64 protein-coding genes and 3 pseudogenes (1 of these 67 running past the window's edge) are annotated in these 57,671 nt (G+C 25.7%); 45 read left to right on the forward strand and 22 right to left on the reverse strand.

The genetic code is table 11. The annotated features are described in order from the left end of the window. Positions 1-257: 257 nt before the first annotated feature. A pseudogene (locus QOZ93_RS09995) lies at positions 258-407 on the forward strand (IS3 family transposase); the annotation flags it as partial. A 9-nt stretch (positions 408-416) separates the two neighbouring features. Here QOZ93_RS09995 and QOZ93_RS10000 read toward each other — a convergent pair. Further along, entirely contained in the window at positions 417-848 is a 432-nt protein-coding gene (locus QOZ93_RS10000; protein WP_307356142.1) for a hypothetical protein, read from the reverse strand. 690 nt (positions 849-1,538) lie between these two features. On the opposite strand from QOZ93_RS10000, the gene QOZ93_RS10005 reads away from it, so the two are divergent. The 3 genes from QOZ93_RS10005 (at position 1,539) to QOZ93_RS10015 (ending at position 3,906) form a co-directional block, all read left to right on the forward strand. Next, positions 1,539-2,759, forward strand: coding sequence for an MFS transporter (locus tag QOZ93_RS10005; RefSeq protein ID WP_307356143.1), 1,221 nt, complete (start codon positions 1,539-1,541; stop codon positions 2,757-2,759). 48 nt (positions 2,760-2,807) lie between these two features. Then, positions 2,808-3,410, forward strand: a complete 603-nt coding sequence (locus QOZ93_RS10010; protein WP_307356145.1) for an NUDIX domain-containing protein — start codon at positions 2,808-2,810, stop codon at positions 3,408-3,410. 139 nt (positions 3,411-3,549) lie between these two features. Next, the gene (locus tag QOZ93_RS10015) at positions 3,550-3,906 is read left to right on the forward strand and encodes a hypothetical protein (protein ID WP_307356146.1); all 357 of its coding nucleotides are present in this window, start codon (positions 3,550-3,552) and stop codon (positions 3,904-3,906) included. Between the two features lie 207 nt (positions 3,907-4,113). Here the strand turns inward: QOZ93_RS10015 and wecB are convergent, their stop codons facing one another. Next, a complete protein-coding gene (gene wecB, locus QOZ93_RS10020; protein ID WP_307356147.1) occupies positions 4,114-5,181 on the reverse strand; it encodes a non-hydrolyzing UDP-N-acetylglucosamine 2-epimerase in 1,068 nt (355 codons plus the stop codon). A gap of 698 nt (positions 5,182-5,879) precedes the next feature. Between wecB and QOZ93_RS10025 the strand changes: the two genes are divergently transcribed. After that, on the forward strand, positions 5,880-6,113 hold the full coding sequence (locus tag QOZ93_RS10025; RefSeq protein WP_307356149.1) for a hypothetical protein: 234 nt from the start codon (positions 5,880-5,882) through the stop codon (positions 6,111-6,113). Between the two features lie 237 nt (positions 6,114-6,350). Here the strand turns inward: QOZ93_RS10025 and QOZ93_RS10030 are convergent, their stop codons facing one another. The 6 genes from QOZ93_RS10030 to QOZ93_RS10055 all read right to left on the reverse strand — a co-directional run bounded on the left by QOZ93_RS10030 (position 6,351) and on the right by QOZ93_RS10055 (position 10,042). Continuing rightward, positions 6,351-6,506 carry a hypothetical protein gene (locus QOZ93_RS10030; protein WP_307356152.1) on the reverse strand — a complete coding sequence of 52 codons (156 nt, stop codon included), beginning with the start codon at positions 6,504-6,506 and terminating at the stop codon, positions 6,351-6,353. A gap of 1 nt (position 6,507) precedes the next feature. Then, a complete protein-coding gene (locus QOZ93_RS10035; RefSeq protein ID WP_307356154.1) occupies positions 6,508-7,176 on the reverse strand; it encodes an ABC transporter ATP-binding protein in 669 nt (222 codons plus the stop codon). Beyond that, on the reverse strand, positions 7,173-8,240 hold the full coding sequence (locus QOZ93_RS10040) for a peptide ABC transporter permease (RefSeq protein ID WP_307356156.1): 1,068 nt from the start codon (positions 8,238-8,240) through the stop codon (positions 7,173-7,175). Before QOZ93_RS10040 ends, QOZ93_RS10035 begins: the two co-directional genes overlap by 4 nt. Before the next feature lie 142 nt (positions 8,241-8,382). After that, positions 8,383-8,829 carry a hypothetical protein gene (locus tag QOZ93_RS10045; protein ID WP_307356157.1) on the reverse strand — a complete coding sequence of 149 codons (447 nt, stop codon included), beginning with the start codon at positions 8,827-8,829 and terminating at the stop codon, positions 8,383-8,385. A 125-nt stretch (positions 8,830-8,954) separates the two neighbouring features. Beyond that, positions 8,955-9,128 (reverse strand): hypothetical protein, encoded by a 174-nt coding sequence (locus tag QOZ93_RS10050; RefSeq protein ID WP_307356158.1) that lies wholly within the window; start codon positions 9,126-9,128, stop codon positions 8,955-8,957. 137 nt (positions 9,129-9,265) lie between these two features. Beyond that, positions 9,266-10,042 (reverse strand): MBL fold metallo-hydrolase, encoded by a 777-nt coding sequence (locus QOZ93_RS10055; RefSeq protein WP_307356160.1) that lies wholly within the window; start codon positions 10,040-10,042, stop codon positions 9,266-9,268. A 421-nt stretch (positions 10,043-10,463) separates the two neighbouring features. On the opposite strand from QOZ93_RS10055, the gene QOZ93_RS10060 reads away from it, so the two are divergent. From QOZ93_RS10060 to QOZ93_RS10075, 4 genes are all read left to right on the forward strand, one after another. Beyond that, entirely contained in the window at positions 10,464-10,940 is a 477-nt protein-coding gene (locus QOZ93_RS10060) for a hypothetical protein (protein WP_307356162.1), read from the forward strand. A gap of 194 nt (positions 10,941-11,134) precedes the next feature. Then, positions 11,135-11,944, forward strand: coding sequence for a hypothetical protein (locus QOZ93_RS10065; RefSeq protein WP_307356163.1), 810 nt, complete (start codon positions 11,135-11,137; stop codon positions 11,942-11,944). Positions 11,945-12,073: 129 nt separating this feature from the next. Beyond that, complete coding sequence (locus QOZ93_RS10070) at positions 12,074-12,304, forward strand: DUF3791 domain-containing protein (RefSeq protein ID WP_307356165.1); 231 nt, start codon at positions 12,074-12,076, stop codon at positions 12,302-12,304. Between the two features lie 37 nt (positions 12,305-12,341). Further along, the gene (locus QOZ93_RS10075; protein WP_307356166.1) at positions 12,342-12,572 is read left to right on the forward strand and encodes a hypothetical protein; all 231 of its coding nucleotides are present in this window, start codon (positions 12,342-12,344) and stop codon (positions 12,570-12,572) included. Between the two features lie 201 nt (positions 12,573-12,773). Here the strand turns inward: QOZ93_RS10075 and QOZ93_RS10080 are convergent, their stop codons facing one another. Together QOZ93_RS10080 and QOZ93_RS10085 are read right to left on the reverse strand one after the other, a co-directional pair. Next, positions 12,774-13,379 carry an N-acetylmuramoyl-L-alanine amidase gene (locus QOZ93_RS10080; RefSeq protein WP_307356168.1) on the reverse strand — a complete coding sequence of 202 codons (606 nt, stop codon included), beginning with the start codon at positions 13,377-13,379 and terminating at the stop codon, positions 12,774-12,776. Between the two features lie 56 nt (positions 13,380-13,435). Next, on the reverse strand, positions 13,436-13,669 hold the full coding sequence (locus QOZ93_RS10085) for a BhlA/UviB family holin-like peptide (protein WP_307356170.1): 234 nt from the start codon (positions 13,667-13,669) through the stop codon (positions 13,436-13,438). Between the two features lie 272 nt (positions 13,670-13,941). Here QOZ93_RS10085 and QOZ93_RS10090 point away from each other — a divergent pair, with 272 nt between their 5' ends. From QOZ93_RS10090 to QOZ93_RS10120, 7 genes are all read left to right on the forward strand, one after another. Continuing rightward, positions 13,942-14,271 (forward strand): VanZ family protein, encoded by a 330-nt coding sequence (locus QOZ93_RS10090; protein WP_307356172.1) that lies wholly within the window; start codon positions 13,942-13,944, stop codon positions 14,269-14,271. 379 nt (positions 14,272-14,650) lie between these two features. Further along, complete coding sequence (locus QOZ93_RS10095) at positions 14,651-16,384, forward strand: peptidase domain-containing ABC transporter (RefSeq protein ID WP_307356173.1); 1,734 nt, start codon at positions 14,651-14,653, stop codon at positions 16,382-16,384. A gap of 91 nt (positions 16,385-16,475) precedes the next feature. After that, positions 16,476-17,315 carry an ABC transporter ATP-binding protein gene (locus QOZ93_RS10100; protein WP_307356175.1) on the forward strand — a complete coding sequence of 280 codons (840 nt, stop codon included), beginning with the start codon at positions 16,476-16,478 and terminating at the stop codon, positions 17,313-17,315. Next, complete coding sequence (locus QOZ93_RS10105) at positions 17,312-18,070, forward strand: ABC transporter permease (protein ID WP_307356177.1); 759 nt, start codon at positions 17,312-17,314, stop codon at positions 18,068-18,070. Before QOZ93_RS10100 ends, QOZ93_RS10105 begins: the two co-directional genes overlap by 4 nt. Continuing rightward, the gene (locus tag QOZ93_RS10110) at positions 18,064-18,873 is read left to right on the forward strand and encodes an ABC transporter permease (RefSeq protein WP_307356179.1); all 810 of its coding nucleotides are present in this window, start codon (positions 18,064-18,066) and stop codon (positions 18,871-18,873) included. Before QOZ93_RS10105 ends, QOZ93_RS10110 begins: the two co-directional genes overlap by 7 nt. Positions 18,874-19,050: 177 nt before the next feature. Beyond that, a complete protein-coding gene (locus tag QOZ93_RS10115) occupies positions 19,051-19,686 on the forward strand; it encodes a YcxB family protein (protein WP_307356180.1) in 636 nt (211 codons plus the stop codon). Positions 19,687-19,688: 2 nt separating this feature from the next. Beyond that, positions 19,689-20,318 carry a hypothetical protein gene (locus tag QOZ93_RS10120; RefSeq protein WP_307356182.1) on the forward strand — a complete coding sequence of 210 codons (630 nt, stop codon included), beginning with the start codon at positions 19,689-19,691 and terminating at the stop codon, positions 20,316-20,318. A gap of 51 nt (positions 20,319-20,369) precedes the next feature. Here the strand turns inward: QOZ93_RS10120 and QOZ93_RS10125 are convergent, their stop codons facing one another. The 3 genes from QOZ93_RS10125 to QOZ93_RS10135 all read right to left on the reverse strand — a co-directional run bounded on the left by QOZ93_RS10125 (position 20,370) and on the right by QOZ93_RS10135 (position 22,846). After that, entirely contained in the window at positions 20,370-21,062 is a 693-nt protein-coding gene (locus QOZ93_RS10125; protein WP_307356183.1) for a hypothetical protein, read from the reverse strand. A 208-nt stretch (positions 21,063-21,270) separates the two neighbouring features. Then, positions 21,271-22,104: a hypothetical protein gene (locus QOZ93_RS10130; protein WP_307356185.1), complete on the reverse strand. Its 834-nt coding sequence runs from the start codon at positions 22,102-22,104 to the stop codon at positions 21,271-21,273. A gap of 442 nt (positions 22,105-22,546) precedes the next feature. Next, on the reverse strand, positions 22,547-22,846 hold the full coding sequence (locus QOZ93_RS10135) for a hypothetical protein (protein WP_307356188.1): 300 nt from the start codon (positions 22,844-22,846) through the stop codon (positions 22,547-22,549). A gap of 351 nt (positions 22,847-23,197) precedes the next feature. Here QOZ93_RS10135 and QOZ93_RS10140 point away from each other — a divergent pair, with 351 nt between their 5' ends. Continuing rightward, positions 23,198-23,461: a hypothetical protein gene (locus tag QOZ93_RS10140; RefSeq protein ID WP_307356191.1), complete on the forward strand. Its 264-nt coding sequence runs from the start codon at positions 23,198-23,200 to the stop codon at positions 23,459-23,461. A gap of 264 nt (positions 23,462-23,725) precedes the next feature. Here the strand turns inward: QOZ93_RS10140 and QOZ93_RS10145 are convergent, their stop codons facing one another. Both QOZ93_RS10145 and QOZ93_RS10150 read right to left on the reverse strand, forming a co-directional pair. Next, positions 23,726-24,247, reverse strand: coding sequence for a GNAT family N-acetyltransferase (locus QOZ93_RS10145; protein ID WP_307356193.1), 522 nt, complete (start codon positions 24,245-24,247; stop codon positions 23,726-23,728). A 151-nt stretch (positions 24,248-24,398) separates the two neighbouring features. Further along, entirely contained in the window at positions 24,399-24,854 is a 456-nt protein-coding gene (locus QOZ93_RS10150; protein WP_307356194.1) for an NUDIX hydrolase, read from the reverse strand. Positions 24,855-25,236: 382 nt separating this feature from the next. Here QOZ93_RS10150 and QOZ93_RS10155 point away from each other — a divergent pair, with 382 nt between their 5' ends. The 3 genes from QOZ93_RS10155 to QOZ93_RS10165 all read left to right on the forward strand — a co-directional run bounded on the left by QOZ93_RS10155 (position 25,237) and on the right by QOZ93_RS10165 (position 29,591). After that, positions 25,237-25,623 (forward strand): hypothetical protein, encoded by a 387-nt coding sequence (locus tag QOZ93_RS10155; RefSeq protein WP_307356196.1) that lies wholly within the window; start codon positions 25,237-25,239, stop codon positions 25,621-25,623. Between the two features lie 638 nt (positions 25,624-26,261). Then, the gene (locus QOZ93_RS10160; RefSeq protein WP_307356199.1) at positions 26,262-27,914 is read left to right on the forward strand and encodes an ATP-binding cassette domain-containing protein; all 1,653 of its coding nucleotides are present in this window, start codon (positions 26,262-26,264) and stop codon (positions 27,912-27,914) included. A gap of 24 nt (positions 27,915-27,938) precedes the next feature. Further along, the gene (locus QOZ93_RS10165; protein ID WP_307356201.1) at positions 27,939-29,591 is read left to right on the forward strand and encodes an ATP-binding cassette domain-containing protein; all 1,653 of its coding nucleotides are present in this window, start codon (positions 27,939-27,941) and stop codon (positions 29,589-29,591) included. Positions 29,592-29,659: 68 nt separating this feature from the next. On the opposite strand, the gene QOZ93_RS10170 is transcribed toward QOZ93_RS10165, so the two are convergent. After that, the gene (locus QOZ93_RS10170; protein ID WP_307356202.1) at positions 29,660-29,911 is read right to left on the reverse strand and encodes a hypothetical protein; all 252 of its coding nucleotides are present in this window, start codon (positions 29,909-29,911) and stop codon (positions 29,660-29,662) included. A gap of 228 nt (positions 29,912-30,139) precedes the next feature. On the opposite strand from QOZ93_RS10170, the gene QOZ93_RS10175 reads away from it, so the two are divergent. The 7 genes from QOZ93_RS10175 to QOZ93_RS10205 all read left to right on the forward strand — a co-directional run bounded on the left by QOZ93_RS10175 (position 30,140) and on the right by QOZ93_RS10205 (position 35,786). Then, positions 30,140-30,577: an HI0074 family nucleotidyltransferase substrate-binding subunit gene (locus QOZ93_RS10175; RefSeq protein WP_307356204.1), complete on the forward strand. Its 438-nt coding sequence runs from the start codon at positions 30,140-30,142 to the stop codon at positions 30,575-30,577. Between the two features lies 1 nt (position 30,578). Next, the gene (locus QOZ93_RS10180; RefSeq protein ID WP_307356206.1) at positions 30,579-30,869 is read left to right on the forward strand and encodes a nucleotidyltransferase domain-containing protein; all 291 of its coding nucleotides are present in this window, start codon (positions 30,579-30,581) and stop codon (positions 30,867-30,869) included. A 239-nt stretch (positions 30,870-31,108) separates the two neighbouring features. Further along, complete coding sequence (locus tag QOZ93_RS10185; RefSeq protein WP_307356208.1) at positions 31,109-33,169, forward strand: DUF262 domain-containing protein; 2,061 nt, start codon at positions 31,109-31,111, stop codon at positions 33,167-33,169. Positions 33,170-33,483: 314 nt separating this feature from the next. Beyond that, a complete protein-coding gene (locus tag QOZ93_RS10190) occupies positions 33,484-33,858 on the forward strand; it encodes a GntR family transcriptional regulator (RefSeq protein WP_307356209.1) in 375 nt (124 codons plus the stop codon). 3 nt (positions 33,859-33,861) lie between these two features. After that, the gene (locus QOZ93_RS10195) at positions 33,862-34,716 is read left to right on the forward strand and encodes an ABC transporter ATP-binding protein (protein WP_307356211.1); all 855 of its coding nucleotides are present in this window, start codon (positions 33,862-33,864) and stop codon (positions 34,714-34,716) included. Positions 34,717-34,718: 2 nt separating this feature from the next. Next, positions 34,719-35,375 (forward strand): ABC-2 transporter permease, encoded by a 657-nt coding sequence (locus tag QOZ93_RS10200; protein WP_307356213.1) that lies wholly within the window; start codon positions 34,719-34,721, stop codon positions 35,373-35,375. A 12-nt stretch (positions 35,376-35,387) separates the two neighbouring features. Next, positions 35,388-35,786, forward strand: a complete 399-nt coding sequence (locus tag QOZ93_RS10205) for a DUF3592 domain-containing protein (RefSeq protein WP_307356214.1) — start codon at positions 35,388-35,390, stop codon at positions 35,784-35,786. 212 nt (positions 35,787-35,998) lie between these two features. Here QOZ93_RS10205 and QOZ93_RS10210 read toward each other — a convergent pair whose 3' ends face one another. Then, the gene (locus QOZ93_RS10210; RefSeq protein WP_307356215.1) at positions 35,999-36,952 is read right to left on the reverse strand and encodes a helix-turn-helix domain-containing protein; all 954 of its coding nucleotides are present in this window, start codon (positions 36,950-36,952) and stop codon (positions 35,999-36,001) included. Positions 36,953-37,154: 202 nt separating this feature from the next. On the opposite strand from QOZ93_RS10210, the gene QOZ93_RS10215 reads away from it, so the two are divergent. The 4 genes from QOZ93_RS10215 to QOZ93_RS10230 all read left to right on the forward strand — a co-directional run bounded on the left by QOZ93_RS10215 (position 37,155) and on the right by QOZ93_RS10230 (position 41,748). Then, the gene (locus QOZ93_RS10215) at positions 37,155-38,897 is read left to right on the forward strand and encodes an ABC transporter ATP-binding protein (protein ID WP_307356216.1); all 1,743 of its coding nucleotides are present in this window, start codon (positions 37,155-37,157) and stop codon (positions 38,895-38,897) included. Further along, positions 38,894-40,615 carry an ABC transporter ATP-binding protein gene (locus QOZ93_RS10220; RefSeq protein ID WP_307356217.1) on the forward strand — a complete coding sequence of 574 codons (1,722 nt, stop codon included), beginning with the start codon at positions 38,894-38,896 and terminating at the stop codon, positions 40,613-40,615. Before QOZ93_RS10215 ends, QOZ93_RS10220 begins: the two co-directional genes overlap by 4 nt. A gap of 331 nt (positions 40,616-40,946) precedes the next feature. Further along, positions 40,947-41,474, forward strand: a complete 528-nt coding sequence (locus tag QOZ93_RS10225) for a GNAT family N-acetyltransferase (RefSeq protein ID WP_307356218.1) — start codon at positions 40,947-40,949, stop codon at positions 41,472-41,474. A 13-nt stretch (positions 41,475-41,487) separates the two neighbouring features. Beyond that, positions 41,488-41,748, forward strand: coding sequence for a multinuclear nonheme iron-dependent oxidase (locus QOZ93_RS10230; protein WP_307356220.1), 261 nt, complete (start codon positions 41,488-41,490; stop codon positions 41,746-41,748). Positions 41,749-41,881: 133 nt separating this feature from the next. Here QOZ93_RS10230 and QOZ93_RS10235 read toward each other — a convergent pair whose 3' ends face one another. Further along, on the reverse strand, positions 41,882-42,724 hold the full coding sequence (locus tag QOZ93_RS10235; protein WP_307356221.1) for a UPF0489 family protein: 843 nt from the start codon (positions 42,722-42,724) through the stop codon (positions 41,882-41,884). A 181-nt stretch (positions 42,725-42,905) separates the two neighbouring features. Between QOZ93_RS10235 and QOZ93_RS10240 the strand changes: the two are divergent. The 6 genes and pseudogenes from QOZ93_RS10240 to QOZ93_RS10265 form a co-directional block, all read left to right on the forward strand. After that, positions 42,906-43,019 (forward strand): annotated as a pseudogene (locus QOZ93_RS10240) (AraC family transcriptional regulator); the annotation flags it as partial. Between the two features lie 61 nt (positions 43,020-43,080). Next, the gene (locus QOZ93_RS10245) at positions 43,081-43,779 is read left to right on the forward strand and encodes a class I SAM-dependent methyltransferase (protein ID WP_307356224.1); all 699 of its coding nucleotides are present in this window, start codon (positions 43,081-43,083) and stop codon (positions 43,777-43,779) included. 34 nt (positions 43,780-43,813) lie between these two features. Next, the gene (locus QOZ93_RS10250; RefSeq protein WP_162630446.1) at positions 43,814-44,332 is read left to right on the forward strand and encodes a GNAT family N-acetyltransferase; all 519 of its coding nucleotides are present in this window, start codon (positions 43,814-43,816) and stop codon (positions 44,330-44,332) included. Between the two features lie 224 nt (positions 44,333-44,556). Beyond that, the gene (locus tag QOZ93_RS10255; RefSeq protein ID WP_307356230.1) at positions 44,557-45,741 is read left to right on the forward strand and encodes a M20 metallopeptidase family protein; all 1,185 of its coding nucleotides are present in this window, start codon (positions 44,557-44,559) and stop codon (positions 45,739-45,741) included. 28 nt (positions 45,742-45,769) lie between these two features. Then, the gene (locus QOZ93_RS10260; RefSeq protein ID WP_307356232.1) at positions 45,770-45,934 is read left to right on the forward strand and encodes a hypothetical protein; all 165 of its coding nucleotides are present in this window, start codon (positions 45,770-45,772) and stop codon (positions 45,932-45,934) included. A gap of 1 nt (position 45,935) precedes the next feature. Then, positions 45,936-46,157 (forward strand): P-loop NTPase family protein, encoded by a 222-nt coding sequence (locus QOZ93_RS10265; RefSeq protein WP_307356233.1) that lies wholly within the window; start codon positions 45,936-45,938, stop codon positions 46,155-46,157. Positions 46,158-46,295: 138 nt separating this feature from the next. Here QOZ93_RS10265 and QOZ93_RS10270 read toward each other — a convergent pair whose 3' ends face one another. After that, the gene (locus QOZ93_RS10270; RefSeq protein WP_307356235.1) at positions 46,296-46,589 is read right to left on the reverse strand and encodes a hypothetical protein; all 294 of its coding nucleotides are present in this window, start codon (positions 46,587-46,589) and stop codon (positions 46,296-46,298) included. A gap of 99 nt (positions 46,590-46,688) precedes the next feature. Further along, a pseudogene (locus QOZ93_RS10275) lies at positions 46,689-46,811 on the reverse strand (IS1595 family transposase); the annotation flags it as partial. Between the two features lie 226 nt (positions 46,812-47,037). On the opposite strand from QOZ93_RS10275, the gene QOZ93_RS10280 reads away from it, so the two are divergent. The 8 genes from QOZ93_RS10280 (at position 47,038) to QOZ93_RS10315 (ending at position 56,837) form a co-directional block, all read left to right on the forward strand. Further along, positions 47,038-47,526 (forward strand): hypothetical protein, encoded by a 489-nt coding sequence (locus tag QOZ93_RS10280; protein ID WP_307356237.1) that lies wholly within the window; start codon positions 47,038-47,040, stop codon positions 47,524-47,526. A gap of 11 nt (positions 47,527-47,537) precedes the next feature. Then, positions 47,538-49,175, forward strand: coding sequence for an ATP-binding cassette domain-containing protein (locus QOZ93_RS10285; protein WP_307356239.1), 1,638 nt, complete (start codon positions 47,538-47,540; stop codon positions 49,173-49,175). A gap of 797 nt (positions 49,176-49,972) precedes the next feature. Further along, entirely contained in the window at positions 49,973-51,667 is a 1,695-nt protein-coding gene (locus QOZ93_RS10290) for an ABC transporter transmembrane domain-containing protein (protein ID WP_307356241.1), read from the forward strand. 262 nt (positions 51,668-51,929) lie between these two features. Next, positions 51,930-52,388, forward strand: a complete 459-nt coding sequence (locus QOZ93_RS10295) for a hypothetical protein (protein WP_307356242.1) — start codon at positions 51,930-51,932, stop codon at positions 52,386-52,388. Between the two features lie 592 nt (positions 52,389-52,980). Continuing rightward, complete coding sequence (locus tag QOZ93_RS14035) at positions 52,981-53,475, forward strand: MFS transporter (RefSeq protein ID WP_340344108.1); 495 nt, start codon at positions 52,981-52,983, stop codon at positions 53,473-53,475. A gap of 387 nt (positions 53,476-53,862) precedes the next feature. Further along, the gene (locus tag QOZ93_RS10305; protein ID WP_307356246.1) at positions 53,863-54,759 is read left to right on the forward strand and encodes an ABC transporter ATP-binding protein; all 897 of its coding nucleotides are present in this window, start codon (positions 53,863-53,865) and stop codon (positions 54,757-54,759) included. Continuing rightward, positions 54,760-55,911, forward strand: coding sequence for an ABC transporter permease (locus tag QOZ93_RS10310; RefSeq protein WP_307356249.1), 1,152 nt, complete (start codon positions 54,760-54,762; stop codon positions 55,909-55,911). A 32-nt stretch (positions 55,912-55,943) separates the two neighbouring features. After that, positions 55,944-56,837 (forward strand): class I SAM-dependent methyltransferase, encoded by an 894-nt coding sequence (locus QOZ93_RS10315; protein WP_307356252.1) that lies wholly within the window; start codon positions 55,944-55,946, stop codon positions 56,835-56,837. A 26-nt stretch (positions 56,838-56,863) separates the two neighbouring features. Here QOZ93_RS10315 and QOZ93_RS10320 read toward each other — a convergent pair whose 3' ends face one another. Both QOZ93_RS10320 and QOZ93_RS10325 read right to left on the reverse strand, forming a co-directional pair. Then, the gene (locus QOZ93_RS10320; protein ID WP_307356254.1) at positions 56,864-57,040 is read right to left on the reverse strand and encodes a DUF6440 family protein; all 177 of its coding nucleotides are present in this window, start codon (positions 57,038-57,040) and stop codon (positions 56,864-56,866) included. A gap of 158 nt (positions 57,041-57,198) precedes the next feature. Further along, positions 57,199-57,671 carry the 3' portion of an ABC transporter permease gene (locus QOZ93_RS10325; protein WP_307356255.1) on the reverse strand. It continues 307 nt past the right edge of the window, so the window shows 473 of its 780 coding nt (coding positions 308-780); its start codon lies off the right edge, out of view — the gene reads right to left on this strand; the stop codon is at positions 57,199-57,201.

The raw sequence follows: 57,671 nt of genomic DNA on the forward strand, positions 1-57,671 counted from the left end.
TCATTATAGCCATCTGTGTACTCAATTTTTAATTTAGTTTTAATAACTACATTTTCTATTGCCATTCTTATCAACTCCTTTCAACTGTATATATGCACTAGAAAGGAGTTTTTGAAAAAAATCTAACAAGTTTTTAAAATGTATCCTATGAAGTAGACAATTTAAAAAAGTCTATTTCATAGAATTTTTTTATGTATAATAGAATAAAAGAATTTTTAAAACGTGGGGTTATGAAAATGAGTAAAAAATTATTTACTAAAGACGAAGTAGATTTAAAAAAATATGAAAATCTAAATCAATTAAAAATAGAAATAGATAACTACATGAAGTATTACAATAACTACAGATATCAATGGAACTTAAATAAGATGACTCCTGTTCAATACAGAAATCATCTTATCATATAGTCTTTTTTATTAGTTTAAATTATTTTTTTTAAGTAATTTAAATTCTTTTATCCTTTTAATATTTTTAATTGAACTTATTAAGGTAATTATGCCTGCAATAAATAATAATATGGATGTTAATATAGATTTAGCACCCCAAAATTCAAAACAAGCCATAAAAGATATAACACATATTAGTAAGTCATCAATAAAATAAAGTACATGTGTTTTTATTTTGTTTTCTATTGTATCTAACATTTTTTTTAAGTTTTTTATGTTTTTTATACTTTGTATAGATGATAAGGCAAAAGTTATGCCGGGAATACATAGAGGAATAGATATTAAGATATCATGGTTTTTTATAGCAATATAACTACAGCAAAAACATACAATACTATTAACCAATGATACAATAAAATAAGATTTTTCAGTGCTGATTTTTTTATTTATATTGTTGTTCATAATATTTAACCCCTTCATATAATTTTAAATGTATTATTTATACTTAATTCCATCTTTTACAACCTTACTAGTTAGTTTTTTATAATTTGAGTCATAATAAGTTGCTATTAAGAGATGCTATTCAAATACAACATGCTAAAATACCAGAAATTAATCTTGATCTTTTCATTAAAATATCCCCTTTTAATAAAGTATAGAATATTTTAAATATTATGTCAATAAAAACGGTTTTTGGTTTATCCTGATCTAATATTAAAAAATATTGAAAAAGTAAAATATACTCTTCCTGGTGTGTCTATAAGTTAAAAATAGAGAAAATTAAAGAAAAACTAAGTAATAACTATTTAATTACTTTAAATAAATCACATATTCAAATTACGATAATAATTTATTGAATAATAAGATCATGTTATTAGTTATAGGAATTACATCTTATCATATAGTCTTTTTTAAAACGTCCTTGACAAAGGGGACATTTAATTTTGTCTTATTAATAGTTTTTTAAAATTGGAGAATTTATTAGAGAATATAAAAGTTTTTTCAATTATAAATTTTATTATTTTATCTAGGAATTTATAAATTTAATATATATAAGCTTAAAAAGTAAAATAAGTAGAATGTTGAAAATATTACGAAAACATTGTATTGTTAAATGAAGGATAAAAAGTATAGATTAAGAGGAAGAAGAAAATGTTAATTATTGATAAGTGTTCAGATGTATTTAATGAATTTAAGAGTTTTGGTAAGGAAGTTGATATGTATATATTAATGCATACCATTGGCGGGATATTTTTTTCATATAACATAATTTTACCGGTATTTATGAATAAATTAGGTGTAACTATATCAGATATAGGAACTTTTTTTAGTATTGCTGCCTTAGCAGATTTAATTTTTACATATTTATTAAGAAAGAGTTTTGATACAATATCTCCTAATAAATGTATGGCTTTAGATTGGCTTACGGAAAGCTGGCCTGTTCTAATCTTCGCATTAGCAAGTACTAAGATGCAATTCTTTATTGGTGCAATAGCACAAAAAATAACTAATGTTTTAAACCCTGCATATAGAGTATATGAAAATGCGATTTTTAAAGAAGATAAAAGAAGTAAAATATATACGTATCATTTGTTTATTCCGGAAATCGCCACAGTTATTATTTTCCCTATACTAGGATATATATTAACCTATAAATTTAATAGTATTTTAGCCTATAGGATTGTTTTTATTATATTTGGAATTGGATTTCTATTTGTAGCATTAATTCCTTATAAATTTTTAAAATGGGTTGATCCTACAAGATCTAAACATAGTAATACTAAGCTTAGTATATCAAAAGGATTATATTTAATAGCTAGTGCAGAAATTTTAGTTGTAGTTTCAGGAGAACTTACCTCTACCTTTATAACAACTTATTTTATATTAGATAAGATTAAAGGTAATTTAATGCAAATTTTATTGTTACAGGTTTTAATGTCTATTGTAACTATAATTACTGGAATGTTGTGCAAGGATATAGATAAAAAAATTAAAAATGAAAATGTGTGCCAAATTGGAATATTAACTTTTATAATCTACACATTATTAATGTTTTTTGCTAAAAACTTTAAGGTAGTTTTATTAGCTAATGTTATAAATACTATAGGTCACACTTTATGGTTTCCTAGTCAAACCACTATATTAATGGATTTTATCCCAGAAAAAGAAAGAGGAGAGTTTTTTGCAACTATAAGTAGTATATCAAAGTTGATATATGTAATTTTACCAGTTTTATGTGGATTTATAATTCAAAGTTTCGGTTTTGGGGTAATATTTAGCACAGCCTTATTTATGTATGTCATAATATTTATTATTTATAAGTTCTTAATAAAAAATAAGGAAAAAATGAAGCAGTTGAGATTAAAAAATTAAAAGGCATCTATTTGTAAAATAAGGTTAATATATAGGAGAAATAAATCTATGATTGAAAAAGTAACTATGTTAATTTCTAGAAGGTCTAATTTACAAGAGATATTAGCTATTGAACATCCTTATGCTGGTTATCAACTTCCAAGTGGAACAGTTGAAGATAACGAATTAGCAATTGATTCTGCCATACGAGAATTAAAAGAAGAAACAGGAATAAGTGATATAGTTGAAATTTATAATTTAGCATCTTTAAGTGTAAATATATCACCTAAAACTATGATTGTAAAAAGTACACCTGTATATTCAAGACCTGAAGTAAATAGTAATTCTTATGCAAAACTTAGAAAGGGTTTAACTGTTGAAAAATCTACTATAGAAGATAATAACTTTTCTATGGTTAAATATTCAGAGTATGATGATTTAATTAATCCAAGCTATATAACTTATGAAATCTTAGGATGGGTTCCACTTAACTCTATTTGTGATTCCTATAAAAGAACATTCTATCGAGTTATAATAGATGATAATTTAGATATAAGTAGTGAGAATTTTACTGATGGACATAAATTTAAAAATATATTTATTAATATAAATGAAAAAGATAAATTAATAAAAGATCATGAAGAATATGTTAATCTTATTTTTAAAGACTAAGATATAACATTTATAAACATATCATTGTAGTGATTCTACTAGGGTTTGTTTACAAACAGTAGAAGTGCTATCTATTAAAGATTTCAATGGGTTTATACAGGCAATTTCAACTGAATGGGTTAAATAAAAGGAGTAACTTATGAATACATTTATAGAAACTATATTAAAAAATAAAGAAAATCCATATTCGGAAAATATAAAAAAAGAACTTGAAAATTTAGATATAGAAACAATTAAAGAATCTGATTTATCTGTATTGGATTCAACCTTTACAGAAGAAATTAATCTGCTTTTTTGCTTGGAATATAAATTATTAATAGAAAAGGATTCAAAAAAATTAGCTTACTTAAACTATTTAATTTCTTACTATATTTTTATAATTTTAACACCTCCATTTTCACAAGAACTTGCTATGAAATACAGTGAAAATGCAATAAAATTAGACTATAAAAATGAATATTTAGAGTGGCTAAAGTATGTAAAACAAGGAAATTAAACTAAGGTTTAAAAAGTTGATAAGGAATATTTAATTTACAAATTTTTTTATTGGTTTTTGTGATAGGTTCCAAACTGAAATGAGTTTGGAATCTATCATATGAGATGTACCTTAAAATTTCTACTGGTCTTTATATATCAATTCTTTATACTGTTTTTTATTAATGTACGGTTTAAATAAAAGAATATATTTTTTATTATTTAGGCTCTAAGATACTGGAAGATTATCGTTTAGTATATTTAATATTTTATATGCAGCTTTTCCATTTCCAAATAAATCCTTATATTCATTAGTAGGAGTAAAACTATGAATAGCATTAAGAATTTTGGACTTACTTGAACCAACAATTTTATTCCAACCAATTTCAACAGTTTCTTTCCATTCAGTTTCATCTCTTAATGTTATACAGGGTTTTTTCATGAAAAAAGCTTCCTTTTGTATTCCACCACTATCAGTTACAATTTTTTCAGCATGCATTTCAAGATTTATCATGTCCAAATATCCTACTCCATTCAAAACTTGAATATTTGTGTTTAGTTGAATTCCATACTGCTCTAAATATTTTTTAGTTCTCGGATGTATAGGGAATACTACTGTTTTGCCACATTCATTTAATGCCTCTATTATATTTTTCAATCTATTTATATCATTAGTATTTTCAGCACGGTGTATTGTAGAAAGTATAAAGTTATCATTCTTTAAGTTTAGAGTTTCAATAATTTTTGATTTTTTCAAAGCAAGGTCTTTAAAGAGTAATGTAGCATCATACATTACATCACCAACATTAAAAACATTTTTTGTTATTCCTTCATGAGATAAATTTTTTGTTCCAGTATCTGTAGGAGTAAATAAAAAGTTTGAAATGTGATCAGTTAATATTCTATTTTGTTCCTCTGGCATACGCATATTAAAACTTCTAAGTCCTGCCTCTACATGTGCTAAAGGAATTAAAAGTTTACTAGCACAAAGAGCTCCAGATAAAGTTGAATTTGTGTCTCCATAGACTAAAACTAAATCTGGTTTTTCATTAATATATATTTCTTCAAGTTTTATTAGCATTTGTCCAGTTTGATTTCCATGATTACCTGAGCCAACACATAGATTATATTTAGGTTTAGGAATACCAAGTTCCTTAAAAAATATATCTGACATATTCTCATCATAATGTTGTCCTGTATGAATTAATATTTCTTCATGTTCTGTTCTTAATACATTTGATACAGCGGCAGATTTAATAAATTGAGGTCTTGCCCCTACAACAGTTAGAATCTTCATTTTAATCTTTCTCCTTTATGTATTAAAGATAAAATTGTTATTTTTTTTAATAGAATAAAAGTATATTGTTGTATAAAAACAAATTTATAGTTTAAAACAATGTTTTAACAAATCTTTATTAACTGTTTAGTATTAATTGTAATTTATAAATATTAATTACACAATAGCTATAAATAAGAAATTTAACATGGACAATTTTAAGCATAGTATTTATACTACTTTTATATTTTGTATAATTAAATAAATATCTTTAAAATTACATATATAAACAGTGCATAATGACCTAGGATGTATAGAATTTATAAATATTATAGTTTAGAAGATATATTTATATTTAAAGTAATAAGATATAACTTTAATGGAAGTTTTTAGAATATATACTGATTTTATAATATGTGTAGGGTATAGAAATAAAAATATAAAGTTAATTAAGATAAAATTTAATTAAGATAAAATTTAATAAAAGCTATATAACGGAAAATGTTGAAAATGATATTCTTTATCATTTATAATGTTTTTATTAAGGGTTGCATCTAATGTAACAAGGCTGAACTTGTAGCATATCCTCTATGCCAAATAGATCATCTGTTTATTAAAAGGAATGTGGTATTAAAGATGTTAAATTAGGTGTTGGATATGCATATAAACCTATAGGAATTCATTATAATAAGAAATTTATAAAATAGAAAGGAGAGGTTATGAATTTAAAGAGTAAATTAGTAGGAAAATTCAGCATAGCTATTATTTTAATAATAAATCTATTTTCTTATAAAATAGCAATGTTTATAAATGAATTATCTTTATTAACCTATAATTTTCAAGTAGTATATCCAGAAATTGGTGTATTGTGTACTAGTATTTCTATAAATTTTATATCCTTGATATTATGTATTATTATAATTTTAAAAATGAAATCTTTAGATAAAAAATAGAAAATCCATTTAAGGGTTTTCTATTACTATTTCATAATGAAATTTGGTTTGTATTATATAAAGATGAATTTAAAAAGGATTTTACTAAACAACTTGTCTCATTATTATGTGGTACATTACTAAACTTAATAATTCTTTTATTACTGATGATTAAATTTCCTAAAGTATTGAGATTTTAAGTAATAGATAATAAAAAAACAATACTCTTGCTCCCAAAAGCACTTGACTTGAATACCTTTATTTAGGAAAGCCTAAATAAATCGCAAGAAGAATTAATACTGTTCCCAGTGCAATGGAGATTTTATAACAATACTTACTCTTTCTATGAGAAATTCCAAAGGCAATTAAAAATATCCCTATTAACATGGAAATAATCATTATAAAAAAGCCCATTTTATTTGCTCCTTTCAAGATGAATTACTCTATCATGACGGTTAGCTATTTCCAAATCATGAGTTACAGTAATAATAGTAGTGTTAAATTCTTTATTCATTTTAAAAAGTAAATTTATAATTCTTTCTCTGTTCTCCACATCCAAAGATGCTGTGGGTTCATCAGATAAAATAATTTGAGGTTTCATAAGTATTCCTCTAGCAAATACCGTTCTAGCTTTTTCGCCACCAGAACATTCAAGTGGCTTCTTTTTTAATATAGGTTTAATCTCAATTGCATTAATTAAATTTTGGAAATCCTCTGGCTTAAAATCTTTTTTTCTAGATCCTGCATAAAATAAAGGTAATTTAATATTTTCTTCAATCGTCAAAGAATTGATTAATGCGGACTCTTGAAGGACAAAACCAACTTTTTGGTTTCGCCATTGCGCTAACTTATTTGCATTTAAATTAGCAGTTATTGAACCAAAAAGAGTATATTCACCAGTATAATCTGTATCTAGTAATCCAAGAATATTTAGCAAAGAACTTTTTCCTACTCCAGATTCTCCTACAATGGCAATTTTTTCACCAGCATTAACTTTAAGTTTAAAATTATTCAATATTGAAAGCTGCGTATTTTTTTTCTTATACACTTTTTCTTGAATATTTAAATCGATAATATTGATCATTGTAATACCCCCAAAGAAATTGGAACTTTTTTAATTTTTTTTAACATATTTTCAACAATAATCATTCCAATAATAATATCAGAAATGAATACTACTAATAAAGCAAACCAATCCATTCCTATTAAACCAAATAATCCATAAGTGACAAAGCTAGCATCTTTTCTTAACCAACATACGTATCTACTATAAACAGTGATTAAAAAAAGAACTATTAAATTAATAAAGAACAGTATGCCAAAATAACCATAAAATATTTTTCTTAACTTTGAATAACTTAATCCAACTAATAAATTAATTGTGAAGTCTTTCAACATTAAACGAATACTGACTAATGCACTCCAAACAGAAAGACAAGTTATAATTACAATGGAAATCAATGTTATTATAGACATAATTTTTAATGAATTGAGAAAATATTTATTAAAATAATTATTATTTTCCTTTTGACTAAAAAAATTAAATTTCAAACCTAGTTTATCTTGCATAATCTCACTTAAATTGACTATTTTTTCTTTTGTAGTTTGAAGAATTACAATGTCCATGAGTCCATTCAATTGAAGGTCAATATTTGCATGTTTAATAAATTCCTTATTCACAGGAAAAAAAACCGAAAAATTATAGTAGTTCTTTGAATTGAGAGCATAAAAATTAGAATGATATGTATTTTGTTTTAAAACCCCCTGAACTTTTAGAGTCATTGATTGCTCAAATAAAGGATTTTTAATTTTTATTGTGGAACCCACAGGATATGTTTTGCTTAAACCTTTTCCTACCAAAATAGGTATTTCTTTATCCTTATTAAATTGGCAATCAAAATCTAAATCCGTCCCTTGTGAAAGTTCAAATTTATTTAATTTATAATATTCTTCATTCATATAACTAAATGATATTTGCATATCATCATTGTTAGGTAAGGATACAATAAATCCATCTGTATAAAAAGCATATTTAAAATTGTTATTTAAATAATCATATACTATTTGTGTTCCATTTTTTCCAATTGCATCAATGTTAATATTACTATTTGGATCTAGGTTAGCAATATAATTACCTTCTTTATTCATACATTTTATTTCTTGAAACCCTTGAAAAGTTGACAAAATTGAGCGAGAAGTAATAAAAATTGTATAATTCGCCATAAAAAATAATAGAAGTATCCCTATACTAAGTATTGCTTTTCTTAAAAAAATTTTTGTAATAAAAAACTTAAAAATTTTCATATTTCCTCACCTGACTTGAACTAATTAATATATATATAACAAAAATACAAACTAAGTAAAGATTGCTGGTTAAGTTGAAATTTAAGTAGACATTTATCACTATTGATAGAAGATAAACGAATCCTAATATCATTAGACATTCCAGAGTATATCGAATAGCTATATTTAATATAGTATCTCCTACAAGTATTCTACAATATATTTCTTCTTTTTTTCTATGTAACATTTGATAATGAAAAACCAACACAATAAATGTAAATAAAAAATTAATTAAGATTTGATAATCCATAAAATTTTCTAAAAATGATTTTAAAATATATGACTCTAAATCTAAAGTCTTTACATAATCAAACATTAAATTTAAAGAAAAACAAAAGAAATATGTAATACATAATTCAAATCTATCAATAAATCTAAACAAGGATTTTCCCATACTTCCTCCTTAAAATCTTAACCATTATACGATCTTTATATAAAATTTCAAACAGAACAAAATTATTTTTGGTGGTTCCACGAAAATATTGTAGTGTATTTATCACCCCAATGTACTAAATCATCCTAAACCGAACCTGTAACCTTTCCACTGGTAGCAGTCTTGCTAAGAAGAGTTTTTCCGTTTCTAGTATATTTAAAAGAAGCATTTTTATAATCTGATTCTGAGTAATTCCATGCAGCTCCATCATATATGACTTGGATCGCTTCCTTTATTTTCTTTAAATCCCATATTTGCATAATAGCATTTATGAATTTATATGTCAATTTCAGAGTATTATGAAAATATTCTAAATAAAGCATTAAGTAATTAATTTATGGCAGACAAGCTGAATATTATAGATATCATTTCCATAATATAGAGTAATAAATGACTTCTATACTATATAGTCCATTCCATCAAAGGCAAAAATAATGTTTTCATATTTTGATTGAACATTTATATAATCATCATAACTTAATTGATAAAATTCTTCTATATGTGTAAAAATAGTTTTCTTTGGCATCAATTTATTTATAATTCTAATATTATCATTTTTAAAAGAAGTTTTAGATGAAGAAATATTAGAATTGAAGTCACCTAAATTAATTATTAATAAGTCTAGATTATATAATTCTTTTATTATAGGTATACAATTAGAGTGACAAGGACAATATAATACTTTTTTATTGTTTTTTATAATTAAAAATGCATAAGAAAAATTATTTAATAATTTTATTCTTAATATAGTTAAATTATTAAATAATTGTGGTTTATTAGATTTTATTATTTTACAGTACCCTGACTCTTCAAAGTAAGAGAATATTGGATTCTTTTTATTTAAAAAATGTTCTATATTTTCTTCAGGCATAAATACATTTAATAAATTAACCTTATTCTTATTAAGTACTTCTATTATTCTACAACCAAGTGTATGGTCTGGGTGCCAATGACTGTAAAAAATATTTTTCACATAAGGTATATTATAAGTATTTAATTCTTCATTTATATCTTCGGGCGTATCAAATAGAATTGCCTCATCATATAAAAATAAACTTTGACCTAATCTTTTGTAAGGACCACCCTTTTTCCTGGCTTCAATACAAATATTACAATTACAGCAAGCACGAGGAATTCTAATTGAGCCTCCAGTACCTAGAAATTTAAACTTCATAAAATACCTCCTTTATATTCAATTAAACCAACTGTTTTACAAATAGTGTATGTACCTCTTTATCCTGTATTATATGCATATGTTAATAATCCTTCCATTTATTTAAATTATTAAAAAAATGTTTAATTACAATGAATAACTTGTTATTATTATGTTATAATTCAAAAAAATATAAATAGAGGATGTTTGTTAGTAACAAATAAATTTACTGAATTAAACAACATTAATGATGGTATTAAGTAGTTTCATTAATAAGGGGTTGAAAAAATGACTAAATTTTTAAAAATATTTTCTATGCCGTTATGTTTTTTATAATATTAGTAAGATTCGTGATAAAATAAATTATGTATATAATAATGTAACTGCTAATTTTACTCTAAGTTTAGTGTTATACAATCAATGAGAGTAAGGGGTATTTAAGTTGAAGACTATAGAAAAAATAATTCTTATATATTTCTTAATAATGATTACTGGAGGATGTATGGATGGCATTATAGATAAATTAAACATGCCTTATGCGTTTCAAGTGTTTTCTCAAACAATAGCAGTATTTCTTCAAACAATAATTATTATAAAATTAATTAAAGTATTTAGATTGAATAAAAAAGGAATATTTATATTATTTGGTTTAAGTATTATATTCATGCTTTTACTTAGTTTTGATATGGAAAGTTTTTTATCATATAGAGACATAGGGCTTTGGGGTAACCAATACCCGGAGAATATTAAACTTGTTTTAGAACTTGGGAATTTACCATTTGTTAGTCTATTTGAGATACTAAAACAATATGGAATTTTAAAATTTAAATTTTTTATAATACCTGTTTATACATTTACAGTTATGATGATAGCTTTAAATAGAGAGCATATAGAAAATTATATTGTAGGCAAAAGATAGAATAATTGTAAAAACAATCGGATAAAAAACATTGACTGTTAAATTATAGGGGTATAGCCTATGATTTAGCTATCTTACAATTTTAGATGTTCATACAAAGGAAATCTTAAAGTATTTAAAGGTTTATAATTGGAGAATTTATGATAATTTAGAGTAGGTTATAGTATAAGATACATCCTAAAGGAGAAACATTTATGAACAATGGCTTAAATAAAAACTTGAAATATCCTTGGATTTTTTGTGCAATTGCATTATTAATTTATGAATGTATTTTTGGTGTGTTTGATTTTTATATAGGTTGTGTGATCTTGTTAAGTGTATTAGTGATTATGGATAATAACATAAATAAAAAATTCAAATATCTTTTGATTTTTTGTACAATCGCATTATTAATTTATGAATATATTTTTGGTGCACTTGATCTTTTTATAGGTTGGGAAATTCTATTGATTGTATTAGTGGTTATGGGTAATAACATAAATAAAAAATTCAAATATCTTTTTATTTTCTGTGCAATTGCATTATTAATTTATAAAGTTATTTTTAGTATACTGCCTAATTTTTATATAGGTTGTATAATTTGTATAATTGCTTTAATAAGTATTTGGGGTAAATTGAGAAAACCATATGTAAAAGTACTTGTTACAATATTTGCTTTGTTAAGTTTGTTTATATACTGTTTGAAATGTCCTCGAGTATATAAATGGACCCTACATGCTAAAAATAATATTAATATAAAGATAGTAGGAAAGTTATATTCTAATTATTTACAACATGAAACCGACGCTTATTTTTATAAAGATAAAGAATTAATTGGAGTTAAGACAACAGATTATATTTGTGGTGAAAAATGTGATATAGACAAGATTGTAGAAATTAAAAAAATTAATGAAGATGTATTGTATATAATTGATGAGAGAATTATATTAGTTCAAAATACAAGAACAAATAAATTTGAGTTATATTCATCATTGTCTGAGTATATGAATCATTTTAATAAATAACAAATAGTGGTAAAATAGAAGGTCTATTTAGCTTGTTAAAAAACTCCATACAAACAGGATATAAATACTTCTTTTATAGCTCTATTAATTATTCAAGATGAAGAGATGAGAAAGAGGGGAAAAGAAGAAATGAATTTAGAATTAAGTGAAAATGAGAAGGTAATGGAGTTCGTTTCATTTTGTATAGAGAGTTTTAAGGTGAAATTTAATATGAAGGGTAAGGATGTAGCAAATCTATTTTATAAAAGTGGTGTGATAGATTTTCTTATTGAGAGTTATGAATTACTTCATACTCAAGGATCAGAATATATTATATCTGAAATACAACTTTTTCTAGAGAATAGGGGTTATAAGTTATGATACTTTATCATGGAAGTAGTGTAGGTGAGGTGTAATTATGACATTGCCTAAAGTAACACAGGATAATGTACATTTGTTTATACCATTAAAAGCAGCAATGGTTTCTGAAAGATTTGCGAGGAAACATGGAATTTCTGAAAAAGATGCCTTATTAAAGTTTTATAATTCAAGAACTTATGATAATTTAGAGCGTGAAGATACTAAGTTATGGTATGAAGGTGTAAACTATCTTTACATGGAATTAGAAAATGAGAAAAAAGAAAAATAAAATATATTAGATAAAATGCTTATACATTTTTACTTATCCGCTCCAAGTATTCACGTAAAGCCCCTATCGCACAAAGGTAGCATATAGTATTCCCTTTGTGTCATAGGGGATTTTTAAAAGGAATGTTTGGACAAGCGTATAAGTTAAAAGACACTCATAAGCTAGTCCAAACAATAGAGTTTTTTAAAAAAATTTTTAAATTTATATTTTTAATACTTGATTAGGGTATATTAAGTCTGATACAAGACTATTTTTTTGTTTTAAACTTTGTACTGTTGTATTAAATCTTCTTGAAATACCCCATAGAGTGTCACCTTTTTTTACTTTGTAGGTTTTATTAGCTGTACTATTATTAGGCTTATTTAAGGCTAGCTTAATATTATATAGGGGGTAGAGTGCACCAGGACAATTAGTGGAATTAACTTCTTTATGTCCTTTAACAGACCCTACGGTATATTTACCGAGTAGGTATTTGCATAGATCAATAATTGCTTTTTTTTGAGCCTCTGGCATAACTTCTTTCATAAAGTTACCTTGGGCACATATTCCAATGCTTGTATTATTGTTGCCATAGGCATGAGCTCCAATGGCTCCTTCTGGTCTACCACGATATATTCTTCCGTTTTTATTAACTACAAAATGGTAGCCAACACCTGCCCAGCCTAAAGTATTTTTATGATAATTATGTGCATCATAAACGGTCCATGTAGGGTGTTGCATATGATGCAACACTATAAGATTTGTTTTCTTCCTATAGGAAAGATTTCTAAACTTTAAATTGGTTTCTATAATATTAATTTTCCTCACTCCTTCATAATCTATAATCTTTTATCTATCATTTATCATCTATAATCTGTCATTTATCATCTGAGTTCGCTTATTACTGCATTTTTAACGTCTTTCACGTCTTTTTTTATCTCATGCATGGTATCTAGTTTGGCACTTAGACTAGATATAATGTTTTGGTAATTTTCTTCTCTTTTTTCCTGCTTTAGATCTCTTCGTTCCTGGGCTTTTAGAATATAGAATATTAATCCTACACTTAAAGCTGCCCAGATTCCTTGAGATGAAGCAAGTTTGAAAAGTTCATTTTCCATAAGATCACCTCCTACACTTATATATGAAGAAGGAGAGAGTATTTTATTTTTTGAATATGTTTATTTTAGGAAATATATATAAACATTTATGACGTCATAAACTTTATTAATCCTATAACAAATACGATTTTTTTAATCTTAGGACAATTTAGACCACAATATATAATATTTGGTATATAGTAAAAGAATTATATAACTTAGCAGAACAAAACATTATTAAAGGGGAGAAAGGATGTTATCGAATTGTATACTTAACAAAGAAGGGGTATTAATTGGATATATTTACTTACGGATTTAACAAATATAGTTTTATAAATATTTTTGGAAATATATTATTATTAACTCCATTACCAATACTTCTATATTTTAATGACTCTTTAAATAAAGTAAATAGCTTAAAAAAAGTTATACTTATTTGCTTTAGTATTTCTTTAGGAATAGAAATACTTCAATATTTACAATGTTATTTTAATATAGCATTCATTCCTCGAGGTTCAGATATATTAGATTTAATTTTTAATGTGTTTGGTGGCATTATTGGATATTTTACCATGAATATATATATTAAATTAAAAATTTATATAAAAAATAACAAGGTTTAATATAGCCTTGTTATTTTTTAAAGTAATGAGGTGTAATAATCAAATTGAAAAAGTTTTTAAAGAAACACTTATCAAAGATTTTTTTTGTATTATTTTTCTATTTTCATTCATTTTATAATACATCTTAAAACACATTAAAATTACTATTAATGCATTGGCAATACAATAATATATAACTATAGTATCATTTTCTATAAGTAAAATCATTACAAGACATATAATTGAAATTAAAAGTTGAATATATCCTATGATAAAAGAATTTAACTTAAATAATTCTAAATATTGTGAAAATTACTGCAATAATATATAATATTTGTTATATAGTAGCAAACATAAGTTTATTAATTTATATTTTTAATCTAATAAAGGATGGAAATCAATGAAAAAAGAATATTTAATGAAATTATTAAAACCATTACTACCAAAATATATTATTGCTATTTTTATAGGGTTACTACTTAATGTTTTTATAGTAGGATCAACCTTTATATCAAAGTTTCTTTTAGATAATGTATTACCATCAAAAGATATGTCCGCATTAGTAATATTTGTATTGAGTTATCTTGCTTTTTATATATTAAAAAATATAACATCATTTTTAAAAGAATTTTTATTTTCAAAATTTGGATATAAAATTCTTTATGATATAAGAGATAACATATTTTCATCTATTATTATGAAGTTTGACTTTACTTCTTTTTCATCACAAAAGCAAGGATATATTATAACGCTATTTAGAGATTGGATAAATTCTATTAGTTGGTTTTTATCTAATATCCTTTTAAATACAATTACAGAATGTATTTTACTTGTAATAGGCGTAATAATTTTAGGGAAAACAAATATAAAAATGCTCTGTATTACCATTATGATTTTACCGATCTATGGTCTTCTTTATTTTCTCTTTAACTCTAAAATAAGAAAAACTAGAATGGCAATGATGGATAAAGATGCTGAAGTTACACAAAACCTTAAAGAATCTTTAGACAGTATTAAAGAGATACGAATTTTTAATACAGAAAATATATTTATTAAAAAATACAATTTGATTCAGGGGGATTTTAGCAAACATGGTATTAACTATGCCATTATCACTTCAATCTATGATAGTTTAGCAAATGTTATAAGTGTTTTAGGTAATATTGTAGTTCTATATTATGGAGGAATAGAAGTCTTTAAAGGTACAATGACAATAGGAACATTAATATCTCTAAATTTACTTGTTTCCTTATTATATAGTCCAATAGAAAGAATTATTAATTTTAATAGATTACTACAAGTATTTAAAATTGAATTTGATAAACTTAATAAATTTATGAAAGATAATGTCTCTAATACTAATCCAAAATTAAATACTAATTATGTATCTTATTACGATTATCATAAGGAGAATAAAGATATTCTCTTAAAGTTAGACAAAGTATCTTTTAAATATGAGGAGTTACAAATACTAAAAAACATAGATTTAACCATAAAAAAGGGTTGCACATATGCAGTTGTTGGTGAAAATGGTTGTGGGAAATCAACCTTAATTAATATAATAACAGGTTTATTAGTTCCTAGTAGTGGAAACATCTTTATTAATGGTATGAATATACATGAAGACCTATGTAAATTTAGAGCTCAAATAGGGTATGTTCCACAAGATACGTTTTTATTAAATGATTCTATTATAAATAACATTACATTTGGAAGAAAAAATCATTCAAAATACAGTATAGAAGAACTATTAAACATATGCACTATAAATAATATTATGGGAAAAGATTCATTTGATTTAAACACAACTATTGGTGAAAAAGGTAATAAACTATCTGGAGGTCAAAAGCAAAAAGTTGCTTTATGTAGAGCATTATATACTAATCCCAAATTACTTATTATTGATGAAGGTACTTGTAACACCGATTCAGATTCAGAAAATAGAATTATTGAAAATATCAAAAAAGCCTTTCCTGAAATATCAATACTATTAGTTTCTCACAGATTATCAACTATTAAATTATCTGATGAAATTCTTGTTCTAAAAGACTGTGCAATTATTGAAAAAGGTGTTATAGAAGATTTGCATAAGGATAGTTCTTATTTTTATAAGATGTTTTCAACTGAAGAATAATATACTTATGTAAAAACTGGTAACTTCATGATCTTTTTCATTATAAAAAATTTAGGCGTAATACTTTTAAAGAGGGGGATGAAAATATAAAGTGGATAAGAGTATAATATGTAAGAATATCAGTAAATCCTTTGATAATAATATAGTTTTAAAGGATATAAATTTAACTATAAATAAAGGAGAATTCGTAGTTATAGGAGGAGAAAATGCATCGGGAAAAAGTACGTTAATGAAAATTTTAATTGGCTTACTAATTCCTAATAAGGGGTCTGTAAATGTTTTAGGATTAGATACAACAAAATATTGGAAAAAGATTTCAACTAGAATAGGAGTAGTCTTGAATAATGAGAGAACTTTATATTGGAAGTTAACTGCAGAAGAAAACTTAGATGTTTTTGGGAAGATATATGGAGTAAAAAATAAGGTGCTTAAGGAACGAATAAAGTATTTGTTAAAGCAAGTTGGCTTAGAAAATCAAGATAAAAAGCTGGTGGAAAATTATTCTACGGGAATGAAAAGAAAGTTAATGTTATGCAAAGCCCTTATTCATGACCCTGAAATTATATTTGCAGATGAAATACTAAATGGATTAGATCCTCAAGCCTGTTTAGAAATAATGACAATTTTACATGAGTTAAATCAAAGGGGAAAGACTATAGTTTTAATAAGTCATATACTACATACGCTGCCTGATGATTCTAGAATAGTATTAATGAAAAAGGGGAGCATTATCTTAGATAAACCATTAAAGAGTTTAGATGTAGAAAAAATGATTAATATTAAATATAGCTTAAATGGAGTTAAATATGAAAAGAAGGTTAGTGAAAAAGATTTTAAAGAAAGTATTTTGAAAATAATAGACCTACAAGCAGAAGATATAAAAATAGAAAATGAAAATATTTATGATACAACAAGGAGAAAGTTATCATGAAGTCTATAATTACTATTTTTATTAAAGAATTAAAAATCCAAATGAGATATAGAATGATTTGGATAAATCTTAGTTTAACACCTTTCTTTATGATAGCTCCATACGTTTTTACAGCTAAAGGAATAGATATGAACTTTGAATCTATGGTTTTAATAGGAAGTATTTTATGGTATTGGTTAAATCAATTCTTTTTCTCCATAGGAGATTGTTTTAACGAGGAAAGAGAAACAGGCACATTTGTCAGTATAGCATTAAGTCCTATATCATTGATTCAATATCTAATTGGAAAAGGATTATTTGAGTTTTTTAAGTGTCTATGTATAACTGTAATTACAATGCTGATATTTACCATGGTTGGCATTGGTAAGGCTAACAATATAAAAATGCTTCTAGTTTATTTAACAAACGGAATATATATGTTTACCTTCTCTATATTCTTTTCTTCTATGACTCTATATTTTAAAAAACTATCTTCTGTAAACTTTTTAATCCAACAATTAATAGGGGTATTGTCTGGTACTACGGTAAGTGTAGACAAGTATTCTAGATATGTAAGAGTTATTTCTAATGTAATTCCTTTAACTTTTTCTATTAAAATAGGGAGAAATTTATTTTATGGTAAAAGGTTTACACAAATTTTTCCGGACTTTTTAAAATTAAATGGAATAAGCATAGTATATTTAATTTTGGGATTAGTTCTTTTAAAAAAGGTGGAGAACAATTTAAGAAACAAAGGAGAATGGGAAGTATGGTAAGAATTATAGGAATATTTAAAGCAAATTTTTATACAGCTAAGAGGTATAAAATTGATTGGGCAGGATCATTGTTATATCCTTTGTTTAATATATTACCTGCCGTTTTGCTCATTTTTTATAGTGGAAGCACTGGAATTTCAAGTTTTTTAGGATTGCCCACTACGAACATAGAAACATATATAAAATATTTAATGATAGGAACTGTATATTGGGGATATGTAGAAGTATTATGGTCCACTATATTTATGTTAAGAAGTTATATGAAATCTGGTCAGTTTGAAGATATATTTTTAAGTCCTATAAAATGTATTGAAAATATATTAGGATGGGCCGTTTTAGGCATAATTAGAACTACCATTGAATCATTACCATTAATTATCTTAGTAATTATTATAAGTTATAAGAGTCTAACATTAATGAATATTGCTATAGTGTTAGGAATATTTTTAATGTCTGTAATAGCATCCTTTGGTATGACATTCTTTATATTTGGCTTAACTTTAATAATTAAAGAAGGGGATCAACTAGCTTCCTTTATTGGAAATTCGGCTCCCTTTTTAGGTGGACTTTATTTTCCTATTATGTTACTACCTAGTCCATTAAGATATATATCTTTTATTTTTCCTTTTACATGGGGAGTTGATATATTAAGAGGGACATTATTAAATATTAATACAATTTTTAGTATAAGACATGAATTTATAATTTTGGTTATACTTTCTATAGGATATCTTATAATAGGAAAAGTAGCATATTATATGTTAGAAAAAAAGGCAAGAAATGTTGGAGTACATGGTTTTTAAACACAGATAAAATAAAAGGCTTAAATTATTATTTAGGATATTATTAAGAGAAAAAACACTGCTTTTAATCTAAGATTGATGATTTCACGATAATTATTAACATAAAGTCTATTTTTAGTATATGCTAAAAATAGACTTTATTAAATTATATGAAATATCAACAGGGGGAAAGATTACATGGAAGACAAGAAGAGTTTTAATATCTCAATCACTTCAAATGATAAACAAAGTTATATAGACTTGTTCTGTAAAAAATCTAATATAATAAAAGCATTAAAAAAAAGGATACTTATTAGAATGTTATTATATTATTTATTTCTTATAATCTATATATTTGTTTTACCAAATTTAATATTAAAATATATAGATTCTCCATTATTTTCAATATCAACATTTAATATAGGTAGATACAGAATGATTTTAATAGGTTTATTCATTTATACTACAATCATATCAGGTGTATCGTATTTATGTAAACTAAAGTTAATCAAGAATAATATTAAAAATGTATTAAAGGGAAAAAATTCAATTAATTATTATGGGATAGATATGGGCGTTTGTAGCGTGAATAATCTTACAGATGAATACATATTAAGTTTTGATTCAGATAAAATTACTATAGAAACAGAATTTTATCAAAGGAGTATCACTTGGGAAAATGTTAAAGATATAGTGAAAGTTAAAGATTATCTATATATTTTTCAAAGCTATAGAAAACTTTTCTTTTTAATACCTTTAAATAAAGATAACAAAGATAGATTACTTAAAATAGTATCAGAAAACTCTAACGTTGAATTAAGGGAAGTGAATTAGGAATGTATGAATTTAAAATTGATATAGATTCTAGTAGATATTTATGTAAAAAAGTTAAATTAATAAAGTTCAAAGAAATCATACGATATATTTTTGCAATTACATTAACAGTTATCGTAGGTACATTTATAGTTACAGAATATTTGAATGAGTACACTTTTTCCTCTTTAAAAATTAACGAACTTGCATTAATTTTAGAAGAATCAAATAAAATTATACATGTAGCTTATACTAATTATATAAAATGGAGTTGTATATTAGGCATAGTTATTTTAGGAATTATAATAATGCAATTAAATAAAAATTTTAGAAAATATGTAGATCTTGAATTAAATAAAAAGCAAGTTGCTTATTTTATTGAAAATACATTTCATGTAGATATTAAAGATCAAGGATTATATATTAAAGATAGTATAAAAGATACTATTTATTACTGGAATATGATAGAAGGCTATTATGAGTCAGATAAATATATATATATTGCAGATAAGTTAAATAATATTATTGCAGTAATTCCAGTTAATAAGAAAGAAATAGATAAGTCTGAGTTAATAGATAAGCTACAACAATATACTACTAAAATTACAAAACCAAATAAAAAATATAAGTGTATAAAAAAATCTTTAGAGTAAAATCTAAAGATTTTTTTGAATTATTAATTACTAATTATTTAAAAGCTATTCTTAAAGGGTCTTTTTATATGTAAATTCAATTTCCTTTGAAAAATAAGTATCATCATCATATAAAGAATCTCCCGAGAAACCAGCCCCTTTTAAATTAGGAATACTTATACCTAACTTTTCAGCATAGGACGCTTTAAGATGTAGAACTCCATAATCAGTTAAATATACAGAAGATTTATCATACCATACAATTTCTGCATGGCCTCCACTAGATTCAAATTTAAAATTATCATTAGATACTGAATCTACTATTGGAGAAGAAATACAAACAAATTCTTTATCATGAAATTCATTAGAATAAATTTTAGCAACGGCAGTAATTCCTAGAGATAGAGAATTTTTTTTACCCCTTAATATTTTACTTTCTCCTGTGATACATACCTTATTATAATTATTAGAGTCATTATATATTGTTTTACTGTCCTTACATTGGGATTTTTCAAAATTTAAGGTTATTTCTTTGTCTAAAGCTTTAGCTTTTTCTATTGATATATGATTTGCTTTAGCAAATTTTTTAAAATATTCATCATCAGAAATATGTTTAATACCTATATCTTTTTTCTCTAATTCCTTTGGTGACTTTGAGGTAGGTTGTACATCTTCTGATTTAGTATCTAGAAGTTTACTTGATAGTACGCCTACAATAACAAGAAAAACAGGTATTATAATTAATAATTTTATTTTATTCTTCATAATTTATATTTAATAAGGAAATAACAAATATGAAATTCCTACTAAACTTCACCTCGTTTCTATATCTAGTGGTTATTCCTATACACCTATTCATTTTATTAACCTATAGAGTATGTGTAATTTCTGTATACGTAGGTATATACTGAAAACTAATGAGCATAAATTATTAATAACTTATTGTTAGTTGGAATTATAAAAAATTAACGATCTAAAGTATACACTTATAACATCTATACTTTTCTTTAATTTTAAAGCCTGCAGTTAATGCTGCATTCAATTCATCTGGGCAATCTTCATCAATAAAAAATAAAATTTCTCTTAATGAACCAAATTCAGTATATAATTGCCTTAGCGTTTCATTAATTAAAATGTTCTCAATACCTTTATTTTCATATTCCTTATCAATAAATAAACCAACAATCTCTCCTATATCTTTGAAAACCTTTGTGAAAATACTTCCACATATGCTTCCATTCTCTCTAAATGCAAATATACGAAAGAGATCTATATCCTTTTGCAGATTATTGCTGTTATAATACATTCCCAATGGTATGGCATATTTATCATGAAACACAGCATATTCTTCAAAATTACTATATGTAATCTTTTCCACTTGATTATGGCTTTCATTTCCATGTGATTCTAAATTATATAGTGCGGTAACAATACTGGATTCAATTAGTTCAGTATTGTTTTTCATAAAATATTCATTTACATTTTTATTAGTAGAGGGCATACCTATGAATAGTTCATATCCTGGCAATTGCTTACTTATATAACTAATAAATTCATCTGCAATTTGGTCATAATCTCCGCTTATTAAAAATCCTAATGTTTGTGCATACTTTTCATCAGATATCCAAAAATAAGTGCAAACCCCGTATAACACATCCTGGTGATAATAGGCTATTATATTACGGTTTTCCAAATTGATGGCCTTTTCAAACTCTTCTTTAAGCTCCTTTATTGAATTTATTCTCGGATAACTGGCACGCAAATTATCTTGACTTAATTCCCATGCAAAATTTATTATTTCCTCCACTCTATCAATTGTTTTTATCATTGTTTATATCTCCTATAATATTAAAATTTTTATTTAGCTTATTCATATTTAATACGTAACTTCTTATGATTGAGACTTACTTAATATAAATATAATACATGATTAAAAATAAAATTCAATACTATTTTTAAAATATTTTTAATATTAAGAAAATAATTTAGCAGTAATAATATATAAAAAAGTTTATATTTAAGAGTTTCTTAAGAAATCTTTAGTAATATTTAATTTATAAATTGTGTAGTTAGTACGAAATATTCGTTTAATGCAACATATAAAAAACGTAAATCAACTTAATAACCAGTAAATTTACGAAATAGATTATAGAGAAATAATTTTAATATATTACGAAACAAAGTCCAGCAAAATTATTGCTGAACTTTGTTAATATCATACACTATAAAATTATTAATTTAAATATTTTTTATTTACTAGTAGGGTTTAAGACATTAACCATACATGTACTTACACCTATAATAATCCCACATAGGATGGTATACACTATTGATGGTATATCGATAACATATATTCCTAAAATTCCTATAACTAATATACTCATCATTGAGCAACATCCACAAAAGCATGCCTTCCACTTCTGGTTAATATGTAACTTTAAACTTAGTTTATTTGTAACTCTATACTTTTTGTCAATCTTTAAATAAAGAATTTGACTTATTCCCATTGTTAATATCATAGGTATTAATCTGTATAATAAATCATTCATAATGTTTCCGCCATAAAAATTAGATATTTAGTCCACGATTTTAAGTGTGTTTCTTACAGAAAATTTTAGCATATTATGAATAACTAAACAAGTTGATTATATAATACAAGCATATTAGTCCTCTAAGTTATTGGAATTAAAATAGATTCTTTAAAATGATTCTTATAATGTTATCTAATACCTTTTTTTCATATCTTTTCTTACTTTGACTTCTCATTTATAATGATAATTAATAATATTATAAATAAGAAATTGAGAAATTATAGGTATTTTTTATCAAATATATTTAGTTAATAAATGATGAATATATCTTTTTTTATCTAAAATATTTAAATAAAAAGGAGAGATAATATGGAGAAAACTCGTAGAGTAATTGTTATTATGTTTTCTATTATATATCTTATATTGATAATACTAAGGGTGAATATTCCACGTGTTTTATATATTTTTCTAGGTGCAATACTACTTGTGAATCAAGCAATTGATGAGTGGAATAAATACTTACAAACCAAAAAAAAGTTTTATTTAGTTATTCCTATAACATCAGTAATAATACTTATCTTTGTAATATTTCAATGTGTAATTACTGAAGGTTTTGTGAAATTCCATACTTAGACGTAATAGTCATTAGTGTTATTTATTTAAACCATATCATTACTTGGATATTATTTTAATTTTTATAATTGAAAAGACTTAGAGAATGTTTTCATCTGCTAAAATATTTTAAGGCTAAGAAAAGATTAAGAACTTTTAAATTCTCTTTCACCTTAGCCTTATTTTTTATAAAAATGAACGGAAACTTTGAAGTTTAGTTTTGGAGCAGGGGAACTCTCCTTACAAATTACCAAATTGACTTTTGATACTTTCTACCGATAGTTCTTATAATGTTATCCAATACCTTTTTACTATACTTCCGTCCTCATCAGCTAGTTCGTTTTCAAAGACCCCGCCATTTACAATAATAGTTTTAGCTGAAGCAATATTATCTTTATCACAGGTTATTAGAACCTTGAAAATCCCCATATCTTTACACTTTTCAAGGGCTAATTTTAACATTTTAGTTGCATAACCTTTTCTTCTCTCACTAGGTCTAACTCCATAACCTATATGTCCTGCAAATTTAAGCAATGGTTCATTTAAATAATGTCTTATACTAATTGCTCCTAATATTTTATTATCTTCATTTACCAAAAAGAAAGTATTAGAAGGAACTAAATTAGGTGGACATGTTTCATCTTTTTTGTAAGATTCTACTCTTTCTAACCAAGAACTATAATCAGATTCCTTTCGTTTTATAGAGCCAGGATATATATGTCCTTTGGTTGATTCCCATTCCTCCATCATTTCAATGTATGCATCTTTGTGTTCCATTGAGGGAATCGCTAAATAAACTTTTTTCAACTTTAAATCACCCCTTTAAAATTTCTTAGTTTAACATATTCTTTTAATTATAGGTAATTTTAAATATCATTTCAATAAAATAAACATTTAATTTTTATTTATACAAATAAGGTAATGTATAGTAAAATGGAATTAATAAATAATTTTAAAGTTAATAGTCACCATTAAAATATTTATCTAAAAGTATTCTGTGGCTATTAGGTATATTACTAGGCAGATCTTCATAACTAAAAAATTCTAATTCTTTAGTTTCTATATTATCAATTTTTAATTCTCCACTAAAACTCTTTGTTATATATCCAATACTTATAAAATATGCTTTATCCTCATTGGGAAAGTGTATATAACAATTTTCACCTGATGTTGTTCCAAGTAAGCGTAAATCTTTAATATCTAGTCCTGTTTCTTCTTTTGCTTCTCTTATTGCAGTTTCTTCAAGGGATTCACCTAGTTCCGTAATTCCTCCAATTAATCCCCATTTAAATGGATAAGTTCCTCTTTTCTGAAGCAGAACCTGATTGTTTTCATTTATTATTAAAACATTTACTCCTGTAAGATTTATTACATCATGACCAATTTTATTACGTAAGTATTTTACATAGTCCATTTTCTCACTCATTTCTATTTTATATAATATATAAGTTTAAAAAATCTTGGTTATCTATATTTTAAATCTTCTAATTTTAAAAAATAAATATATATTAATATTGTTTTATAACTCAAAGAAAACAAATATTTATAGGGACACCGTTGTTTTATTGATAAATTCATAATATAATACGTATATTAACATTTTTTTATTAAAATTCCAATATATACATAGTAAATAATATGAATTTTATTTTTCAAAAGTTGGTGATTTTGATAAAAATAAAACTTATATAATAACTAATACTGACTTATTAAAAAAAGAGCAGAGAAAGGAGATGAAGGGGCTCAACAATTATATAATATAAAATATTAGTATTTTTAAGAATGGTGGGTTAATAATGGTAAGAAAGGTTAATATATTAAACATACTAAAAAAAATCTTATTATGTTTTTGGTGGCAAGATATTGAAAAGTCTCACTTTTTACCACGAATTCTTTGCTTATTTGTTTCCGTTGCTTTAAGTTTTTGTATTTATGCATGGATGTACGAAGCTAATATAAATATAATATTTAAGTTAATTATAAGTATTTATTTAATAGTTAATATTTTATTGTTTTGGCCTGCACATATTTTGTTATCTGAAAAAAATATGTTTATTGGCGAAGTATTTTATGTCTTTAAAAATATTTCTGTTCTTTTTTCATTTATCGTTCTTTTTAAATATTTTATGAAAAAAGAACAACTTGATTATAATAAAAATCAAGCTGATTATGATAATAATTAAATTATTCTAAGTAAAGTTCATATTGTTATACACATTTTAAATATATAAAGACATTGTTAAAATAAAAAGGATTATAAACTGCAGTGATTGCAGTCTATAATCCTTTTTATTCAGCATTTTCAAGGTCACTAACTCTATCTAGTATTGCAAATTTTCTTTGTTCATATAGCTCTACTTCTTTTTGAGTATTCATAGGAATTCTCCTTTAAGTTCTATTATTATCTTGATATTACGGTATTTTATTAGTGGTGTCAATAATTAATGAGTAATGGACGTAGAATATTAGCTATCCTAACTTAATATAGAAATCAATTTTAAATATGAAGTATTATGTATAGTTAGTGTAAAATTACTTTAGGATATTTTTGAACAAAAATAGCAGAAGTACAATGTATATGGTTTATGAAATATATATACATTAAAAAATATATATTTTTTATAATATGTTAAATATAATAGTATTAACCAATAATATTATATATTGACAAAATAAGTGAATATGATAATCTTAATAGAAACAGGCTTATTTAGAAGATAAAGATATGTATAAACCCTCCTACTTGGCATGTGAAAGCACCAAAGTTAGAAAAGATTTATATGAAAACACATAACAAAATATAGTTAGGAGCACATTTGTAATGAAAAAGTATATAAGTAATGTAAAAGGTTATATAATCCTGCAATACATATTTGAAATTTTGGCTACTCTTTCCATAGCAGCAGTTCCATATATGCAAAAACTGCTTTTAGATAAAATGCAAAAAGGAAATAATGTACAAAACAGTTTTATTCATATAATATTTGTTGTGGCAATTTGTATTTTTGTGTATTGTCTCTGTTCTTGGTTAAGTTTAAGGTATACCATACTCCGTATTAATAAAATGAGAGAGCATATGCAGAAGGATCTCTTTAATTCATTTTCAAAAATGGGTTATAACATATTTAAGAAGAAAGATATAGGTGAGTATATATCTATGCAGAATACGGATATAGCTATACTCATAGGAGATTATTTTCAGCCTTTAATAGATTTATTTAGACCCATAAGTATAATATGCATATATGCATTTTCAATATGTTTTTATATTAACTGGAAAATAGCTATTATTATGTTTTCCATGTCAATAGTAATATGTATTATACCTAAATTATTTGAAAAGCCATTGGCAAAAGTAAGAAAAAAACATGTGGAACAACAGGGCAGGTACACATCACAGGTTAAAGATTATTTAGAGGGTTTTAAACTTATAAATGATAATACTCGTGAAAAAATAAAGAAACAGCATAAAAGTAGTGTATGCAGAACTTCTGAAGCTATAAAAAACTTTGGCATTTTTAAGGCTTTTACAACATTGATATATGATTCTGGAACGAAATTTATGGAGATAATTGTATTTTTGCTTGTAGGCATACTTATAATAAAAAGAGAAATAAGCGTAGGAACTGCATTGGCTATATTTTCATATTCCCATTGTTTTATAGGGCCTTTTGAGGATTTTCTATATGATATAACAACTTTAAATTCTACAAAAGACGTAAAGAATAGATTTTCAAGCTATATAAACTATATCAACGAAAATAACCTTAAACCGACTGAAATCTCAAAGTTTAAGGACAAAATAACTATGGAGAATGTATGTCTTTCCTACGATAATTTTAACTTGAACAATATATGTTGCAATTTTAAAAAAGGAAAGAAGTATGCCATTATTGGTCATAGTGGTTCAGGAAAATCTACTATGATAAATTTACTTATGAAATACGAAATACCTGACAGTGGTGAAATAAGTATAGATGGATGTAGTATTGCAAGTTTGAATATTGATGATATTGTAATGTGCATAAGCCAGCAGGAGCATATATACAGAGAAAGTTTTGAAAATAATGTTACGGTATTTGGCTCATATTCACACAGTACTTTCAGTGAAGTGTTGAATAAATATGACAATAGTATAATAGATAAGATAAAAAGTAAGGAAAACTGCAGTGACTTAAGTGGTGGTGAAAAACAGCTTACATCATTTATCAGATCTTTAGTAAGTGGAAACGATGTTTTAATCATGGATGAGCCTTTTTCAGCCATGGATGCTGGAACCTTAAAGAAAGTCATGGATATATTGTTTGAGTTAGAGGACAAGACAATTATAATGGTTACACATAATTTGGGTATGAATCTGGATAAGTTTGATGAAGTAATATTAATGGATGAAGGTTCAATAGTTGAAAAGGGAATGTTTCACAAGGTCAGAGAAAATTATGTGTTTAATCATAAGTTGGCAATGAATAAATAAAAAATACAGGGGATACAGGAAAAAATGAAAAAATATATTTGGAAGATAAAAGGTTTAATAAGTGCTGAAATCTTATTTGGCATATTTGCTGCTATAAGTATAGCTCTGGTACCAAATTTTGAAAAGAAGCTTGTAGATAAATTATTTAGTTCTGAATATTCAAACAATACTCTTTTTAATATGGTAATGCTGTTTGCATTATGTGTGGCAGCAATATGTATATTTTCATATTTGTCCAGTATAATGGAGGAGAGCTGGAAGTCATCAATGAGAAGTATGATTCAGACAGATTTTTTTGATTCACTGGTTGAAACAGATTATAGATGGTTTAGAAATAAAAATGTAGGAGAATATATATCCATAGAAACAAATAATATTGATGTTATTGTAGAAGAATATATGCAACCAGTAATTAGTCTTATAAATGTAGTAATAAAGATATGTATATATGCAGTTGTAATGTATTTGTGCATTGACTGGAGAGTTGCCTTATCTATTTTTGTCATGTCAGTAATAGTAATTTTTATTCCAAAGATATTTAAAAAGAGAAATGGACAGCTTGGAAATATGTCTATGGAAGCTACTGGGCAATATACCATCTCTGTAAAGGATTATCTAGAAGGTATTAAGATTATAAACAATAATACCAGAAGATTTGTTCTACAACAACATAATAAAGCTGTAGATAAAATGACTGCGGCAAAAATTAAAAGGGGTTTGTTTGGTATATTTTCAATGTCTATGGAAGTTTTTGGAATAAAGATTATGGAGCTCATGGTGTTTATTATTGTAGCTTTATTACTTATACGAGGGGATTTAACTGCTGGTATGGTACTTGCTGTTTTCAGCTATTCTGCATATTTCATAGGTCCACTTCAAGAAGCTTTAAACAAAATAGATTTCATAAATTCTAGGAGAACGGTAAAGGAAAAATTTATAGAAGCTATAAACATCAATAGACAGCAACAGAAAAATCTGCATAAACTTTCTAACTTTAAAGACAAAATAACTATGAAGAATGTATGTCTTTCCTACGATAATTTTAACTTGAACAACATATGTTGTTGTTTTGAAAAAGGAAAGAAATATGCCATTATTGGTCATAGTGGTTCAGGAAAATCTACTATGATAAATTTACTTATGAAATATGAAATGCCTGATAGTGGCGAAATAAGTATGGATGGATGTAATATTGCAAGTTTGAATATTGATGATATTGTAATGTGTATAAGCCAGCAGGAGCATATATACAGAGAAAGTTTTGAAAATAATGTTACGGTATTTGGCTCATATTCACGCAGTTCTTTTAGTGAAATTCTGAATAACTATAGTAATAGTATACTAGATAAGATAAAACATAAGGAAAATTGCAGTGACTTAAGCGGTGGTGAAAAACAGCTTACATCATTTATCAGATCTTTAGTAAGTGGAAATGATGTTTTAATCATGGATGAGCCTTTTTCAGCCATGGATGCTGGAACCTTAAAGAAAGTCATGGATATATTGTTTGAGTTAGAGAACAAGACAATTATAATGGTTACACATAATTTGGGTATGAATCTGGATAAGTTCGATGAAGTAATATTAATGGATGATGGTTCAATAGTTGAAAATGATAAATTTAACAAAGTAAGAGAAAATCATGTGTTTAGATCAAAAATGATGGTAAAGAATTGAGAAGAAATAATATAGGGTAAAATTTAAAAACAATATAAGAAAGGATTATAGACTGCAGTGATTGCAGTCTATAATCCTTTCTTTAGATTTTTAATTTCATCTATTGTAAGTCCTGTTGCCTTGGATATAACTTCTAAATCCATATTCATAACTAAAAGGTTCTTAGCAGCTGCAACCATACCTTCCATTTTCCCTTGTTGCAACCCTTTCTTTAATCCTTGTTGTAATCCTTTTTGTTCAGCATTTTCAAGGTCACTAACTCTATCTAGTATTGCAAATTTTCTTTGCTCATATAGCTCTACTTCTTTTTGAGTATTCATAGGAATTCTCCTTTAAGTTCTATTGTTATCTTGATATTACGGTATTTTATTAGTGGTGTCAATAATTAATGAGTAATGGACGTAGAATATTAGCTATCCTAACTTAATATAGAAATCAATTTTAAACATGAAGTAATAATTATGTATATTTATATTCCATTATGTTAGAATTAATAATAGAAAACTGAACTATATAGATAAAGTTAAGCTAGAAAGAAGGCGATTATAATGAATGGGATCTTAGATAAATATGATGAATCAATTAACTTAACTTATAATTATACATATAGAATGCTTACGCATTTAAAAAATATAAGAGATAACTATTTAAAATTAGAAAATGCAGATGACATAACATTAGAAGTTTATAGGGATTCTATAATAAAAAAATATGAAACTTTAGAGGATTTAGTATGGAAGTTACTTTCTAAAATTTTTAAAGCTGATGGACTTGAAATAAATAATCCAAGAGGTTGCTATAAACAGGCTTTCAAAGAAGGATTAATAGAAGATATGGTTATTTGGAATGATATATTACTTGCAAGAAATTCAACTGCACATATATATGATGAAGATGATTACGAAGCTATAAAAAATGACATAATAGAAAGATACTTAGGAGCTATAGAAAATCTTTTAAATAAAATATCAATGGAGAAGTTATAAGATGTATGGAATAGAGGAAAAAGTATACAAAAACTTAACTTCATATTTTAAAAACAATAAATATATAAAAAAGGTTGTGCTATTTGGGTCAAGAGCAAAGGATAACTATAATTATAATTCTGATATAGATCTTGCAATTTTATGTGATAAAAAATATAAAGGTACTGTAGCACAAGATTTAGATGAGATTGTAGGGATATATTCCTTAGATATTGTTTTTTTAGATAGTATGAATACAGAAATAAAATTACAGATAGAGAGATATGGAATAGAAATTTATAGGGAATTATAATAAGTAACGTAGGAATAAAACTAGATAAGAACAAAATAAACTCCTCTGCAACTTGGATTAGAAGAAATTTTATATTATATTGTTAAAGATAACTATGTTAGCTTATTAATTTTAAAAATAAAGAAATTAAGATAAAATTATTGACAAATACATAATTAATTACATAGAGGTTAGTGATTAAAATATACTTTTAAATTATCACTAACCATTATTTATAAAAGGATAGGGGTTGGGGTAAAATGAAAGCTAATGAGAAATATATGATAAGATTTTTAGAATCATCTGATACAAATTTTGTTATACCAGTTTATCAGAGAAATTATGATTGGCAAAAGGAACAATGTAAACAATTATATGATGATTTAGTTAATATGATTAAAAATAATTATAGGACACACTTTTTTGGAACAATAGTTTCAATATATAATGATAATGCTAGAACTAGAGAGTATTTAATTATAGATGGTCAACAAAGAACTACTACAATATCATTACTTTTACTTGCTATCTATGACTTGTTAAATAAAGGTAGATTAAGGTCAAATACTATAATTAAAGAGAAAATATTAAATCAATATTTGATAAATCAATATTGTAATGACGAGTGCAAAATAAAATTAAAACCAATAAAAGAAGATAGAACGGCCTTTGAAAGTCTATTTAAAAAAGATGAATTATTTGAAGAATCAAATATAATATTAAATTATCGATATTTTTATGAAAGAATAATTAATGGAGAGATTACTATTGATGAACTGTACTCTGCAATTGAAAGACTTATGATAGTTGAAATTGAATTAAAAAACGGTGAAGACGATCCACAACTTATCTTTGAAAGTCTTAATTCAACAGGTCTAGATTTAACAGATGCAGACAAAGTAAGAAACTTTATATTAATGAATCAAACATCTAAAAAGCAGGAAGAATTATACAATAATTATTGGAACAAAGTTGAAAAAAACACTAACTACCAAGTAACTCAATTTATAAGATATTATTTAACAATGAAGGAAAATAAAATTCCTAATATCAATAAGATATACATTAATTTTAAGAGATATGTTGAAGAAAGTAAAATTGATATAGAAACATGTTTAAAGGATATGTTAAAATTCTCAGTATACTATAAATCACTTATTAGTAATAACACAAGAATTAAAGAAGTAGATGAAATTATTAAACATATTAATAAATTAGAAGTTACAGTTTCATATCCATTTTTATTAGAAGTTTTTGATGATTACCATAATAACATAATTAGTAAAGATAATTTATTAGATATTCTTAAAGTAATTGAATCGTATATTTTTAGACGTATAATATGTAAAGCACCTACAAATGCTTTAAACAAGGTCTTTATGAATCTAAGTAAAGAAATTAAAAAAATACCGAATTATACTGAACAATATGTAAATGTTTTTAAATATGTTTTAACTAATAAAAAATCTTCTCAAAGATTTCCTAATGAAGAAGAATTTAAATTAAATTTTGTAGAATGTGATATTTATAGTTGGAAAAGTAAAAATAAAATTTATCTACTAGAGAAATTAGAAAACTATGATAATAATGAAAAGGTAGATATAGAAAATTTAATTAATGATAAAAAGTTAAGCATTGAACATATTATGCCTCAGACCCTGAGCATAGCTTGGAAAACTTCATTAGGTGAAAATTATAATGAACTACATACAAAATATATTGGTACCATAGGAAATTTAACCCTAACAGGATATAATTCAAGTTTAAGCAACAAATCTTTTATTGAAAAAAGAGATATGGAAAAAGGGTTTAAAGATAGTAGATTAAAGTTAAATAAGTATTTAACAGAAATAGATTACTGGAATGAAGATACTATAAAAGTAAGAGCAAAACAATTATTTAAAATAGCATCTCAAATATGGGAATATCCTATAATTGATTATTCTCTTGAAGATGAAAATAATAATATTTTTAGTTTAGATGATGATGATGATTTTACTAATAGTAAAGTAGAAAGATTTACTTTTAGAGAAGATAGTGTTAAGGTTAAAAATTGGACAGAACTGTATGAAAATATCTGTTCATTATTATATGAAATAAATCCAATCCCATTTATAAGATTAACTAAAAAAGAGTTTAATCAGGAATATTTAAATAAAAGATTTTCAAATGAAGATAATGATCTTAGAAAGGCTTTTAAAGTAGCAAATGATGTATTTATAGAGAAAAATTTAAATACTGAAGCAAAACTTCAGACATTAAGAATTATCTTTGATGAATATGGAATTCACTATAGTGAATTATTATTTAATATTAAGTAATGAGTATATAACGCAAAATCTACAAATATTATAATAAAAAAATCTACGCAAATTATCTTACAAGAAATAAGAAAAATAAAAAGGATTATAAACTGCAGTGATTGCAGTCTATAATCCTTTTTTTAGATTCTTAATTTCCTCTATTGTAAGTCCTGCTACTTTGAATGGAATATATCAAGCTTAATTATATAACGATATGACAAGATATTTTATTTATACAGAAACTATCTGAATATTATAAATAATTTTCTTGACATTATTGTGTTTGATGTGTATACTGTGATGTATAAATATATACAGTTTGGGGTGATACATTGAATATTGTTCTTTCAAATACGTCTGAAAAACCTTTATATAAACAAATTAAAGATCAAATAAAGTCAGCAATATTAAAAGGTGAACTAAAAAACCAAGAGTTGTTACCCTCTATCCGTAATTTTTCAACTGATCTCAAAGTCAGTGTCTTAACAATCCGTCGAGTTTATGATGAATTGGAAAAAGAGGGATTTGTCAAAAGTCAAGCAGGTAAAGGAACTTTTGTATTAGCTGGAAATACTGATCTAATGCAAGATACAAAAAGACTAATAGTTGAGGATAAAATGTTTGATATGGTATCTACAGCCAAAAGCATGGGAATTAGTAAAAAAGAGCTTGTGGACATGATGGATATTATATATGAGGAGGGGTAAGTCATGGCAGATGTCTTAAACGTATGCGGTATTTCAAAAACATTTAAAAATTTTACACTTAACAACGTATCTTTTAATATTCAGGAAAATTGCATTACTGGATTTCTTGGAAAAAATGGTGCTGGGAAAACTACATTAATAAAGATTTTGTTAGGTTTATTAAAAAAAGATAGTGGAGAAATCACGTTCTTTTCAAACAAATATGGAAAGGATGAAGCTTCTATAAAGAATAAGATAGGAGTTGTATTAGATGATGGATTTTTTTATGAAAATCTAACTTTAAATGATATGAAAAACGTAATTGCTAATTGTTATAATACTTGGGATCAGAGAGCTTATGAAAAATATCTAAAAAAATTCAACTTAGATTCCAAACAAGTTATATCAACTTTATCAAAAGGAATGAAGCTTAAATATTCTTTAGCTCTAGCTTTATCCCATGGAGCGGATTTTCTTATTATGGATGAACCAACTTCTGGCCTTGATCCAGAAATACGAAAAGAATTAATGGATATATTAAATGAATTTGTTCAAGAAGAAGGAAAGAGTGTCTTTTTCTCAACACATATTACTAGTGATTTAGAACGTTGTGCAGATGAAATCATAATTATTGATAATGGAAAGGTTATAGAACAATTAGGAAAGGATGATTTAATAGAATCCTATCGTTTAATAAAAGGTTCCTTAGATGATCTTGAAAAAATAAAGGAAGTTCCTTTTAAAATACTTAATCAATCGAGATATGGTTTCACAGGTATTACAAAAAATTTTCATAAAATACAATCACTAAATTCAAATATTATTATAGAAAAAAGCAATTTAGAGGATATATTTTTGGCACTAGTAGGGGAGGAATAGCCGTGAACGAAATTTATAATTTATTTAAGAAAGATTTTTTATTAATAAAGAAATATTTATTAACCATTTTTTTATTTATTATCATAGCTCCTATATTTATTTCATATAATACACCTCTATTTCAAAAAAACGGAAATATCCTTTATGGTATTTTAGTATTAATGATAACATTTATGGTATATCATTCAATATCCTTAGAGGAAATGAAACAAAAAGGTCAGGTTTACTTGAAAATAACACCTATGAAATGTAGTAGGGTTGTTATGGCCAAATATGTTGTTGTTAACTTTACTTTTATAGTAACTACAACTTTATTTTTAATATTATCCAAAGTTCCAGTTACATGTGTAGGTAAAATAGATATAAAAGTCATACTGCTATATTTTGTATTAATAGAAATATTTTTTGGAATTTATATTCCTATGACATTTAAATTTGGTTATGTTAAGTTGCAAATAATTAGTGCAGGTATAATTTTTATAGCTCCATTCTTAACGGCTTTTATTATAAATCATTTTAGAGATAATTTACAGTTAATATCTAATATTAAGAATAGCTCCACATTATTGATTGCAGGTTTATCATTATTAATGATATGTGTATCTATTAGTTTTGGTATTGTAGTCTCAAACAAAATTATTAAAAATAAAGAATACTAGGATGGTGATTAAATGGCACAAAATACACAAGGGATTTTTATTTTTGGGGTTACTGCAATAGCTTCAATAGTATATTCTGCATATCAGTTTATTGTTTATATTATAAATAGAAAACTAATAAGCTATACAACAGGATTAATCGTTGATACAAAAACCGTTGTACCAGAACCCATGAAAAAAAACAATTCCAGACTGGCTATTGTAAAGTTTAGGGTAGATAGCAAATATTATATATCTTCAAATAGAGTTCAAGTCCCTATGTCTGCTCAAATAGGAGATAAAATAAAAATTGCTTATTTTAAGGACAATCCTAGTGAATTATTTACCACTAGTTTAAAAGGTGCAAGCATATTTTTTATTATTGGGATTATATGCATGGCTATTATGTTTTATCTTATATATAGTAATTAAAAATGTAATGGTTTTACTTCATATATCAACTTACACAATTTTTACAGTAGTTACTGGCTTTATAAAACCATATACCTTAAAACAGCTAATACAACACATTAAGTTTTATTAGCTATTTTTATAATATCCTTCATATGAAGCTTATTCAATTTTTTATTAATTATTGTTATGTTTTTTTAGAACTGTATTTTCCAAATTGTTGCATTTATAATTTACAGGTTATCCTTAACATATTTTCTTACATCCTTAGGATATAGACCTTTATATCGTTTAAATAACGTTGTAAATCTGTTTGGAGATTTGTATCCTACAGCTTTTGCTACATCTCTTATTTTAAGATTTGTTGTAAGAAGTAGATTTTCAGCTATATTTATTCTTTTTCTCTGTATAAATTCTGTAATTGTCATATTATATTTTTGCTTAAAAGTTTGCTTTAATTTTGTTCCACTCATCATACAAATTTTTTCTAAAAATTCCTGTGGAATATCAAAAGCATAATGATCACTGATATATTTTGCAACACTTTCCATAGATTTTGTATCATTTTCAGGTATAATCTTTTCTTTTATTTTTTTCTCATAGGAATCAAGTGTAATGCCAAGCCATTCCTTTGCTTTTGCTTCAAAAAAAAGTTCTGCTGCTATTCCATCAAGTTTACATTCAAGAATTTCTTTAGCAAGTTTTCCAATCAATTTTGTTGCACTGTTTTGAGTTTCAAGAAAAAATTTTAATACATCATCTTTTTTAATATTCATTCTGTTCACAACGTATTCTTCAATAAGAGATTCTTCGAATTTTAAACCAACACTTCTATAGATGCTATTACCATGTAAGACATATCTTTGATTTAAATTACTTGTTTCCATAATAAGCATAGAAGTAGGTTCTATACTCTGATAGGGATTAAGCCATTCTCCACTTCCAGAAATAATATAATTTGATATTAAGAATATATACTCAGTCATATTAGGAATATTGGTTATAACATATTCTTTTTTTATAAAAAAAGAATGAATATCTATTATAAAATTTTTACCAATATAAATCCAGCAATATCCATTATAAAATTCATTATCATCATAAAAGGTTTTACCAGCCGGACTGAATTTATTTATATTTACACATTCCAAAGAAGTGTACTTTTTTATAATATCTTCAAAATACATATAGCACCTCCTTAATAATCACTGGATTAGACAATCACTTGATTAGACATTTTTAAGCTAGATCCATTGTAGCACATTTATATAGATGATACTATATAAACGTAGGTTATATATTGATTAATTTATAAGATATGGTTTAAAAGGTAAAAATATCTTGTCCCACCTTAATATTTTAAGCTAAGTATTATTTTAGGAGGTAGTTATGAACGTATACGAAAAACTTTTTGCGTATATACCTGAAAAAAGGTATTTAAGTTTTGTTGCAATGTTTGTTTCCGCTATATCCGCAATTTCCGTAGTGCTAGGATATTATTATGTTTATAAGTTTTTGGAAACGCTTATAGTAATAAGTAATCTTAGTTTGGCAAAGACTTTTGCAATAAAAACAACTTTTGCATTTATAGTTGGTTCACTATTTTATTTCCTATCAGCATATTTCTCTCATATCTTAGGTTTTGGACTTGAGACAAACCTTAGAAAGAAAGGAATTGACGGATTATCTAATGCAAGTTTTAGATTTTTTGATCTTAATTCTTCAGGAGCTATAAGAAAGATTATTGATGACAATGCTGCTCAGACTCATACTGCTGTGGCACATCTAATTCCTGACAGTTCTCGTGTTTTTATCATTCCAATACTTTCAATTATTTTAGGATTTATTGTAAGTTTAAGAGTTGGAATAACTCTTGTCTTAGTTACATTCATCGGAATTATCTTTTTCAAAAGAATGATGAGTGGAAATGATTTTATGGAACGTTACCAGAAAGCTCTTGAACTTTTAAGTTCCGAATCCGTTGAATATGTACGTGGTATGCAGGTTGTTAAGATTTTTGGTGCAGACGTTTCATCATTTAAATCACTTCATAAAGCTATTAATGATTATTCAAAGTGTGCCTATGAGTATTCCATAAGTTGTAAGAAAGACTATGTTCCATACCAATGGATTTTCTTTAGTCTTATGGCAATATTACTTATTCCTGTAACCATTTTTAAATCTATTCAGATAAGTCCTTTGATTTTAACTGTGGACCTTATTATGACTCTGTTTTTAAGTGGAGTAATATTTAATTCCATGCAGAAAATGATGTGGGCTGGTAAAAACATTTTTGATGCAAGCTATGCAGTAACTACTCTTGAAAAAATGTTTAATGATATGGGAAAAGACAGTCTTGTTTTTGGAAATGATACCTATATTCCAAGTTATGATATTGAGTTTGATAATGTAAGTTTTGGATATAAAGAAAATCCTGTTCTTAAAAACTTTAATCTTAAAATTAAGGAAGGCAAATCCTATGCACTTGTAGGAACTTCAGGAAGTGGTAAAAGTACTATAGCAAAGCTTCTTTCAGGTTTTTACAAAGTTGATAATGGTAGTATAAAAATAGGAGGAAAACCTATTGAAAACTACACCAAGGAAACTATTACAGAAAATATTTCTTTTATATTTCAAAACACAAAGCTTTTTAAAAAATCTATCTATGAAAATGTAGCACTGGCAAGAAAAAGTGCTAAGCGAGAAGAAGTTTTAAAGGCACTTGAAATAGCTGGATGCGCTTCCATACTGGATAAATTTCCTGAAAGAGAGAATACAATTATTGGTAGTAAGGGAGTTTATCTATCCGGTGGAGAAAAACAGAGAATTGCCATTGCAAGAGCTATTTTAAAAGACTCAAAGATTATAATTATGGACGAAGCAAGTGCTTCTATAGATCCTGATAATGAATACGAATTACAAAGGGCATTTAAAAATCTAATGAGAGATAAAACAGTTATAATGATTGCTCATAGGCTTTCAAGCATTAAGGATGTAGATGAAATCCTCGTTCTTGAAAATGGAAAAGTTGTTGAACGTGGTACAGACGAAAAACTTATGATAAGTAATGGCAAGTATAGAAATTTACAAGATCTTTATCATAAAGCTAATGAATGGAGGGTTATATCATGAAAAATTTTTATAAACAAAAATTTGCCATAACAGATAACGGCGCAAAAGATTTGGTTAAATCAACTTTCCTTTGCTTTATGATATTTTGCATGAATATGCTTCCTGTTATGCTTATGATGTTTTTCCTTGAAGGTATTCTTACAGGTAATCTGAAAAGTTCTGCCATTTATATAGGACTTGCTATTGCTGTTTCAATACTTATATATATTTTTCTTAGACTTGAATATGATGCAATGTTTAACGCCACATATAAGGAATCGGCAAATCTTAGAACAGGAATTGCAGAAAGTCTCTCAAGGCTTCCTCTTTCTTATTTTTCAAAGCATGATTTATCTGATCTTTCACAGACAATTATGTCTGATGTTGAAGGCATAGAACATGCTATGAGCCATGCTATTCCTAAAGTATACGGTTTTTATATTTTTTTCCCCATTATTTCCATTATGATGCTTATGGGAAATGTAAAACTTGCTCTTGCTGTAATTATTCCTATTGTTCTAAGTTTTACATTTATCTATATTTCAAAGAAAGTTCAGATTAAAGGACATAAAAAGTACTATAACATTCTTAGAGAAAATTCCGAGAGTTTTCAGGAGGGAATTGAGCTTCAACAGGAAATTCAAAGTTTTAATCTATCTTCGGATATAAAGAAAAATTTGTATAAAGAAATGGAAGAAAGCGAAAAGGTTCATATAAAAGAAAACAACAAACTTATACGAATTTTAGGCTTCTCATCTGCTTTTGGCTTTATAAGTATTGCTAGTTGTATTCTTATAGGTATTATGCTTCTTATGAATGGAGAAATAAATATTATTTATCTTATCGGTTATCTTCTTGCCGCTATCAAAATCAAGGATATGGTGGATGGTATAGAAGAATTACTTGGAGAAATCTTCTATCTTGATCCTAAGATAAAAAGAATCAAAGATATAAGAAAATTTAAAACTCAAAAAGGAAAAGATACGAAACTTAAAAACTTTGATATTCAACTTGAAAATGTTTCTTTTTCTTATGACAAGGATACTCCTATACTAAAAGATGTAAGCTTTGTAGCAAAACAGGGACAAGTTACTGCTATTGTAGGGGCAAGTGGATGTGGTAAAACTAGTATCCTAAGACTTGTCTCAAGACTCTATGACTATGATAAAGGGAAAATTATGATTTGTGGAAAAGACATAAAAGAAATTTCTACGGATTCTCTTTTTGATAATATTTCTATTGTATTCCAGGACGTAACCTTATTTAATTCATCAGTTATGGAAAATATAAGGATAGGAAATAAAAATGCTACAGATGCAGAAGTAAAAGAAGCTGCTAAGCTTGCAGGGTGTACTGATTTTATTAAGAAAATGGAAAATGGCTACGATACTCTTATTGGAGAAAATGGAGCAGAACTTTCTGGTGGTGAGAGACAGAGACTTTCAATTGCAAGAGCGTTTCTTAAAGATGCACCAATACTTCTTCTTGATGAAATAGCTGCAAGTCTTGATGTAGATAATGAAGAAAAGATACAGGAAAGCTTAAACAAACTAATAAAAAATAAAACTGTTATCATAATTTCACATAGATTAAAATCCATAGAAAATGTAGATAAAATTGTAGTTATTGATAATGGCAAAGTTGAAAGAGAAGGAACTCATATAGAACTTTTAAATAAATCAAAAGTATACTCAAACCTAATAGAAAAAACCCAAAAAGCAGAAAGTTTCGTATATTAATTGTAGAGATATTTAAGAATATGTACTAGCTATTTTTATATATAAAGCTTACAGATTGATAATAAAGAAGTTTTTCTTATTCTATGAGCTTACTATGTAATAAGCCTTATATTTTGTATGAACTTTAGGATTAGATAATTAATAAATAAGATATAATGTGTAGAATATAAAGTTACTCAACCATAAGGTACAATATGGTTGAGTATTTTTTATGTTTAAATGATTTACCAAGTAATTCATATAAGGTATAATAATTACTAATTAATATAAAATTCAGATTAATTTTGGTAAAGCTAACTGTTAAATAGTAATTTATGGGGGGAATAAATGAATGTTATTAGAGGATATCAAACAAGAATTGAACTTGAATCATTTAGAAGTTAAAGACAATAATTATGAAGATATATTTAATTTATATAAAGGTAATGAAGAGTATGCAAAACTATCTAATAATTATCCCATCACTATGGAAAATGTAAAAAGAGATGTTGAGGATACACCACCTTTCACAGATATTACTCACAAGCATTTTATAAGTATATACAATATTCATAATGAGTTAGTTGCAGTATTGGATATTATCGATGGATATAGTTTTCAAGATAAGAATAATAAAAATACAATTTGGATTGGATTGTTAGAAATTAACATAAATAAGCATAATACAGGGATAGGAAATCTAATTGTTAATACTTTATTTGATGTATGTAAAAAAAATAGCAAAACGATACTTCAATTGGGTGTAATAAAAGAAAATACTAAGGCTTTAGATTTTTGGAAGAAAGTTGGATTTAAAGTTTTTACCAAAAAAAACAATGGTGAGTTTGATTTGTTTTTAATGGAGAAATCCATTTCATAAAATTCCAAATTCTATGCCAGAACAAATTAATCGTGTACTAAATGAGAACGATGTATCATTTTTATTAGATTTAACACATGCAAAAATTACTGCTCTATATAATGGTTGGGATGTTTATGATTATATTCTTCAGTTACCACTTAATAGCGTTAAAGAAATTCACGTAAATGGTTCAGGCTATGATAAGAATGGCTTTCCTGAAGATATACATAAGTCTATGGAAGATGAAAATTATACTTATTCAAAGCCAAAGAAAATAATAAAATTACTTTAAATGCTATAGAATAATGAGTAGGGTTATGTTAACTCGCTTTCACAGTGAGGATAGACTTTTCAATTTAAAAATCTATTTCCATTTCACCTCACTTGTGATTTTAGTAGCGATAAATTCTAATCCAATGACCTATTTAAGATACTGTAGTAAGTTCGCTTATGTCATTGTATATAGAGGATTTAAATCTTTTATTATTTTCCTCTGTTTCTATAGCATTTTCTATATGTACTAATAACTTTTCTAAAAGATACTTATCATTTATATCATTGTCCTTTTTTTCTAACTCAACATAAGATCCTTCCGTTGCTATAGTAATTATTTCTGCATTATTTACTAAATAGTTAAAAATAGACATGTCCACAGCATTAATAGCTTTTTTAGTATGAAAGCAATCTAAATCAATATCTAAAATAAATTTCTTGTTTATTCTATTGGAGATAAAAAAATCAGGTATAAAATTATTTATCTTATTTAATTTAAACAATAGTTCCGTTCCTTCTATTACATTATCATATACATCAATTTGGCACTTATCGCTATGTAAACTTTTTTTACATTTGCTAGTGCAACAAGGATCTATATAGTATATTTTACTATTGCCATAATCTCTGCAAATACCTGCATTCAGTAGGCTAAATACTACTGCATCTGATATCATACCTGTTTGTAATGCAAAATCTATATGCTCATCATTTGAAAGCTTATCTAATGATGATGAAATTGTACTTGATTCATTTATATCTGCAGTTGCGATCAATTGCTCTCTTACAGTTCTCCATTCTACGCCACCAACCTTACAAGAATGTCTGTAAAATGCACTACGGGTATCCATATGGTGGTCAAAAGTTAATAATACTGGTGCAGTTTCATTATTAGAAGCATATTCTGACCATGGAATTATAACTTCGTGATGATTTTCTACAATATAAACTTTCTTTCCTTTTACTACTTTTTCAGTTACTTTATCTGTTTTCAACAATAATCACTCCTTTAAAAACGCTCTGCAAGTTTCGACATTATATAACATACCACATTCTTAATAAAAGGAAAAGTGTCGTTTAGGATATGATTATGTTGTTAAAAAGTTCTTATTATCACAGTTGGTTTTAATTAGCTCTCAATCTTAATATATTACTCATTGAACATATAAATTGAGTAAAAAATCTGGTGATATAAAGAGAACTTTTACCGAAGATTATGAAAGCACTGTTCCAGGTGAATATACAAAAGACGGAGAGCCACATTGTTATTTGTATATTGCCATTCAGTAGAATAAATGGTTTAATACTACTATACATTACAAATATGAAATTTACATGGAGGAATGTAATTATGAGTGGACATTCAGTTGATGATAGTTTAAAGGCTTGGGAAGCCAATGCTCAGTTTTGGGATAATCGTATGGGAGATGACTCTAATGAATTTCATAGAGAAGTTATCAGACCAAAAGTAAGTGAACTTCTTGATATTAAGGAAAATGATTTTATACTTGATATTGCCTGTGGAAATGGTAATTACTCTGCTTATATTGCAGAGAAAGGCGCAGATGTTGTTGCTTTTGATTACAGTCCTAAAATGGTAACCTTAGCAGAAAAAAGACAACAGAAATATAAAGATAAAATTGAATTCTATGTTATAGATGCAACTAATGAACAAGAACTTCATTCACTAAAAAAGGATAGATCATATACTAAAGCTGTTTCCAACATGGCTATAATGGATATCATTGATATTACCCTTTTATTTAAGTGTGTCAATGACTTACTTACGGAAAATGGTGTTTTTGTATTTGCTACACAACATCCTTGTTTTGTGACATTAACTGATAAGTATTTAACTGCTCATAGTTATAAGGGGGAGGCTATTACAGGTCAACCTCAATTACAATGTTATTATCATCGTTCATTACAAGATATTTTTAATCTATGCTTTGAAAGTGGGTTTATAATAGATGGCTTTTATGAAGAATGTTATGGGGTTGGTGAAAAACCAGATGTAATAATTGTTCGAGCAAGAAAGTATAAAAAGTAAATCTTTGAAAAGGATATAGGGGGTATTATTAATTATGATAGTAAATAACTTAGAAACAAATAGATTAATTATTAAAAGCACTAAGAAAAAAGATACTACATTTTGCTTAGATATATGGTTGGATGATGAAATGGGGAAATATCTATCAGACCCGCCTCGTGATAAAGCAGATGATACATATCTCAAATGGAAAGAAAATGTAGAAATTTATGATGGGTGCTTTTACTTTATTGCAGTTTCAAAGGAAACAGGCGATTACATTGGAACATGTAGCACAGTGCCAAGTGATGACAAAAAACATTGGGATTTAGGATATGCTATTCATAAAAAATATTGGCGTCAAGGCTATGCTACAGAAATGATAAAAGCACTCATTGATTTTTGCTATATAAATGGTGGTAGAAAAATTACAGCTAGTGTAGCAAAACAAAATCCAGGTTCAAATGCTGTATTAAGAAAACTTAATTTTTATATTGAAAAAGAAGGTAGTTTTAAAAAACATGGAACTGATATTATATATGATAACTATACTTACAGACTTGATTTGAAATAATCATGAATTATCTATATTAAGATTAAAAATAAGATTACTAAATAGCAAGTTATAAGATATCTTTAATCTATGCTTTGAAAGATGTAATAATTATTCCAGAAAAAAGTATAAAAAGTAAATTTTTATTTATATATTAGTTAAAAACCTTTAATTTACTTCTATAGTGAATTAAAATATTTGAATAGGTAAAAATAAACTAAGTCTAAAACAAATGAGGTAAAATTATGAATAAACTTATGGAACAAGCTAGATTAATAAAAGATGATATTATAAATTATAGAAGAACTATTCATAGTAATCCAGAAGTTGGATCTAAACTGACTAAAACCAAAACTTTTGTAATGGATAAGTTAAGAGAGTTTGGATATGACCCTAAAGAAATATGTGAAAGTGGTATAGTTGCAACAATTAAAGGAAATAAGCCAGGGAAAACTTTTTTACTAAGAGCAGATATGGATGCATTACCAATGAAGGAAGTTACTGATTGTGATTTTAAATCAACTAATGAATATATGCATTCATGCGGACATGATATGCATACTGCAATGCTTTTAGGTGCAGCTAAGCTACTAAAACAAAATGAAGATCAAATAGAAGGTACTGTTAAATTAGTATTTCAACCAGATGAAGAAGGATTTACAGGTGCTAAGAATATGATTAAAGCAGGTGTTCTTGAAAATCCTAAAGTTGATGCAGCAATGGCAATGCATGTATATTCTGGTACACCTTCAAACATAATATTATGCGGATTAGGCACTAGTATAGCAGGATGTACTAGATTTAGAATAATTGTAAATGGATCTGGATGCCATGGGGCTATGCCTGAAACTGGAGTAGATCCTATTAATATAGCTTCACACATATATATATCCTTACAGGAAATAATAAGTAGAGAAATATCAGCTACTAAACCTGCCGTTGTAACAATAGGTAAATTTGTTGGAGGAGATGCACCAAATATAATACCAGGTGAGGTTATTATGGAAGGTACTATTAGAAGTCTAGATAAAGAAGTAGGACAATTTATATTTGAAAGAATGAATGATATTGTTACATCTACCGCTAAAATGTTTAGAGGAGAAGCTAAGTTAATAGAGTTATCTTCAGTCCCTCCATTAAATAACGATGATAATTTAGCTCACGAGATCACTAATTACATGAAAGACTTAGTAGGTGAGAAATCAGTTATATTATTTGAATCTGGAGGAATGGGATCAGAAGATTTCGCTTCTTATTCATATGAAGTTCCAAGTCTATATGTTATGTTAGGTGCTGGCACTAAGCAAGAAAACCCTTTATTTGGGGAACCTATGCATAGTGAGAAAGTTGTGTTTAATGAAGATATATTGCCTACTGGAGCAGCTATACATGCATATAGTGCTATTATGTGGTTAAAAAATAATAAATAAACTAGTTTTTCTTCAGGAGGTATTTTATATGAAGGATAAAGAAAATAATTTATATAATATCTTTTTAAGTTACTCGTATAGTGAATTAAAAGCTCTGTTTAAAAATGCTAAAACCAAAGAAGAACAAGACTTTTATATGATTTTATCAAATTTGGTATTACAGAAAGAACAAGCAAAGTTACTAGGTAAATAGTATGGTAACTTACATAAGTTTTGCATATTACTTTGATATACCTTTTGAAGAAACCTTAAATCGTCATAAACAAAAACCTAATTGCCACGAATTTGGAGAAAAAGAAATAAGAAAATGGTGGAATGAAAAAGATTTATTGGATATCATTCCTGAAACATATATACACAAAGATCTAAGCTTAAATGAAATAGTAGATATGGTTTATACTGATGTTATAAAATAAAAATCATAAGCTATATTTTAGAACAACGTTGAAAATATCTAAATTTTTAAGAGAAGTGTAATTTTCACTTCCCTTAGTTCACTTTTTATTAATATTGTCTGCTTAATAAAAATACTATGACTTAATTATATATTATATTTACTTTAAAATATGGGATATGAGTACAATTAAAATACCTATGATAATTCCAATATCTACTGCAATACTTTTATCTCCATGCTTCTTTTTAAGCAACGTGAGGATTTGTCCTATTATAACAAAAAACAATACTATCCCTATAGCTATTTTACTAAAAAATGAACTAAATGGAACATCAGTAATAAGAACTATAGATATTGGAATTAAGATAATTAACGAAGCAATTACATATAATATCCTATTTAGATTGTCATTTTTTATATATAATATAAAATCCAATTTATTAAATTTCATTTCACTCTACTCCTTTCAATATAATTTACTCTTATTACGCATCTTTTCTACTAAGTATGTACTAAAGCCTTACTATATGATAATTATAATATAGTAAGGCTAAACAAATATCACCTCTCTTTCTTTAGAATCTGTTATTTTTGTATAAGCATGGACTACTACATTGCAAACCATAAGATTCTTCATTTTAACAACTTCCTTATGAATTTCAAATAGTTGTAGTCACTTGAATCAGTAAATACTATGTTATAATTTTACTATATAAATACAGAAAGGAGATATGTTTTTTTAGTGTCTAAGAATTTCTTTACAATTGAATAGTTCTGAATATTCAAAATAACAAATGTAAATTCAAAAGTAAGAAGGTAAACTAAGTACACTCTTAAAAAGTTTAATAAGGTCATAACAGGGAGATTTTAGGTATTAATACACATATGGGGATGATATTATGAAATTTATAAAAAAACATTCAGCAAAGATTTTTTTTGTATTATTTTTTATTAGTTTTATAGTTGCTGCAGACAATATTTATGATAAATATAGAATGAGAGAGTCAATAAGAAGACGATTTTCTAATGCACTAAGTGCAGCTTCTTCTCATATTTATCTTATGGATGAAACTGATAAAAGGCAAACAGAGATAAAAAACTTTGTTAAAGATGCAAAATTAGTTTTAGATATCACTTATTTTGCAGGTGATAATGCATTATGCCATGATAATCGAAAAAACCTAGAAACAATTCTAAATTATATAGAAAGAACCTTTTGTAATAATTCTAAAGAAATAAAACTTACACATAAGAAAAAAGAATTTCTTTACAACTATTTAAATAAAATTGCTACATATCCTTATGATCAAACAACTTCAAAGAAGGTTATTGAGGAATTAGAAAGTATTGAATGTAGTTATAAAAATTTAATTACTATTTACAATTAGGGGTGATAAATTTGGAAGAATGCAACAGATATAAAAAAGAGCTTTTAAAAAAGTATAAAACTAGTATTATAAGAAATTCATTTATTGTGCTAGCATCAGTAATCTTAGAAATATTAGCACCTATAATATTTAAAGGTATTTTTGCAAAACATGAAAATGCCATTGAGTTTAATAATTCAATAATATGGTTTTTAATTATTTTTACATTATCCTATGTAGTAAGAATTCTCTCTATATGGATTAGCTCTAAATTTAGCTTAAAGTTTAGAATTGAGGAAACAGAAGAATTATATAAAAAAATGTTTAAAATTAAATATAAAAAACTGAATTCCTTTACACCAGTATATTTAGTGGACAGGCTTAGTAACTCAATTAATGTTATTTCAGATTTAATTGTACAAAACATTCCTAAGTTAATAGTATCAATAATAGCCATATGTACAATTTTTATATTAATATTTAAAGTTAATAAAGGTCTATTTATCTTAAATCTACTTTTAATGATAGCTTATTACTTCGGTAAAAAGAGATTAACCTATAAATTAGGTATAAAATCACAACATATGCAAAAGCTTTGCTCCGAGAACTTTAAAAATGTATTAGCCGTTACATCTAATGTAGATTATATAAAACAGTCAGGGGATAACACCTGGTTGATTTCCTTAATTAAAGGATATGTAAAAAATATTGAAAATGAAATTTATAGTGTCAATAAATATGAACAGTATATCTCCAGTGGAATAGAGTATTTAATTAACTTAATTCAAAGTCTAACCTACATATATTTAGTCTATCTATATATGGATCATAAAATTTTAATGTCAGACTTAATATATATAAACTTAATAAACTCAATCTTCTTTGCAAAGCTTCAAGAACTTGCAAAAATAAACGTTGATTTAAGAGACTTAAAAGGTGCTCTTAACTTTATTGAAAATGAATTAATTGCTAATGAAGAAGAAAATGGTTCAATTTTAATTGATGAAATAAAGAAGATTTCAGCTAAGAATATTAAACTAGGATACGGAAAGGAACTAATTAAAGAGGGCAATTTCTCTAATAATAAAGGAGATATAGTATATATTAAAGGAAAATCAGGTGTTGGGAAATCAACACTTACTAAAACCTTTAATAAGATGTTAGAATCAAACTTTATTAAAATTAATGGTATAGATTTAAAAGAATTAAATAACGATTCCCTAAGAAACAGAATATCAATATTATCTCAAAATATATTTATGCTTCCTATAAGTATTAAAGATAACATTTTATTAGGTAGGGAAGTTAGTGAAGATAAATTTAACCATATAATTAATAAGCCATTTATGAAGAAGTTTTTAGAGTTAGATGATAAATTAGACACCATAATAAATGAAAATGGAAGTAATTTATCTGGTGGAGATAAGCAAAAAATAGCCTTAGCCAGGATATTAATTGATGATCCTGATGTGCTAATTCTAGATGAATCAACTAACTCAATAGATGAATCTACCGCTAAAGAGATATTAGATGACGTTATGGAAACCTTTAGTGATAAAATAATTTATATTATTTCTCATGATAATTATGCTTATAAATATTGTAATAATACTCTTGAAATAAATGAAAAAAATTTAAGCCAGTATAACCTAGTCAATAAAGAACTTTAAACATAAAAAAGTAACCAATTAGGTTCTAATATTGCATTTATGTAATAATTAAATACGTGACAAAAATCTAAAGGCAACTGATAGAAGTATATTTTCTATCGGTTGCCTTTAGATAACATAGGAAGATTTTATAGATATATAATATTAGAATTTTATACTAGACTTAAAATGTAATCCTAGTCTAAAATTTTAATACATATTATTTGAACCCTATATTATATCTTGTAAAAGTTTATTTTAAATCTTTTTTTAATACACTTATTCCGGTGCTAATTCCAAATAATAACATAAAAAAACCAATGAACTTTAAGAAACATGAAACATTACAGTACTCATTTAGAATTACTAAAAATGCTATACCAATTATCATTGTAAATAAAGATAAAAACATTTGTTTGATAGTAGGCATCTTGTTCAGCACATCTTTATTTATGATCATAAAAAAGATAAATATCATCAAAGTACTAAGAAGTAAGGAAACCCAACTCATAAAGAACATTCCTTTCATGAAAAATATTTGTTGTAAATTCAAAGTAATTTTAAAACTAATATATCAGAAGTTATATCTAAATCGCAAGTTAATAATTAAAAAAATTACCTAAAAAGCGTAGAACCTTTAAAAGAATTAAAAAAAATGTAATTTGCTATTGAATTTCTCACATCTGTTAGTATTAAATTAAAAGTTAAATGAGCTAAGAATATATTATAATCTGAAAATGTTAATTATGAATTACACTATGAAAACTACCATTATATAAAAATAATGCTTTAAATAACTGATAAAAGGTGGGGTAATATTGAAAAATCTTACGGGTATAAAAAAATTGAGACCTTATTTGAATAAAAGAATAGGATTATTAATTTTTATATTTATTTTGGCCATAATAACTGCTATTCTCAATGTGCTGCCTATTCAAATCATTGGAATTATTACAGATCTACTATGTAAAACTAAAATAACACCCTTAAAACAATATATTATAAATATTACAGGAACCTCTATAGTAAACTTTATATTTCTTTTTCTTTTAATTTATGTAGTACAAGGGGTACTAGGAACACTATACGGCTATATAGTATCAGATCTAAATAATAAAATAATAAGTGAAGTTAGAGCTGATGCTTATTCCTGGATTTTAAATAACAATAAATTTCATGAACAATTTAAAATTGGAGATACAATTTCAAGGTTAACTAATGATATTGAAGCCATAACTAGAACTGTAGCAGGCCCTTTAAATGGACTTCTAGTAGACTTATTAACCCTTATAGTCAGTTTGTACATTTTTCTATTATGGGATGTAAGACTTGCCTTAATTTCTCTATTAGGAATTCCTATTATATACTTTATGTCTAAATGGATTGCTACTGAAAATCACAATATAACTGTAAAAGAAAGAGAAAGAATAGGAGATATAAGTGAATATCTATCTGATGTACTCCTAAACTTTTCCCTAATTAAGTCATACAAAACAGATATAAAAGAAAAAGCTATATTTAACAATATAAATAAGGATATATACTCCTACAGAAAAAACATATTAAAAAAGTTTAATATTTATTGGCCTGTTATCTATATAATTAACGGCTTAGGCACTGCTATAGTTGTCTATATAGTATATTTATCAGTTCTTAAAGGAAACTTATCAGCAGGAGATGTAATAGTAGCTTATACTTACATAACTAAAATATATAGGCCTATTGTTTTACTAAGTAGATTTGGTAATGATATAAGTATGGCAGACGCAAGTATAACTAGAGTATTTCAGTTAGAAAATCTATTTATAAATGAAAAGGAAAATAGTTTTATTTATAAGCCTCTAACTAAACTAAAAGCCTTAGAACTAGAACTTAAAAATTTAACCATTGCTAATAAACAAACTTTAGTTGTAAAAGACATTAATTTAATCGTAAAAGCTAATACCTTAATTACTATTTACGGTGAAAGCGGTAAAGGGAAAAGTAGCATAATAAATAGCTTAGTGGGCTTTACCAATATTATATCTGGACAAATTCTTATAAATAATATTGATTGCACAAATAAGCTTTCTCTAAGAAGATCCTTAATAAGGATCTGTTTTCAAAACCCTCATATATTTAAACGAAAGTTAGATGAAAATATATACTACAACGCAGAGGAACATGTTAATTCTAAAATATTCAAAAAAGCTTATAATGATTTAGGCATGCTTAAATTATGTAATGAAAAAGGACAAAACAGTAATTTAGGTGGCATCAATAATAGTCTATCTGGTGGTGAAAAGAAAAGGTTAGCTATATGTAGAACCTTAAATAAATATTCCCCCATATATGTTTTTGATGAACCTACTTCTGAATTAGATGATGAAAATAGGCATAAAGTTAAATTTATATTAGAAGATTTAAAAAAAGAAGCTACTGTAATTGTAGTAACTCATGATAAAAGTTTAATGGACATTTCTAATGAAATTTATTATATAGAACAAAATCAATTAAAAAAATATCTAGTGTAAAATATTAAATTCTTTCTTTGATAAAATTAGATGTTACTTAAAAAGTTCCTTAAAAAAGCTTAGGTATTAAAATATGTAAGTCAAAGGAAGATAAAATTGCTAAAACTGCCATAGAACAATTATGTACTTTTAAGATATTACACTTAGAAAAACTTATATTATAAGATGTAATTTTATTATTTTAAGATAAAAATAAAAGAATTTAAATGTAGTTCTAGTATTATTAAAATAGCTTATTAGACACCAATAGGGGGTAGACAGAATGCATAGCTTATTAGAAAACTCTTTATGTTGCATAATACTTGCTTTTGCAATGTTTTTACCAATATTTATAATAGGACCTACGTTTTGCTTTATATTGTTTACCATAACTTTCTTTACCTTAGGAACTGTGCTTTATAAAAATACTATTTTCTATGAAAAGTATATAGCTAAATTTAGCAAAAATTATTATTATGAATACCTAGGTAAAGATATTACATCTAAACAACTAATGCAACATAAATATACTTTTATATATTATTATTGGGGAATTAATGGATTTTTAAGTTTTCTAAGTTATTTCCAGTTTGAATACGTTAACTTTTGCCTTTTTAATAATCTTTTTCTACTATTTTTAAATTCTATAATTGGACTTATCTTATATAAGAAATTTGAAAATTCTATTCAATACAATATTTCTTGTGTAATATATATTTTTTTATTGATTTTAAGTCTATGAATAACATCATAGATTTATAATAAACATATTAAAATCCTTTTTTATACTAAATTGCTCATATTAAAAAATAACAAGGTTAATAACCTTGTTATTTTTTAGTCTAAAAAGAATAATTCTTCAATAGTTACCTCTTTTCAATTAAATTTATAGCTCCTTTACAAGTGATTTTCTCTAACTATTATGGCTTTTGCTTAACTATCACTATAGTTTAGAAGTTCTATATGATATAATTATTATCAGATAATTCTAAAAACTTTAAAGAAAGGAACTACACTACGTGTTAAAGAATACTACAAATAAAAAATAAACTCATCACTAAATTCAGTATTTATAACCTTATTAGTAATTATGCTTGCAGATAGTTTAGGAAATGGAATGTGCTGCGTTGTATTGCCAGCCATATTAAGCAATTTAGGCGAAAAAAGCGCATGGCGATAAACCCAAAGATCAATCTAAGAGTCAATTAGAACCTAAATCAATACTAAATAAGTATTACTTAAGTCATTTAAAAAAGTACTTTCAAAATAAATATATTGTAGCCATTACTATTCCAAGTATTTTAATCTCCTGCTTAGATGTTTTTTATACTCTTATATTAGGTCTTTACCTTTTAAAGAATAAAGGATTTACAAGTTCCCAAATAGCACTTTTATGGTCAGCTATTTCAATAACAAATATTTTACTTCAAATTCCTTCTGGATTTTTAGCTGATAAAAAGAAAAATATATCATTTTTATTATGCATTCTTCTAAATACGATAGGATTTTCAGTAATCATATCTAACATTAGCTCTATATATGTAATAATAGGAGGGGTTTTACTTATAAATACAGGTTGTACTATTTATACAACAGCTATGTCCGCCTTATTTGGAGATTTAACAACAAAGGAATCTAGACTAAGTGAATCTGAATCTTATAGAATGATTCGTGGTATAGGAGAAGGGATCTTAACTATTACTTTAACTTTTGTATTTGATAAAAGCCCTATATTAGCTTTAACAATTATTGGTACTTTAGTGATTTTAGGAACTATAATAACTTTGATTATTAATAGCAAATTTCAAAGATCCTTTAAATGCAACTAGAAATTTTTTCAGAAGAAAAATAATTAAAGATATAAACTACAAACTCCAATGTCGCAAAAGACATTTATGTTTGTGGTTTTACCAATTTATTCATATAAAGATAGAAAATCTAAGTTCATCTTTTTTTCATAGCTCTATTTTAAGTTTTAAGAGCGTTTTTTATGTACTTGAATGGAATTGATCATAAATAATATAAGTTTCCTTAAATAGCCTTTTAACGCCTTTAGCATGTAAACTTACTTTTTTTATGCAAAATTCTTAGTTTTTTATGAGATTTCTCTCTAAATAAACAGTAATTTCGAAAATTTACAATTATATTACGAATATTGAAAATATTTTTTAACTTTGGTATTGTTTAGGAGTATATAAAAAATAAAGGAGGGAGCTATGCGTATTTTAGAAATTAAGAATCTCAATAAATCCTATAAACAAAATGTATTAAATAATGTAAGCTTTAATATTGAAGAAGGGGAAATTGTTGGATTAGTGGGACCTAATGGTGTAGGTAAAACAACACTAATGAAAATAATTTCAAGATTATTAAAGGCTGATTCAGGTGAAGTTAAAGTTTGCAACATATCAAATAAGGGTAATCGAAAAGAATATTTAAAGAACTTTTCTTGTATAATAGAAACTCCTGCTTTATATGAATCACTTACTGGATATGACAACATAGACTTTATAAGAAAAATAAACAAAATTTCAAAGGAAGATATGGACAAAGCCTTAGAATTTGTAGGTATAGGCAAAAAAATTCATGAGAAAGTTAAAAATTATTCCTTAGGAATGAAACAAAGGCTAGCCTTAGGTATATCCTTACTTACAGAACCCAAACTATTAATTTTAGATGAGCCTACTAATGGTTTAGATCCTACAGGAGTTATAGAGTTTAGAGAATTATTAATTTCACTAGCTAAGAAAAAAAACATAAGTATCCTTATATCTTCTCACATATTATCAGACTTAGATAAAGTATGCTCCAAGGTTTTGTTTCTTAAAGATGGAAAGGTTATAGAATCTAATATAAACACCCCTAAAGAAGAAATTCAAAATATATTATTAACCGTTGAATCTTCTAAGGATATACTTTTAAAAATAAGACAAATAGACTTTATAAATAATGCAGATATAATTGAAAATAATAAGATTTCAATATTAATAGATAAGAAAAAAACATCAAAATTCTTAGAGGAACTTTATAATAAAAAAATTGTATACAGTGATATTGAAATTATTAAAGATAGTATGGAAAATCTTTATACTCAGGTTTATGGAGGAAAATAGATGCTAAATTTAACTTTATTTGAAATGAAAAAGTTTTTACATAAAAAAAAGAATTTAATTATAATTGCATTCTTTATAATAATAATGGCTGTTTGGGTAGGATTAAATGCTAGTATAGAAAATCAGTTAAAAAGCTCTGAAATTCCTAGTATAGAAGACCGTATGGAATCCATTAAAAATGCACTTAAAGGTATAGATAATGAAATAGAAAAGTTACCTAATAATATGGATCTAGTAAATATAAAGAAAGACTTTATCGAAGAAATACAAGTTTTAACAAAAGAAAAAATAGCCTATACAAATAAAGATTTTTCAACTTATTTGAATTGTAAATTAAAACTAGATAAAAAATTACTCTCACAGATACAAAGTGGAAAGGTAATATCAGGAAAAAATATAGAAGAATTAAGAAATGACATAGAAATAAATAGTATTTTATTACAAAAACATATAGAACCAATATATGAAAATACATCAATGAAGGCATATAATTTTATGAAACTGGCTTTAGGTAGTCATTTGCCCTTAATAATTGTAATCCTAATAATTATGTTAAGTGCTGATATTATATCTAAGGAATTTGAATGTAATACCTATAAACTATTGTTTACTCAACCTATAAATAAAAATTCAATTTTGTTTAGTAAAATAATTTCTTTAATTCTTATGATAAATATCGTCATATTTTCAATCCTAGGAATATTTTTCTTAATTTTAGGTGTGAAAAATGGCTTTGGTTCTCCTAATTATCCAACGAAATTTTTACTAAATGGAACTATACAATATATAGATGTAGCACAGTATATAGGTACTGAGTTATTACTATTATTAATGATTAGTATATTTACCTGTATATTTTCAACCTTTGTTTCAATGTTGTGTAAAAATACAGGAACTTCAATTTCAATAAGTATTATTATTACTGTAGGATTATATACCCTTGTAAACAAAGGATTACTTAACTCAATTGCTCATTTAATTCCTGTTACATACATTGATATATCTGATATATTACGTGGAAGTAGGGCATTAGCCTTTAAAAATAATAGTATTACTACCTATAGTAGTTTTATTATCTTATTCATTTCAACAATATTTGTTGTAGTTTTAAGTGCCATTAAATTTGATAAAAGGCTTACACCTAAAAAATAACTTATTAAAATACTTATGAAAAGAGGGATATTATGTACAAAAATTTATGTTCTATTCTTATTTGTCCAAAATGTAAAAAAGCAATGAGTCTATCAGTTATTAAAGAGGAAAATCAAGAGGTTATAGAGGGAACTTTGACCTGCAGTAATGATCATAAATGGTTAATAAGAGATGGGGTTATTTATTTTAACTCAAAGGAACAAACAATTACTAATGCCTGGGAAGACGCCTATAAATATAAGAAATATGAAGAAATAGATAATGAAATTTTAAAAAATACTCCTGAAAATATGAAAAGAATCTACACTAAAACAATAGACTTCTTTATAAATGAAGTTAATAAAGGTACTAATAACAAACTAATACTTGATATAGCAACCGGAAGGGGGATACTAGTAACCAATCTTGCAAGAAGTATTAAAACAGATTGTGAAATAATATGTTGTGACCTAAGCTTTCAGGTATTAAAATATGATAGGTTAAAAATTAAAAAAATTAATCCTAATTTAAAAGTTAATTATATAGCCTGCGATGCTACAAATCTTCCTATAAAAGATAATTCAATAGACCTTTCTTTATCCTTCTTTGGAATTCACAATATGTTTGATAAAATACCAGGTGGAATAAAAGAAGCTAAAAGAGTTTTAAAACCAGGAAAACAGTTACTGAATACATCTATGTGTATCAAAAATGATTCTAAGGGTTATAAGGTTTTAAAAGAAGTCTTAAATTCTCAAGAAACTTATAATTGTGAGGAATTTTTCACTGAGAGTGGTTGTAAAGAAGTTCATGAAAAGGCTGATTTTTCAAAGGTTAATATGGTAAAAATAGCAGAAGATATTGGAGCAAAAGCTTTAAATGACCTTTTGCCCTTTGAAGGAGAGTGGTTTTCTATTATAGTTTCTCAATGTTTTAAGAATAAATAGAAAGGACAAGTTTATACTTGTCCTTTCTATTTATAAGGAGTAACAACTGGCTTTCCATCTGAATTAAGAAGCACCGATAGTCCTCCTGCAACTCCATTGCTAATATATAAATAATTAACTCCTGTTTCAGTATCTACAATAACCCTAAAGGTTTCTGACATTCCTTCTACTATTCTAACTTCAAATCTTTTTTGACGTTCCATCTTTTCACCTCATAGATTTATATAGAATATATATATTAGCAATTTAAACTTTATATAACTAGAAACTTATCTTAAATTACTCCTTAAATAACCTGCTTATAAGAAAAAAAAGGATGTGAAACTATTAAGTTAGCTCCACATACTTATTTTTTTTCTTATTAATAATATCCCAGTTTACCATCTCTTTTAGCCTTATTTTCGAATATTTTAAATACCATAATACCTATGGTAAGCCATATTAATGATGTTAATATTAAAATACATAATTTACTTAATGAAATATTACCATAAGTAATAGACTCTCTAACCAAATCATTTCCTAAGGTAAGAGGAATTAACTTCTTTATAACAACCTTATTACTTGTTTTAGCAACTGTATCGCATGAAAATAGAAAGAATATTTGAAGAAAAAATACTATCTTTCCTATCTTTTTTTCTTTTAAAGCTATTCCACCTAAAATTAGACCAATTCCATACATTCCGATTAAAGTTATTAATAATATTATTAATGAAGTAATATTAAAAGCTATTGAAACATCTAAAAATACCTTTGATATAATTAAAATTATAGCTATTATTAATACTTCCAATATAAAGGATTGAACAAAAGTAGCTACATTAAGGACTTCTA

It is taken from the genome of Hathewaya limosa (assembly GCF_030815255.1).
GTDB classification, from domain to species: Bacteria; Bacillota; Clostridia; order Clostridiales; family Clostridiaceae; genus Hathewaya; species Hathewaya limosa.

What these genes read in the sequence shown, in the direction of transcription:
- QOZ93_RS10035 (WP_307356154.1), bottom strand. Translation starts at nt 7,176, where the DNA reads ATGATCAATATTATCGATTTAAATATTCAAGAAAAAGTGTATAAGAAA.
- QOZ93_RS10140 (WP_307356191.1), top strand. Translation starts at nt 23,198, where the DNA reads ATGGAGAAAACTCGTAGAGTAATTGTTATTATGTTTTCTATTATATAT.
- QOZ93_RS10175 (WP_307356204.1), top strand. Translation starts at nt 30,140, where the DNA reads ATGAATGGGATCTTAGATAAATATGATGAATCAATTAACTTAACTTAT.
- QOZ93_RS10050 (WP_307356158.1), bottom strand. Translation starts at nt 9,128, where the DNA reads ATGCAAATATGGGATTTAAAGAAAATAAAGGAAGCGATCCAAGTCATA.
- QOZ93_RS10265 (WP_307356233.1), top strand. Translation starts at nt 45,936, where the DNA reads ATGGTAACTTACATAAGTTTTGCATATTACTTTGATATACCTTTTGAA.
- QOZ93_RS10030 (WP_307356152.1), bottom strand. Translation starts at nt 6,506, where the DNA reads ATGGGCTTTTTTATAATGATTATTTCCATGTTAATAGGGATATTTTTA.
- QOZ93_RS10205 (WP_307356214.1), top strand. Translation starts at nt 35,388, where the DNA reads ATGGCACAAAATACACAAGGGATTTTTATTTTTGGGGTTACTGCAATA.
- QOZ93_RS10245 (WP_307356224.1), top strand. Translation starts at nt 43,081, where the DNA reads ATGAGTGGACATTCAGTTGATGATAGTTTAAAGGCTTGGGAAGCCAAT.
- QOZ93_RS10120 (WP_307356182.1), top strand. Translation starts at nt 19,689, where the DNA reads ATGTATGAATTTAAAATTGATATAGATTCTAGTAGATATTTATGTAAA.
- QOZ93_RS10225 (WP_307356218.1), top strand. Translation starts at nt 40,947, where the DNA reads ATGTTATTAGAGGATATCAAACAAGAATTGAACTTGAATCATTTAGAA.
- QOZ93_RS10075 (WP_307356166.1), top strand. Translation starts at nt 12,342, where the DNA reads ATGACATTGCCTAAAGTAACACAGGATAATGTACATTTGTTTATACCA.
- QOZ93_RS10295 (WP_307356242.1), top strand. Translation starts at nt 51,930, where the DNA reads ATGCATAGCTTATTAGAAAACTCTTTATGTTGCATAATACTTGCTTTT.
- QOZ93_RS10180 (WP_307356206.1), top strand. Translation starts at nt 30,579, where the DNA reads ATGTATGGAATAGAGGAAAAAGTATACAAAAACTTAACTTCATATTTT.
- QOZ93_RS10170 (WP_307356202.1), bottom strand. Translation starts at nt 29,911, where the DNA reads ATGAATACTCAAAAAGAAGTAGAGCTATATGAGCAAAGAAAATTTGCA.
- QOZ93_RS10220 (WP_307356217.1), top strand. Translation starts at nt 38,894, where the DNA reads ATGAAAAATTTTTATAAACAAAAATTTGCCATAACAGATAACGGCGCA.
- QOZ93_RS10150 (WP_307356194.1), bottom strand. Translation starts at nt 24,854, where the DNA reads ATGGACTATGTAAAATACTTACGTAATAAAATTGGTCATGATGTAATA.
- QOZ93_RS10195 (WP_307356211.1), top strand. Translation starts at nt 33,862, where the DNA reads ATGGCAGATGTCTTAAACGTATGCGGTATTTCAAAAACATTTAAAAAT.
- QOZ93_RS10085 (WP_307356170.1), bottom strand. Translation starts at nt 13,669, where the DNA reads ATGGAAAATGAACTTTTCAAACTTGCTTCATCTCAAGGAATCTGGGCA.
- QOZ93_RS10215 (WP_307356216.1), top strand. Translation starts at nt 37,155, where the DNA reads ATGAACGTATACGAAAAACTTTTTGCGTATATACCTGAAAAAAGGTAT.
- QOZ93_RS10270 (WP_307356235.1), bottom strand. Translation starts at nt 46,589, where the DNA reads ATGAAATTTAATAAATTGGATTTTATATTATATATAAAAAATGACAAT.
- QOZ93_RS10055 (WP_307356160.1), bottom strand. Translation starts at nt 10,042, where the DNA reads ATGAAGTTTAAATTTCTAGGTACTGGAGGCTCAATTAGAATTCCTCGT.
- QOZ93_RS10010 (WP_307356145.1), top strand. Translation starts at nt 2,808, where the DNA reads ATGATTGAAAAAGTAACTATGTTAATTTCTAGAAGGTCTAATTTACAA.
- QOZ93_RS10015 (WP_307356146.1), top strand. Translation starts at nt 3,550, where the DNA reads ATGAATACATTTATAGAAACTATATTAAAAAATAAAGAAAATCCATAT.
- QOZ93_RS10210 (WP_307356215.1), bottom strand. Translation starts at nt 36,952, where the DNA reads ATGTATTTTGAAGATATTATAAAAAAGTACACTTCTTTGGAATGTGTA.
- QOZ93_RS10135 (WP_307356188.1), bottom strand. Translation starts at nt 22,846, where the DNA reads ATGAATGATTTATTATACAGATTAATACCTATGATATTAACAATGGGA.
- QOZ93_RS10040 (WP_307356156.1), bottom strand. Translation starts at nt 8,240, where the DNA reads ATGAATAAAGAAGGTAATTATATTGCTAACCTAGATCCAAATAGTAAT.
- QOZ93_RS10305 (WP_307356246.1), top strand. Translation starts at nt 53,863, where the DNA reads ATGCGTATTTTAGAAATTAAGAATCTCAATAAATCCTATAAACAAAAT.
- QOZ93_RS10280 (WP_307356237.1), top strand. Translation starts at nt 47,038, where the DNA reads ATGAAATTTATAAAAAAACATTCAGCAAAGATTTTTTTTGTATTATTT.
- QOZ93_RS10165 (WP_307356201.1), top strand. Translation starts at nt 27,939, where the DNA reads ATGAAAAAATATATTTGGAAGATAAAAGGTTTAATAAGTGCTGAAATC.
- QOZ93_RS10095 (WP_307356173.1), top strand. Translation starts at nt 14,651, where the DNA reads ATGAAAAAAGAATATTTAATGAAATTATTAAAACCATTACTACCAAAA.
- QOZ93_RS10160 (WP_307356199.1), top strand. Translation starts at nt 26,262, where the DNA reads ATGAAAAAGTATATAAGTAATGTAAAAGGTTATATAATCCTGCAATAC.
- QOZ93_RS10320 (WP_307356254.1), bottom strand. Translation starts at nt 57,040, where the DNA reads ATGGAACGTCAAAAAAGATTTGAAGTTAGAATAGTAGAAGGAATGTCA.
- QOZ93_RS10000 (WP_307356142.1), bottom strand. Translation starts at nt 848, where the DNA reads ATGAACAACAATATAAATAAAAAAATCAGCACTGAAAAATCTTATTTT.
- QOZ93_RS10025 (WP_307356149.1), top strand. Translation starts at nt 5,880, where the DNA reads ATGAATTTAAAGAGTAAATTAGTAGGAAAATTCAGCATAGCTATTATT.
- QOZ93_RS10005 (WP_307356143.1), top strand. Translation starts at nt 1,539, where the DNA reads ATGTTAATTATTGATAAGTGTTCAGATGTATTTAATGAATTTAAGAGT.
- QOZ93_RS10230 (WP_307356220.1), top strand. Translation starts at nt 41,488, where the DNA reads ATGCCAGAACAAATTAATCGTGTACTAAATGAGAACGATGTATCATTT.
- QOZ93_RS10315 (WP_307356252.1), top strand. Translation starts at nt 55,944, where the DNA reads ATGTACAAAAATTTATGTTCTATTCTTATTTGTCCAAAATGTAAAAAA.
- QOZ93_RS10125 (WP_307356183.1), bottom strand. Translation starts at nt 21,062, where the DNA reads ATGAAGAATAAAATAAAATTATTAATTATAATACCTGTTTTTCTTGTT.
- QOZ93_RS10110 (WP_307356179.1), top strand. Translation starts at nt 18,064, where the DNA reads ATGGTAAGAATTATAGGAATATTTAAAGCAAATTTTTATACAGCTAAG.
- QOZ93_RS10105 (WP_307356177.1), top strand. Translation starts at nt 17,312, where the DNA reads ATGAAGTCTATAATTACTATTTTTATTAAAGAATTAAAAATCCAAATG.
- QOZ93_RS10260 (WP_307356232.1), top strand. Translation starts at nt 45,770, where the DNA reads ATGAAGGATAAAGAAAATAATTTATATAATATCTTTTTAAGTTACTCG.
- QOZ93_RS10185 (WP_307356208.1), top strand. Translation starts at nt 31,109, where the DNA reads ATGAAAGCTAATGAGAAATATATGATAAGATTTTTAGAATCATCTGAT.
- QOZ93_RS10115 (WP_307356180.1), top strand. Translation starts at nt 19,051, where the DNA reads ATGGAAGACAAGAAGAGTTTTAATATCTCAATCACTTCAAATGATAAA.
- QOZ93_RS10070 (WP_307356165.1), top strand. Translation starts at nt 12,074, where the DNA reads ATGAATTTAGAATTAAGTGAAAATGAGAAGGTAATGGAGTTCGTTTCA.
- QOZ93_RS10310 (WP_307356249.1), top strand. Translation starts at nt 54,760, where the DNA reads ATGCTAAATTTAACTTTATTTGAAATGAAAAAGTTTTTACATAAAAAA.
- QOZ93_RS10065 (WP_307356163.1), top strand. Translation starts at nt 11,135, where the DNA reads ATGAACAATGGCTTAAATAAAAACTTGAAATATCCTTGGATTTTTTGT.
- wecB (WP_307356147.1), bottom strand. Translation starts at nt 5,181, where the DNA reads ATGAAGATTCTAACTGTTGTAGGGGCAAGACCTCAATTTATTAAATCT.
- QOZ93_RS10155 (WP_307356196.1), top strand. Translation starts at nt 25,237, where the DNA reads ATGGTAAGAAAGGTTAATATATTAAACATACTAAAAAAAATCTTATTA.
- QOZ93_RS10045 (WP_307356157.1), bottom strand. Translation starts at nt 8,829, where the DNA reads ATGGGAAAATCCTTGTTTAGATTTATTGATAGATTTGAATTATGTATT.
- QOZ93_RS10250 (WP_162630446.1), top strand. Translation starts at nt 43,814, where the DNA reads ATGATAGTAAATAACTTAGAAACAAATAGATTAATTATTAAAAGCACT.
- QOZ93_RS10255 (WP_307356230.1), top strand. Translation starts at nt 44,557, where the DNA reads ATGAATAAACTTATGGAACAAGCTAGATTAATAAAAGATGATATTATA.